Below are 56281 nucleotides of genomic sequence, written 5' to 3'. Positions count from 1 at the left end.
GGTGCCGGCCAAGATAGTCGAGGTACTCCGCTGCCAGCTCGCGGCCGCGCTCACAGTCGCTGGAATAGCTGCCAGTCGGTTCCGCGGTCCAATACCGATAGCCCCGACCGTTGCCGATCCTGGCCATGAATGAAAGAGCGTCGGCAGCGCAGACGTCAGCCACAGTGGTTTCGCTGGTTTTCATTGGATCACCCCTCCAAGCATTTCGATTTCTGCAAGCACCGCCTGGCGGTCGCCTGCGATCCGCATCTTCCATGGACGGGCGTCAACCCGCATCAGCTCGATCGTGAGTTCCTGCACCCGGTCGGCGGCGCGCTGCCGCATAGTCTTCTTGGCGTCGGCAATCCGCTGCTTTGCCCAGGCCCATGCAGTGCGAAGGCACTGCGCAAACAGCTTGCGGCGACCGGCCGCATAGGTTGGCCGGCTCAAGCGAGTCTCGCGGCGGTAAATCGCCCACGCTTCGCTCATGATGGCGGCAACATTGAACTGAGGAGCTAGGGTGTTAACTATGTCTCTCATTTTCCTACGGCCTTTTAAAGTTTTCAGGTGAACCCTTTTGGCTTATGTGTAAGATGATATAGCTCTCAACAGCTCGCACGTCAACTAATTTAGTTCACGGTCGTGCTATTTTAGATTACATGAGGATTTTGATGATACAGGCTGAGCAAATACGGGCCGCCCGGGCGCTTCTGGGCTGGTCGCAGCAGGACCTTGTTGAAAAGAGCGGGCTGTCTTTCACGACAATCAAGCGAATGGAGAGCATCGGTCCAGGACGTAGCGCTGCCGAGAATGTCGCGGCCGTTCAAAAGGCTCTCGAAAGCGCCGGTGTGACCTTTATTCCGGAGAACGGTGGCGGTGCAGGTGTCAGGATGGCAAAGCCCCGTGACACCGAATAGGCTGATAACCGACAGGCATGGGAGGCCACCACAATGGATGTAGAAGACAAGCCCGCTACTCGGAACGAGACACTCTTCTCCCTCTACAAGGAGATGCTTATTGAAACGAGTAAGCATCAGTTTGAATACGGTAAATGGCTACTGGCTTCACTGCTGGCGGTTCATGGCGGCTCACTGCTTGCAATCTCCCAAGCTGGCGAAGCAAAGCAGCGCCTGTATCAGGCTTGCGGCCCTTATCTCATTTATGGTCTGGCCTCTGCTCTTCTCTCTGGTGGGCTAGCTTGGATCAACTTCACAGCTGTTCACGCGATCTATTTCAATTTCGTTCACCAGGTTGCTGAAGGCAGGCCGGCCGAAGCAGGTAAAAAAGCGGCTTGGTTTTCGAACGTGACGTTTTGGCTCACCCCCATTGTCGTGGCCGCTTCCTTGGGGCTGTTCTTGTACGCTGCATTTAAGGCAACGAGCATCTTGTGACTCTGGCTTGCGATCTGGATTCAATCGCCATCAGCGCCAATCGGCTTTGCGGCATCTATTTCCAATCAGCCTTCAGGTCGCCGAAGAGCGCATTGATCGCTCGCCCTATATCACGATGATGGATATGGCCGTTGTACCAGTTGGCCTTGGCGAAATACCCCCTGCTTCTGATCAGTTTATCCAAGTCAGGCATGGTATAGTTTAGCTCTCGACATCTGGTCCTGATTTGATCGAGAACAGTTACGCCAGTTGGATGAAACGGCTTTGGAGCGCGATGGATACCGTGTCGCTTGGCGAGATTTGCGATTTGGTCCCACGTCCTGCCCGGCATCAGCGGCATCAGAACTTCTCGCTCCGCCGTTGGGTAAAGACGCCGGACGACGGAAAGCTCCCTAGCTGTGTACGGTGGGCGTCTTGTCACAAGCTCAAGCGTTCGCGCTCGAGTACGACAGGCGAAATAGGTACGATGGGGAAGAGAGCGCCGAATAGCTTGGTAATCTGGGAAAGTGGTCCGAACGACCTCATCTTCTTCCGCAGTCCAGACCTTATCGCCCTTCATGGTGACGCCCTCCCGTTTGATCGTCCGCCGTGCCCGCTCGGCTGATTTCGCATTCCTGGTCAAATCGGCAAGTGACATGGCAGCTCTCCTCCTACCAATCGACGCCCGCTTGCCCGAGATGACGAATCCATTTCGGCTGAATCCCCGCTATCCACCGGCCGGCTGTGGAAAGGATGTGCGTTTCCGAAAGTGATTTGCTTGTGCGGGTCGGCGCGAGTCGCCCCTCATTTTTGAATATAGCGGGCTAAATTGTGCACTCAGTACGCTAGCATCTTGCGCACTCAGGACACATTCGTTATAGGTTGCTCGCATCGGGGCAAATTCTGACCCCGCTAAAACGGAAGAAATCCAATGAAACCTGACGATTTTAAAAGATGGCGAACAGAAATGCATTTAAGCCAAGAGGCTGCTGCGGACGCCCTTGGCATTTCCCGTAGTTCAGTCACGCTCTACGAGGCTGGTCAGCGGCGCGATGATGGACGCCCAGTAGAAATCCCCACTACCATCGCCCTTGCCTGCTCTGCTCTCGAACTGAGGCTGCAGCCATTCGGTGAAACGCGCGTCGGAACGACGAAAGAATTCCGTTTCGTTGTCAGCGCGCCAAATGACTTGGATCATTTCACGGTCGATACGGTTGTGAAACATGCTGTTGATGAGCACGATGCCTTTTGTCAAATGCTCAAGCTACAGCGACACATTGGAGATGAACCGTTTGTTCGCGCGCTGCAGAATCTAAGGCTGGTTCGGGATTAATCTAAGGGCTGTCCCGCGTTAAAACCCACCTGTTTAGAGCGAGAACAGAAAGGCACTCCAGGAGGAAGGTGTGGGGAAAGTATTTCGTTTTGTTTGAATGTCGGCGATTTGCGCTGGATTCAGAACCGTTAGTGTCTCAACACGCCAGAGAATGCGAATATACAGTATGTAACTCGCGATAAAAAACACAATCCTCACGAAAACAGAGGCATAGGCGATAAACTCAGGCCAGTGCTGCTGGTCGACGCGAGGAGTGAAGTAGATTTGGCCCGCACCGAATACAAGAAGCCAAAATAGCAGAAATAAATTACCAATACGTGCTAATCTTCGTAGGATTAGCATATATTTTATTGCGAGGATGCGAACCTCTAGTGATGCCGCAAATGTTGCGACTACCGCGAATACAAGGCCAAAAATACTGAAAACAATCGCGTTGCCCGCATCCCAAAACTTGTCGACGTACAATACCGCTAATTCATGATCACCCATTATTCGTTCTCCAGCCTATAGGGCCAAAGTGCAAGAATGTGCATTGGAGTCAAGTCGGGCGTGAGAGCCTTGTAAAGTTATGGACTCGCCTGGCTGTTTCTATCGACAGTAAAAACCAACAGCGAAACAACAATCCAACCGCCGGCGAGTTGCCAACTGCTGACAGAGCTGATCGATCCGTCAGTCGGTCCATATGCCACCGTCAAGCTAACTTCCATTAGAAAGCCAATAATAGGCATAGCCAGTACACCACAAACGGCCGAAAGCGCTGAACTTTGGACAGTATCCCTGGGGCTGCTCCATACATACCCCCACAGCACGAGGCCTAGCGTCAGGGCAACTATCGCACCCGTTATATCAAACGGACCAGGCGTGACAAATATGGTCACAGAGACCGCCACAACCCCAGCCGTTAGTGCTGCGACATCTGTTTGATTGCTCAAATATCCCTCCAATACTCATGAATTCATTATTTTCAGCAAAGTTTAGGGTATAAACCAACTCGCCCTTAGCCTGGTTCAGGTTATTCAACGCAGCGTAAATGACGCTGACATCTGGCGCAGAGCGTCGAACGTATCAAGGCAAGGCACTCCAAAGTTTGCGCAGACGTTTGGGATCATAACCCGATTTTTTGCGCTCGGCTGGGCGACCGTTTCGTGCGTAACGATTGTGGCTCCCAATGTAATCGCTTTGGCGATGAGCCAAGGATCGGCTTTTGACAGGAATTTTGCGACCGCGGATGCTGTGTAACCGGCATTCGAAACGTGGTCCGCGACCTCAACGAAGTTGCTCTGGGTAGCGTCGTCGTCGACGCGAAGGAACCACGCCGCCTCGTTTCGTGCAGTTATCCAATCAGCCAGATCATCTCGACCGTCAATCAACTCGTCCCTGACTTCCACAATCGATGCAACGTCATTGGCGCAAACGTGGTCGATCCAATCCCAGAAGCCGGGGCAAATGTCGAACCCATAATACCGGTTCTTTGCTTCAATGAAGATGTTGCTGTCCAAGAGAAACTTCATCAGGCAGCTTGCCTTTTACGATGAAACTTCATGATAGCCGCCGGCTGAGTGTTCAGCAGCGCAGCCGCTTGGCGCAATAACATTCGGCCGGATGCAGCCTCGCCTACGACAGAGTTCGTGAAACGAGAACCGTTTCGGATTGGTAGGACCTTATAAAAATCTCCGCCCCCACCAGCTTCATCGTCACGTACCCAACGCTGAGCCTCCGACGCGAAGAACCGCCCATACTGATCATCGGTGCACTGGCCAAGGTCAAACGCTCGACGAGCGATTACAACGCGACTGACTTTGAAAAACCGAGAATTGCTGTCGACGTTATCGATGAAAGACCGGTCAGCATGCCATCTTTCAAGGAAACGCGCTTCGGGAACCAGGAATTCCGCTGCAATTGCGTTGCACTTTCGTTCAAGAGCGCGATGCGTGCCGTAATCAGTTTGCCCGATGTTGACGTTGGAGACGCCGCTTTGTCCCAACCAGATATGTGCCAGCTCATGAGCAAGCGTGAATATTTGCGCAGCCTTTGCGTCTCGGCCATTGATAAATACCAATGGTACCGTTCGATCGCTTATCGCGAATCCTCGGAATTGATCAACGGAAAGCGGGCGATGGGTATTGCTGCCAACAATTCCGTTTCTCATCACCCAAATACCTGCACGTTCGGCCGATTTCATGAGGGCGGAGAGGTAAGCCTCCCAAGACGCTGCCGCTGGCGGCTCGCTTTCCGGACCGAATAGGACCAATTTCATGCTCTCAGAGACCTGAATAGCGTCTGCAGATACGTCGAAGCTTCCGACGAAGGGAAGCTCCGTTCCATCAATCTCGGAAAGATAGTCTCGGTACCAGTCCCGCTTGAACAAGACATCCCTGAGAAGGTCACGGAAATTCAAGTCGAGATTTCGAGCAGGATCGCCGCCGACGGTTCGAAGGTCGGGCAGACCCATCTCTTCATCCGGGGCGCGTCGCAAGAACAGAAATCCGAAAGGAACGTGTAGTGCCGACGCGGCTTGCTGCGCCTGCCGGAATGTTGGTTTGTCTGCGCCGTCGAGCCAGCTTTGGGCGCGATCCGGCGTGACCTTGAGGCGTTCGCTAATAGCCTCAGCGTCTAGGCCCGCGCGTTCGCTGGCCCACGCGAGCATGGCTGGATTGATCTGCGCCTTCGCCATTTTTTTAAACGTTCACCCCTGTGAGCGGCATTATGCACAAACAGTATGGAGGAGAAACCTTGCGAGAGGATTTCCAACAAAGCTTTCTGTATTGCGAGACTTGATATAGGCGATCAGGGCGCTGGGTATAGGTCGATGTCACATGCTTTCATCTATTTCACGAGTGATGCAGCGCCTCCAGGCGGTCCAACTGCTCGATCGTCTTCGCCGGCTGTCACGATCCAGACTGGGCACCTACTGCGAATGTCCGCCGTTCTGCCCAGAGATTATGATTGCCGTCAATTCCTCGTCTGTCAGATCGCGCACTCGTCGAGCGATGAGCGGGTTTTCAGGATCGCCACCGATCTGCAGCGGCAGCACCTTTCCCAGAAGCGTCATGAATGGGCCGGGGTTCTCTTTCGCCTGGGTGGTTAGGTAATCGACGATATCGCCACCGCCGGCATTCTCGGCAGCCTTCAGGATGGCGTCTTTCAATACGCTGGTCATCTTGTTCGGTGTTCCTCTCTGCCGGCCACCCCGGCGCTCCCCTGGCTTCGATCCGCGCATTACTATCTCCCGACTACTTTAGCTGTCAGCACGAAGGGCGGCGGCGACAATGGCGTCTCGCTGCTCCTTCGTCCTCTGGACGGTGGTCACAATGGCAGTGACTTGCATCGGTAGCACGCGACCGAGCAGCGAGGCGAATGCCCGCGGCTCCTCCTTGGCCAGGAAGGCGCAGTAGCCCACCAGCCCGCCTTTGCCTGCCTTGTCCTCGCCGGTCATCTCGGCCGCCATGAGGATGGCTTCCTTCAAAGCGGCCGTGGTCTTGTTCAGTGCCCCCTGTGGCCGACCCATGCCGGCGCGCGTCGGCTTGTTTCCAGTATTCGTCACTATTTTAATCCGCCTCTGTGTCGCGCCGCTGGCCATTGAAGATGATGGTCGGAACAAGCCTCCCTTCCGAATCCTCTCCGACCAACGCCTGGGTGGCTTTCCCGTCGAGGCGATCGGCCAGTTCCTTGATGGCCTGCATGTCGCCCTCCTTGGCCTTGTCGATCAGCTTGCCGGCGATGACCCGGAGAGCCTGCTGATTGTCGCCAGCCTCCGCCAAGGCCATCCGGAGCGCATCCCGGAAAGGCTTCTCTTGCTTCCTGCCGCTGTTTGCGTTGCCTGCCATTTTAAAATCCATAAGTTGTTGACCGAGTTGATTGCTGGATTTGTCACGCATGGTGCCGCGGCCAGCGCCGCTCATCTACTGAACCGTGTCGCCCTCGACCCCGTACTCAGCAAGCCACTCCTCCTCAGTCATTGGCTTGCTGAGGATGACGAACTGCGTTTTGGCTTCGACATCCACCTCGATCGAGCTGAGGTCGGGCAAGGCCTTGCGGAGCAACCCGAGACCTGCAGACACCTGTGTCGCGCTCATATCTCGCTTGCCCTCAACGTGCTCAATCAACGCTCTGAGAATGTTGCTGTTTCGGATTTTACCCCGGTGCTCGTCCGACATCTCGAAACCGGGTTTTCTTCCTCTGCTCATCTTGCCCTCACTGGATTGTTGTCGGCGTCATGTCGTCGAAGAAACGGCGGTCGCCGATCGGCACCCCAGTAAAATACTCCAGGGCGTTGCCTGAGGCCGTCAGAAGGGTGACCAGATAACCCAAAAGCGTTTTTGCGGCCTCGGGATCGTCGACGGATGCGATGCCAGACTTCGCAAGCGATATGGCGAGCGCATGAAGCGTCACGACGTCTTCGACGGTAACCGCTTGCGACGGCAGTGTCTCGATTACTGCCCGCAGCACGTCGACGGACAACGCTCTTTGAGGGCCATCCCCCGTCTTGCCTTGATAGGCGATGAATTCGAGCAGACCGCTCAAGTTCTCCAGGCTCAGTTCATGCATCTTTTCACCTCGATCAAAATGCGGCATGGTGGGGCATGAGCGCTCCGATCATCAACCATGACCCAAACGAACGGCCGCGGCGAAAGCCATTCGGCTGGATATGGTGGCCGGCACTGGCAATGCTGGCCTTCCTTTGGTTCGGCCAATGGTATCTCGATGGGTTCCATTGGGGAGAGGTCGGGCTCGGCTTCATGAGCGGTGCGTTCCTTGCCCTATGGTGCGTTGACATGACCGTCTCTGCGGGGCGTCACCGTGACCTCTAGCGGCGGCCGTGGGTCTTGACCCAGGATGCGCGGGATAGCGTTGGCGTCGATCTGGCTTATCGCATTGATGAGGCTTGCTCTGGTCTCTGCCGATAGGTTTCCGGTGAGTAGCTGGTTCCGGAGGTACGCCTGCCCGCCCTCTGACATCATCATGCGTCCGACGATTTTAGGGATTGCTGCTCCGGCGACAGCGCCGCCCACCCCCATGGCCGCCCCGCCGGCTGTCGTTCCGGCAATACCGCCCAAAGCTCCGAGAAAGGTGGTTCCAAGGTTCTGAGCGTTGAGCCGGCCCGCGGTGCCGGAGTTCGGCAGGGGCTTCATGACGCCTTCGCCGGCTCGCGCCAATTCTGCGAAATCGCCTTGGCCGCGCGCATACTGCCGACGGCCCTGGCTGGCTATCGTGGCGTTTCGCAATGACGATGGAGATATGAGCCCCTGTGCGGCATTCTCACCGGCACCGGTGGCCGCCTTTTCTACAACGAGCAAATTTCGGTAGGTGTTTCGAGCGTCACGGAACACGCCCAAGTCATTGGGGTTTGTCGCCGCGATGCTACGCTCCATTCCATCGTCGAGTGCATCGCGCATGCCGTTCAATGCTTGGCCGAGCTGCGGGTCGGCTGTGCCGCGGGCCGCGCGGGCCAGGCGGGACCGAAGCGCCTGGTATGTCGCGCCGTCGAGCGTTCCGCCGTTGGTCAGGGCATTGTTGATATCGCGCATGGTGTTTGCGACGATTGGAGCACGCTGACTCGGTGGGGTGAGCTGCATATACTCCCGCCAATGATCGACGAAGTCGGTAGAAAGCTGACGGTCGGGCACAAGGGTGTTCGCCGCGGTGACCTGGTTGAATTGGTTGCTGTTCTGGGTGAAGGCGTGATCAACGACGTCGGGGGTCGCCCGATCGGCATTGACGCCAACGCGACGGAGAATGGCAGAGGTGAATTGCTCACCCTGATTGCTCATGGCGTCTTCGGCTTGCTGGCCGCCGATTTCGCTTTCTGCATATCGAAGGCCGCGATTGCCGGTCGCCTGTCCCGCGGTGACGCGAACACCCTCGTTGCCAAGCTGGTCAACGAGCGCCTGGCGCTCCGGGTTGATCGTGAAGGGGGAAACGGTCCGCCGAACGGAATTGACCACTCCTGAAAGTGCCAACGGCAGCGCCGTGCCCAGAGCCCCACCGGACTCCGCCCCGGTCATAGCACCGTGTAAGCGGTTATCGGTGCCTTCACCTTGCCCGAAGCCTTGGACGCCGCCGGCAATACCCCCGTCAATGGCAGATGCCAGCGTCGTTCTGCCTATCCCAGCTCCCGCATCTGCAGCTCGAGCTGTCAGGCTCAGTCCCGATCGGGCTAGACCGGTACCGGCACCAACGGCACCGGCCACGTTGCCAGCAATATTCGAGACAGGGTGCGCGGCCGCTACCGCCTTGTCGCTGTTTCGACCATCCGCCAGGGCTTGGTCATATGTCTTTGGATCGCGCCAGGGCAGATGACTGCCGGCGGCGTCAACCGCAGCGCCGATTTCATCACCAAAGCCGAATGTGGCCGCGTTGACAATACCGCGCCCGAAAGCGTCGATCGATCCCGCGATGCCGGGCTCCCCTGCGGCTGACGGCGGCGGGGGAGTCGACGGCTGCGACGAGAAGCCAATCTTGGCGTTGAATTGCTCTTCCGGCATGTCGGAGTAAAACTTTTTGTGTAGCGCCGACGCCAGGTCGCCGTCCGACATGTCATGGTACTGCGGATACTTCTCGCGGATGTCTGCAATGGTCGGCATTAGCGGATACCTAGTGGATCGGGAGCATCTGACGTGGCGGGGCTGGTGTTTGTCGACCCGCTCGCCTTCTGGCGGGCGCGTTGAATGCCGGTGGAGACGATGTCGCGCAGCTCCTGAAGAGCCTCACGATAGTCTGTCTCGTTTTGCGCTGTGTTCAGCCTTCCCATTGCCTTGGTGGCCTTCTCGCCCTCGACTTCGGTGATCTGACCGCCGCCGCGAAGGGTGTTGTAAGCCTGGAGGAACGACTGACCACCGATCTGGTCCATCTTGGATTTGACGCGCTCACCATCAGAGGTGAGAGTCGGCAGGCGACTGTTGACCGGGCCAAGCATGCTCGGAAGGTAAGGGTCTTTATCCAAGCTATCGATCGTCGAAAGCATTTGGTTGGCAGCAGACTCGATTTGCGGCAGGGCCGCTTTCGCCTCTGCAATGTTCTTCCCGGTTGTCTCGGCTTCGGTTTTGCCTGTGAGGTCCTTCGGGGTGTCGGTGATAGTCGCACCGGTCTTGGTGTTGATCGTCCGCGTACCGGTGCCCGTGTCGATATTGCTGACGCCGGGGGTAAGCTTGACCCCATTGGGCAACGCCACTTGCTTCAGTCCGCCGCCCTTGAGAGGCTGGAACGCCACGGTATTGCCGTCGCCGTCCTGGCCGTAAACGAGGTTTAAGCCAGCCTCCTCGCCGCCGAGGCCTGTCGGGTCCTTTGCGTAGTTGCCGACCACTGTCGCGCCGCCTTGCTTGTCGGTCCTGATCAGGTCGCCGTTCTTGGCCATCAAGAAACTGAAACCCTGCTGCTTGCCTGCCCAAACCTCCTTGCCGATCGATAGCCCCAGCTCGCGGGTGTAGGGGTTGGTAATCAGGCGACCGAGCATGTCGCCCGTGACCGGGCTTGCTTCAGCCGGGGCCGCCACAGCCGGCGAGACATTCTGCGCCATGTGCTGAGGGACTGCAGCTTGCGGCGGTGGCACCAACCGTGTGTTGGGCGTCGACGGCGTCGGTATCGCAGAGTCGCGAGCCGGTTGCCCGCGGAAAGCCGTTGTTACCTGCGGGTCTCGATACTGCTGCTGGCTCGGATCGGGATTGTTCAGCCCCAACTCAGTCAACATCGCCGTCGGCGAGGCCGTGGCTGGATTGACCGGTGCGGGAGCGGCCGGCGAACCGGCTTGGGGGCCGAGACTGGCTACCTGGGTCGGGCCGGGACCGTCACCTTGTTCCATGTCTGGCTCAGTGACCGGAGGACCGCCACGGATACCGGGAGGCGGAGGCAGAGCAGACGCTGTGACGGGAATGACAGGTGCCGCGCGGGAGACCGGTGCGAGACCGCCGTTTGGCGCAGGGCCAACCGAAGCAGGGGCTGCGGTGGCAACGCTCGGCTGCTGGTTGGCGAACTGGGTGGCATAATAGTTTTGGGTCAGCGCCTGCCGTCGGGCTGCCTCGCCGCCCTGCTGATCGTATCCGCCGAACTTCCAGGCATTCGCCATCAGGGTTGCGGCCTCTTGCGGGCTCTTAGCTGCGTTCAGCCGCTGAATGAGGCTGGGGTCTTCCTGCACGAAAAATTTGGCCTGCATTTGCGGGCTGATGTTGCTCGGGTCCTCCCCCTGCGACTGGGCGAAGTTGCGGAGATTGGCGAGGCGTTCGTTTCTCCAGGACATGATGCCACCCGCGGTTCCAGCCTGACCGGAGCGCGACGGGTCAGCCCATGCGGCATTCACCTTCGATGGGTCCCAACCGCTTTCAGCGCGACCCGTCGCGGCAACGGCTGCCAGACCATAGGGATTGGTCAACCCAGCGTCTTTCACGGTGCCGATGAAGCCGCTGTAAATATCGTTCGGCTCGGCGCTCACTGCACCTTGAGCTGGCGGGATGGCCGCGACTGTGGCTGCGGTTCCCGCCGTTGGGGCGGCACTAGCCGCAGGGCTTGTGTTCTGCCCGCCGAGCAGGCGGGACAAAAGGCTCTGTGGCTTGGGACCGCCGTAAAGTGCGCTGACGTTCTTTCTGGCTTCGACCTTGTCGATCCCATCAGAGATTTCGCCGCCGAGCTTGCTCAGCCATGAATTATCGACTGCGGGAAGTGCGGCGATCGGAACGCGGAGACTTGCGATTGCCATCAGTGCGCTCCCATCGAAATGTCGCCTGGGCGGAAAAGGCCGGAGAACTGCCGGCCGGATGCCTTCAGCTTCTCGGCGGCGGCCTGAAGAACGTATTCGTTTGCCGTCATGCCGGCGCGGTTGGCGGCATCGAACAAATTATCTCTGAACGTTTCGGTCACGTTCGCGCCACGAAGAGCGACGGGAACGCGGCGCTCTCGGGCTGGCGTTGAGGTTGCCGCTTGTGCGGTCATCGCTTTGCTCCTTATTTTGTGCCTAGTATCGCACCGGGCGTTGCATTGATCACCACTGCACGTTCGGCACTGGTTCGCATCCGTTGACAAAATCAGGGCTCAAACCCTGTGAAATCAAAGATGCGAGTCACTTGAGGACAAGCGCGGTTTCCCGCCCTCAGGAGTTCGAGCGCTTCAAAATCACCGTGGCGTATCATTACCAAGGCGGGGCCGGAAATTTCCCAGGGGGCGTTCGGAGTGGACTGGTGTCCAATTCCAAAGTCCAGGCACCAGCGCTTCACCGTTCGAGAGTCTCGTCCAGACAGCTGTTCAGCTCGTTTCATTCCAACGATATCCGTTGGCTTCATGAGGATAGGCCATGGCTTGTCGCTCATGCTGCCACCTCGCATTTCTTTTTCCTCCTAAGCCCCTCTTTGCTCGTCGAGTCGTTTCGGCTTTTGATCGATGACGGTCTAAAGGTCTCTTTTTCTGTTTTTGTTTCTGTTTGTGTCTCCATCTCGGTCTCTGTCTCAGGTCTCTGTCTCTGTCTCTGTGTATCGATACCGGTATCCTGAGCGGTTTCGATACGGGTCAGGTGGTCAGCTTCCAAAAGCTCGTCCTCCGACGCTTGAATTGCGAACGAGGGCGGTGTCGCCCAGTCTGCTGACAGTTCCGCCGGTCCTGGAGGTCCTTGCGGCTAATGCCTCCTCGAACGCCTCTTTCGATTTTGCAAAATCCTCATAGGCCGCGTTTTGGATCACCTCGCTGCTGATCAGGAGGATAAGCCGCTCGGTCCCAGCGGCGTGCTTCGGGTTGCAGATTGGGTTTTCGTTGTACCAACCGCACACGTAGACTTCGGCCGTATCCTCATCGAATAGGACCAAGCCGGTATCCGCAACCGCCTTCCTGGCAGCTTCATATTCGGAAGGGTCACATTTTAAGTCGGTTGCCGCGTAGCCGTCAGGAATACGATAGCAACCGGCAGACGTCTGGTGTTTCCCGCCCATCAAATACAAGTAGACGCATCTACTTTCCCACCCGAGAGACAGGAAGCGGGCATCGTCGAAGATTGCCGGGTTGAGCTTTGTGAAGTCACGCATCAGCCAAAAGCCCTCCGCGCCGTCCGGTATTTCTGGGCTAGGGCACAGGCGTCACACGCTTCCTTGCTCGAAAGCGAGAATCGATCGCGGATGGTAGGAACCGCCATTGCTGGCGGCTCCTCTTGATCGGCAAGCCATTGAGCGGCTTGCACAGTGCGGGGACTTGGTTCCTCGATCGTCATGCTGCGAAACTCCGCTTTTCGCTGTCGTCGACAATCTCGACCCGGGAGCGAAGAACGTATCGGGCATGCGAGCCGGCGAACGGACCTCCATGCTTTTCGTCGATCGTCTCGATCGCAAAGCCAAAGCCCCGCAGTTTAAAAACGTAATGGGACCAACGCGGGCCAGGATGATCGATCGGAGTGCAGCCGGCCGAGCCGGCGTCGATGAGATTGCGCAGCGCCCAGGCGTCCCGGCCAATGACTTTGACCGTCGCGCCGTCGGGAAGGATGCGGGCGGTGATTGTAAGTTTCTGTGTCATGCTGCGCCTCCAAGACCGGAGGCGCGGCAGATGACCTGGGCATGCCAGACCGAAACCGAGAACCGTTTCATTACGGTCCGGATAGCAAGCGTTTCCGATTGAACTTCGTTGTGATTTTCGATAGGCTTCTGAACATCAAGTCCGCCAAGACCTGTGATATTCAAAGCCCTGCCACATCCAGCTGTGGCGGGGTTTTCCATGATTGTCACCCCCCATCAAGCCGCAGTCTTGAGAACGGGGAGAGACAACACATAGTCGTCGATCGAGGCTGTAAGCAGGAGTGTTTTCCGGCCTAGCTTTCGGCCTGAAATCTTGTCTGTCTTGACGAGTTCGTAGAGCTTGGTCTTGCCAATGCCGCAGTAGGCGGTGGCTTCGTCGACAGTCATCGAGAGCTTGGTCATTGATATGTCCAAACCGGAAGACCGTCCGGCGGCGCAAACCTCAGCATGTTCGCTGTGGTTCGCTCGCCATTATTCACATAAACGGGTATCCGTCTTGGTGCGTATGTGACTGCAATGTCTGCAATATTTAGGTTTGAATCGCCCCCCCCTGTGAACCGATCTTTTGGTTCAGAGGTGATTGCGTCTGAACCTTTTAGAAACGACTTTCGGGTTCGTCGAGGTTCACTCCTGCTCTCGTCGGCTAGCTTGGTAGCGCTCGGCGGACGCATGCAACTCTTTGTCACCATAGCGTTCGTGTTGTATCAGCATTGAAAGAGCGCGCGATCGATCCTTTGTTTTAACTTCCGCGACATGCGAGGCTGCAGCGTCCGCAAAAGCTTGGTGCCGAGAGACGGTAAGATGCCCATCAGAGTCGCCTTCCGACTCTCTTAGCCGCTTCTCCCATGTCCTCAGCGTTTCGAGGCTCACTCCAAACGCTTTCGCGACCTCATTCCATGCATCACCGGCGCTCATGAGGCCAGTTTTTCGGCGGAACCTCGCAAAAGTTACAGCTCTCAACTGCTCACGCTGTTCTGTGAAGCTAACCTTTCGACCGGAACGCTTTGGTTCGAGGATCGGCATCACCTCGCCGTATTCAAGGGCGCGCAATGCATCCGCAAGTTCTTCGGCGATATCACCCGGGAATGAGCTATTCATCACACTCAGGATGTTAGCCATAGCACGCCGCTTGTCCTCGACGCTGACTGTTCTTTCGTGTCGATGGTATTCGACTGCAGCTATTTCATGCCTATGATCATCAACCTCGCGCTTTGCTTCCTGATAAGCGGGGAGACTGCGGCTTGTTGGGTTGCCACGCGGAAGAAATTGTTTGCGATGGATTGCTAGGCCAAGCTGGTGATCGATGGCCCAGCTAGCAAGTTCTTTGACTATTGCGCCCAATTTATAAAGCGCATCGAATGCAAAACTATCCTTCCCAGCGGCGTTTGCGTCTAAATCGGGGTTGGTCAGATCACGTAATTTGACAAGTTGACCGATCATCCTTTGAGCGTGCTCACTGATCTCGCCGACCTCGTGCCGGTAGTTTCGTTTCTTGGTCAAATAAGGGTCGTTAGAATTGTCGGAAGACATCGCGCACCTTTGCGAAGCACCATATGACCGCAGGGAAACCGGTGGTGCTGACCGGCTTGTCGGGTGCCCCCTATCCCTGCGGATGCATTCGACTAGGCGGCTGAGAACGCCACAACGTTGCCAGCGCGCTTCGTCGTCGAAATATATTTGTCCCAGGCGTCCATGAGCTTTCGACGCTTCGCTAATGCATCGCTGCGGCGATAAGCACGCTCCGTCTCGTCGCCGACGGCGTGCGCCAGTGCGGCCTCCGCAATCTCTCGAGGAAATGTGGTCGCGTCGCCACACCAGTCGCGAAACCCCGATCGGAAACCATGGACGGTGAACGCATCGAACTTCATCCGGCGCATCAGCATTGTCATGGCAAGATTGGAAAGCGAGCTGTCTTTCTTTTGGCCAGGAAACACATAGTCGTTGCGGCGACATTCAAGCATCAGTTTGAGTACATCTATGGCGCGAGCCGAGAGCGGAACCCGATGCTCGACGCCCATCTTCATACGCTCGGCTGGAACAGTCCAGACTTTCGCGGCCATGTCGATCTCGTCCCACTTGGCTCCTATCACTTCACCCGTTCGCGAAGCCGTCAGAATCAGGAATTCGAGGGCATGCGCTGAGCAGGCGCTCGACGCTCGGAGAGCGGCAGAAAAGGCCGGCAGTTCCTCATATCCCATTGCGGCATGATGGCCACGCTGAAGCTTTTGTCTCGGCGGCAAGATACTGCTCAGGTGCCCGCGCCAAAGCGCCGGGTTCTCTCCGAAGCGCCAGCCCTTGGCTTTGGCGAAGTCAAGAACGCGTTCCATCCGGCCCCGGACACGAGATGCGGTTTCGTTCTTGGTAGCCCAAATCGGCTGAAGAGCTTTAAGGACATCATCGACGCCGATTGTGGAAACCTTCTTGCTACTCATTGCCTTGCAATAGGTCTCAAGCGTGTTCCGCCACTGCTGCCGGTGCTTCTCGTTTTTCCAATGGCCTTCATTCGAGGCAAGAAACTGCTCAACGCATTCAGCAAACGTGGGCTCGGCCTCTTTTGCCTTCTCGGCGATGGGGTCTCTGCCTTCGGCAACGGCCTGCCGCGCGTCGGTGGCCTTGCTGCGAGCTTTGGAGAGGGAGATTTCCGGATAGGCACCCATCCCCATTTCGCGGCGCTTGGCATCCCTTGTCCACATAAAGACCCAGGATTTTGTCCCGGTCGGCCCGACGTTTAGGTAAAGCCCGCCGCCATCACTGAGTCGCCCTGGGCTAAGCTTGCCGGATTTGATTTGAGTGTCAGAAAGCTTTTGCGTTACCCGAGCCATCCGTCCCTACTTCCATCCCCACTTGAACACGCGGTTTACCGCGAGCAACTGCGAACGACTGTAGCACGCAAGGGGATCAAAAGCTATATTCTGCGGGGGATTTGCGAACGGTTGCGAACGCACCTAATAAGGTGGTATGGCGGAGAGGGTGGGATTTGAACCCACGGTGCCCTTGCAGGCACGCCGCATTTCGAGTGCGGTACATTCAACCACTCTGCCACCTCTCCGCGGAACCGGTTGACGCTGTGAAGCGCGCCGTCCTCTTACCGATAGAAAGTCCGGATGGCAAGGGTGAAAGTCGAAGCTTTTCACCCTTTTGCCTTGACACAATTTGACCCCTCGCGTATGTGCCCGATCCAATAGGTGCGGAGAAGTCCGCTCCCTTTGCGCTTCCGCGTTCCGCGCAAGCATCACCGGCAGGCCGGTTCGGGCACAAGGCCCGCCTCGCCTGCTCAATGTCGACTGATAAAAAGACGGCCCCCAAAGCGGGAGAGCCGGAACGAACATGAAAGGATAACCAATGTTCGCAGTCATCAAGACCGGCGGTAAGCAGTACCGTGTGGCAGCAAACGACGTGCTGACCATCGAGAAGCTCGACGTCATCGCCGGCGATATCGTAGAATTTAACGAAGTCCTGATGATCGGCGTCGGCGCCGACGCTTCCATCGGCGCGCCCTTCGTTGTCGGCGCAACCGTCAAGGCTGAGGTTGTCGAACACAACCGCGCCCGCAAGGTCATCGCCTTCAAGAAGCGTCGTCGTCAGAATTCCAAGCGTTCGCGCGGTCATCGTCAGCATCACACGGTTGTCCGCATCACCGACATCGTCGCTGCCGTTTAAGATCACGGACAGGTTTAAAGGAGAAATCCCATGGCACATAAAAAAGCAGGCGGTTCGTCGCGCAACGGTCGTGATTCCGAATCCAAGCGTCTCGGCGTGAAGAAGTTCGGCGGCGAAGCTGTGATTGCAGGTAATATCATTCTGCGCCAGCGTGGCACGCAGTGGCATCCGGGCGCCAATGTCGGCCTCGGCAAGGACCACACGATCTTCGCGCTCACTCCCGGTAACGTCGCCTATCGCACCAAGGCCAATGGCCGCGTGTACGTATCCGTGATGCCGAAAGCCGAAGCAGCAGAATAAAGCCGGAAGCGTTTAAGCAGCCGGCGTCTCATCGACCCGGCTGACCGCATCAGGTTCAGTCTTTGAAAACGGGGAGATGGGGCGCCATCTCCCTTTTTTCTTTTCCCACAAGGAGGACTGAACGATGCAAAGCGAACTGTTAAGGGAGGACCAATCGCGGTCGCCCGAAGACCGGTTGAGGCCGGAGAGGTTAAGACCCGATTGCCCCGTCTTGTTATCGGAGCGGCTCGTTCTGCGCGCGCCCCACAAAGACGACATCGAAGCCCTTGCCCATCTCGCCAATAACGCCAATGTCGCCACCATGGTCTCGCGCATGCAGCACCCGTATACGACCCGGGACGCCGCCGATTTTGTGCGCCGCACGACGTCTGGCGAGATTGGCAAGTGCCTCTATGCGATCACCAAAATGGAAAACGGCGCCTTTCTCGGCTGTTGCGGCATAGAACCGGGCCAGGATCCGACGACTGTCGAAATCGGCTACTGGCTGGGCGAGCCCTACTGGAACCAGGGCTTCATGACGGAAGCGGCTCACGCGCTGATAGACATGGTGTTCCGCACGCGGCCTGAGGTCGACCAGATCGATGCCCGCTGCCGGGTCACCAACGTCGCCTCTCGTCGGGTGATCCACAAGTGCGGGTTCCAGTTCCAGGGCGCCGGGCTGGCAGCGTCCCTGGCGCTTGGCAGCACGGTCTCCGTCGAATGGTTCCGGCTGGATCGCCGCACCTGGATGTCGTTGCGCAGCTGGGGGGCACTGAGATGAACGCCGCTGTCCTCTCGCGCCGGTCGCAGCAGATCGCGGCACCCGGCCCGGAACCGGTTATCCGCACCGCCCGGCTGACACTGCGGCCGCATCGCCTTGGCGACGCTGACGCGATTACGGGATCTCTGTCGGATTTCGCGGTCACCCGCATGCTGGCGCGTGTGCCGGTCCCTTACCACCGGCAGGACGCGCTCGACTGGCTGGTGCCGCGAGCCTCCGGTCTGCTCGCGGACTGGGCGCTGGCGATTACCGAGGGCGATGACGATGTCCACATCGGCACGGTCGGCATCGAACTGCGCCACGATCGCTGGCACGTCGGCTACTGGCTGAACCGCTACTACTGGCGGCGCGGGTTCATGGGCGAGGCTGTGGCAGCCGCGCTGGAACGCTTCAGCCGGCGGATGCCAGGCGAAGACATCCATTCCGGTGTTTTCGTCGACAATCCGGCGTCGCTGAAGCTGCAGGAGAAACTCGGCTTCCGCATCACCGGTTGCGCGGAAGTCTTCAGCTTTGCCCGCAGCACCATGGTTCCGCACGTCGAAACCCTGCTGTTGCCGGGCGATCTGCGCACCAGCGCTAGTGCCAGTGCCTGACGCAGACAGAGCCTGACATAGACAAAACCGTCGCCGGTTCGCCGGCGGCGGCTTCTTATAGACCAGACAGCAAGACCCCCGCAGGCGGCTATGCTATAGCTGCTGCAGATGACGATAATCTTTGACCTCCGGCAGAACCGCCTATATCGAAGGCGGCATGACGGGCGCAAACTGACCGAATAGCGAAGAATACGATGAAATTTCTTGACGAAGCAAAAGTCTACATCCGCTCCGGCGACGGCGGTGGCGGCAGCGTCTCATTCCGCCGGGAAAAATTCATCGAGTTCGGCGGCCCCGACGGCGGCGACGGCGGACGCGGTGGCGACGTCTGGGTCGAGGCGGTCAACGGCTTGAATACGCTGATCGATTTTCGTTTCCAGCAGCATTTCAAGGCGCAGATCGGTACCCATGGCATGGGCCGCAACCGCACCGGTGCAAACGGCGAGCACGTCACGCTGAAGGTGCCGGTGGGCACGCAGGTCTTCGAGGAAGACGCCGAGACGATGATCTGCGACCTGACCTTCGAAGGCCAGCGCTTCCGCATCGCCGCCGGCGGTAATGGCGGCTTCGGCAATGCCCATTTCAAATCCTCTACCAACCAGTCGCCGGATTGGGCCAATCCTGGTCTCGAGGGCGAGGAAAAGACCATCTGGCTGCGGCTGAAGCTGATCGCCGATGCAGGCCTCGTCGGCATGCCGAATGCCGGCAAGTCGACCTTCCTCGGCGCAGTTACGCGTGCCCGCCCGAAGATTGCCAATTACCCCTTCACCACGCTGCATCCCAACCTCGGTGTCGCAACCGTCGACGGCACGGAATTCATTCTAGCCGACATTCCGGGCCTGATCGAAGGCGCCCATGAGGGCGTCGGCATCGGCGACCGTTTCCTCGGCCATGTCGAGCGCACCCGCGTGCTGCTGCACCTGGTCTCCGCCCAGGAAGAAAAGGTCGGCAAGGCCTACAAGACAGTCCGCCACGAGCTCGAGGCCTATGATGAGGAGCTGGGCGAAAAGCTGGAAATCGTCGCCCTGTCGCAGGTCGACATTCTCGACGATGCGGAACTGAAGAAGAAAACGAAGGAGCTTGCCCGCGCCTGCGGTCACACGCCGTACCAGATTTCGGCGATCACCGGCAAAGGCATGACGGACCTTTTGCGCGCGCTGCGCGACATCATCGCTATCGGCGAAACCGAAGACAAGCCGATGAAGGCGCTGAAAAACCGCCACCGGGATACGGTCGACCTGGTCGCGGATGAAGCCAACGAAAGCGGGGACGAGGAGCGCGAGGGATGACAGCCCGACAACCGCTCGACCGCTACCGGCGAATCGTCATCAAGATCGGCTCGGCGCTGCTGGTCGACCGCGGCACCGGGTTGAAGAAGGCCTGGCTCGATGCGATCTGCGCCGACATCGCCGCGCTGAAGGCAAAGGGCGTCGATGTCCTTGTCGTCTCCTCGGGAGCCATCGCGCTCGGCCGCTCCGTGCTCGATCTTGCCAGCGGCGCGCTGAAGCTCGAGGAGAGCCAGGCGGCTGCGGCGGTCGGGCAGATTGCGCTCGCCCGCGCCTGGTCGGGAAGCCTTTCCCGTGACGACATCGTTGCCGGCCAGATCCTGCTGACGCTTGGCGACACCGAGGAGCGACGCCGCTATCTCAATGCCCGCGCCACCATCAGCCAGCTCCTGAAACTCGGTGCGGTACCGATCATCAATGAGAACGACACGGTCGCCACCAGCGAAATCCGCTATGGCGACAACGACCGGCTGGCCGCGCGCGTCGCCACCATGACCGGCGCAGACCTGCTGATCCTGTTGTCCGATATCGACGGCCTCTACACCGCCCCGCCTCACCTCGACCCAAATGCCCGGTTCCTCCACACGATTGCTGAAATCACGCCCGAAATCGAGGCGATGGCCGGCGGCGCTGCCTCGGAACTATCACGCGGCGGCATGCGCACCAAGATCGATGCCGGCAAGATCGCCACCGGTGCCGGCTGCGCCATGATCATTGCATCTGGCAAGACTGACCGGCCTCTTTCCGCCATCGACCAAGGTGCCCGCTCCTCCTGGTTTGCGCCCTCTGGCACACCGGTCACAGCGCGCAAGACCTGGATTGCCGGGCAGCTGCAGCCGGCAGGCGAACTGCATGTCGATGCCGGCGCCGTCACCGCGCTCGGTGCAGGCAAGAGCTTGCTGCCTGCTGGCGTGCGCTCCGTGATCGGTCACTTCGGACGCGGCGATACCGTCGCCGTCATCGGTCCCGCCGGCCGCGAGATCGGCCGTGGCCTTGCCGGCTACGATGCCGAAGAGGCACGGCAGATTACCGGCCGCAAGTCGGCGGAGATCGAGGCCATTCTCGGCTATGCCGGCCGCGCCGCCATGGTTCACCGCGACGATCTGGTAATGACGGCGTCGGGAACGCAAGGCACAGCAAGCCGAAAGGACGAGGCGCATGCTTGATCACGTAGCAGCCAGCCCTGATATCGACCGGCTGATGGATGAAATCGGTCGCCGGGCCCGCGCTGCGGCGCGTCCGCTGTCGTTTGCCTCTGCTCAATCGAAAACCCGCGCCCTCAATGCCATGGCGGATGCCATTCTTTCAAAGCGGGACCACATATTGGCTGAGAATGCCAGGGATCTTGGCGACGTGGAAGGCACCGGCATGCTCGCATCGTCGATCGACAGGTTGACGCTGACCGAGGCACGCATCGACGCCATGGCCGACGGCATCCGCACGATTGCCGCACTGGCCGATCCGGTCGGCGAAGTCATTGCCGCCTGGGAACGCCCGAACGGGCTGCAGATCGAGCGCGTCCGCACGCCGCTCGGCGTCATCGGCGTCATCTTCGAAAGCCGCCCCAACGTTACCGCCGATGCTGGTGCACTCTGCCTGAAAGCCGGCAATGTCGCCATTCTGCGCTGCGGCAGCGATTCGCGCCGTTCCTCGCAGGCAATCCATGCCTGCCTCGTCGAGGGATTGAAGGCGGCAGGCTTGCCGGAATACGCGATCCAACTTGTCCCGGTTACCGATCGGGCAGCCGTCGGCGCAATGCTGTCCGGGCTCGATGGAAATATCGACGTCATCGTCCCGCGCGGCGGCAAAAGCCTCGTGGCGCGGGTGCAAAGCGAGGCCCGCGTTCCGGTCTTTGCCCACCTCGAGGGTATCTGCCACATCTACATCGATGCGTCTGCGAAACTGGAAATGGCAAAGCAGATTGTCGTCAACGCCAAGATGCGCCGTACTGGCGTGTGTGGCGCGGCCGAGACGCTGCTTGTCGACCGGGCGGCAGCGGCAACCCACCTCAAGCCGCTCGTCGACGCTCTTGCGGCGGCCGGCTGCGAAGTTCGCGGATCGGCCGACGTGCTTCATGCTATCCCCGCATTGAAGGCTGCCACCGAGGAGGATTGGTCGACGGAGTATCTCGATGCCATTATATCGATTGCTATGGTTGATGGCATCTCGGGCGCTATCGAACATATAGCCCGCTATTCATCCAATCACACCGAGGCTGTCATTGCTGAAGACCCCGAAGTGGTGGGGCGCTTCTTCACGGAGGTGGATTCAGCAATCCTGCTGCACAACGCGTCGACGCAATTTGCCGATGGCGGTGAGTTCGGCATGGGCGCGGAAATCGGCATTGCCACCGGAAAGATGCATGCGCGCGGACCTGTCGGCGTCGAACAACTGACGTCGTTCAAATACCGGGTACGCGGCAGCGGACAGATACGGCCCTGATGTGACAGCAGACAGGATCGACGCCCACTATCTTCGTATGCCCCATGCCGAGCGCGGAATGGTCGTCGGCCTGTTCGGCGGCTCCTTCAATCCGCCGCACCCCGGCCATGTGCTGGTTGCAGAAATTGCCATCCGCCGGCTGGGCCTCGACCAGCTCTGGTGGATGGTGACGCCCGGCAACCCTTTGAAGAATACCAATCAGCTCGCCCCGATGGCAGAGCGCATCGCACTCAGCGAAAAGATTGCGATCGATCCCCGCATCAAGGTGACCGGCTTCGAGCAGGCGCTCAACATGCGCTATACGGCCGATACGCTGGCCCGCGTCAAGGCGCTGAACAGCCACGTGCATTTCATCTGGATCATGGGCGCCGATAGCCTGAACACGTTCCACAAATGGCAGAAGTGGCAGACCATCGCCAATACTTTCCCGATCGCCGTGATCGATCGGCCGGGTTCGACGCTCTCGCACCTGTCGGCAAAGATGGCGAAGACCTTTCACTACGCCCGTGTCGACGAAGACGACGCAAGGGTGCTGTGGAAGAAGCGTGCACCGGCCTGGACATTCATCCACGGTCCGCGCTCGACGCTGAGCTCGACCGCTCTCCGCGAAGAGCAGCAGAAAACCTGAATTTCCGAAATTTGAAATCCTCAAAAATGAAAAGCCCGACGGGGGAGGAGATCCGTCGGGCCTATCAAAACTGATCGACAACCGGGAGGAGGAGTGTCATCGATCCAAAATCGAATGGCGCTGGGAGGAGGAGTGCGCCGTTCGATGAGTTAAATCTAGCACAGCTGTCGAGAAGTAAAATCGTTGATATCGCAACGCAGCCATGCATTTTACAAATGACAGAAAAGTGCAAATGCACAAAATTAAATCTTTCGTAAGCTTTCGCGCGAGATCACACCGACCACCTACGCTGTTGACGACGCCCTGCCCCCAAAAGACGCTGGGGCGCCATGTTGCAGCCCGATGGATGTCACAGGGGCCTACAGAGCCATGCGAAATCGACCAAGTCAGTAGGGAATAGCAATCGGCGAAATCTCTGAAATCATTGTCGATTAATCGTGTTGACGAAACCGACGCTGGTCAAATCGCGCGAAGCGATATATTCCTGAAAATACTTCGCCAATTTGGAGATTACCATGCCGACCCGCCGTTCCTGGATGAAACTTGCCGCTGTAGCCATTGTCGCCGGCTGGCTCGGATTGACCACCGGCGTCTCTCCCTCGGCAGCGGCGGAAAAAATAACCGTGTTCGCTGCCGCCAGCATGAAGAACGCCCTCGACAGCGCAAACGCCGCTTACACCGCCCAGAGCGGCAAGCAGATCACCGTGTCCTATGCCGCGAGTTCGGCGCTGGCAAAGCAGATCGAGAGCGGCGCACCTGCAGATATCTTCATTTCGGCCGACACCGACTGGATGGCATACCTCGGCAACAAGAACCTGCTGAAGCCGGATACGCAGGTAAACCTATTGGGCAACCAGATCGTGCTCGTTGCCCCCCGCGACAAAGCGAAGCCGGTTGATATCAAGGCCGGCATGGATTTCTCCGCCCTCCTCGGCGACGGTCGCCTGGCGATGGGCCAGGTCGATTCCGTGCCAGCCGGTAAATACGGCAAGGCAGCCCTCGAAAAACTGGGGATCTGGCCGTCGGTCGAAAGCAAGGTTGCCGGTGCCGAAAGCGTGCGCGCTGCGCTGGCGCTGGTATCGCGCGGCGAAGCCCCCTACGGAATTGTCTATCAGACGGATGCCGCCTCCGACCCGGGCGTCGCCATCGTCGGCACTTTTCCAGCAGACAGCCACCCGCCCATCATCTATCCGCTCGCCATCACTGCCAGCAGCAGGAACAAGGATGTCGATGCCTATTACGACTTCCTCAAGTCGTCCAAGGCGGAGCCTTTCTTCGAGCACGAAGGTTTCACCATCCTGAACTGAACATCGCCTGCCTGCTGCATGACCGGCGGACCAACAGGGAAAGAGAGCGGTTTTGGAGGGATGGCATTTAAGCAGTGACGAGTGGACGGCGATTCTGCTTAGCCTGCGCGTCGCTAGCGTGGCCATGCTGGTGAGCCTGCCATTCGGGGTCGCCGCAGCGCTGCTTCTCGCTCGCGGCCGGTTCTTTGGAAAATCGCTGCTGAACGGCATCATCCATATGCCGCTGATCCTGCCGCCGGTCGTCACCGGTTTTCTGCTGCTGATCCTGTTCGGTCGCCGCGGCGTCATCGGCGCCTTCCTCGACAACCATTTCGGCATCGTCTTTTCTTTTAGATGGACCGGTGCCGCGCTCGCCTGCGGAATCATGGGGTTCCCCCTGATGGTACGCAGCATCCGGCTGTCGCTGGAAGCCGTCGACCGCAAGCTGGAGGAGGCTGCAGGAACGCTGGGTGCCAGTCCTGTGTGGATATTCCTCACCGTCACCTTGCCGCTCACGCTCCCCGGTATCATTGCCGGCATGATCCTCTCATTTGCCAAGGCGATGGGGGAATTCGGCGCCACCATCACCTTCGTCTCCAACATTCCTGGCGAAACCCAGACGCTTTCGTCGGCAATCTATACCTTCACTCAGCTCCCCGGCGGCGATGCGGGCGCGCTGAGGCTCACCGTCGTCGCGGTGCTGATTTCCATGACCGCACTGCTGGCGTCCGAGTTTCTTGCCCGTTGGGTCGGCCGCAGGGTGGACGTCTGATGACGCTGACGGTGAACATCCGCCACAGGCTCGGCGCTTTTGCGCTGGACGCTGCCTTTACCGCAGAGGGCGGGGTTACGGCCCTGTTCGGCCGCTCCGGCTCTGGGAAGACCTCGCTCATCCGCAGCATTGCCGGGCTGATCCACCCCGACCACGGCCACGTTGCGCTCGATGGCAGGGTGCTGACGGACACGGACCAAAATATCTTCGTGCCCCGCCATCGCCGCCGTTTCGGCTACGTCTTTCAGGAGGCACGGCTGTTTCCGCATCTGTCGGTTCGCCACAACCTCGGCTATGGCCGCTGGTTCGCGCCGAAAACGACCGACCGCGACGATTTCGACAGCGTCGTCGATCTACTCGGGCTCGGCCCGCTTCTGGAGCGCCGACCCGGCAAGCTGTCGGGCGGCGAAAAGCAGCGGGTGGCAATCGGCCGTGCCCTGCTCTCCAACCCGCGCCTGTTGCTGATGGACGAGCCGCTGGCGGCACTCGACGAGGAGCGCAAGGCAGAGATCCTGCCCTATCTTGAACGGCTGCGCGACGAGACGAAAATCCCGATCGTCTATGTCAGCCACGCGATTGCAGAGGTCGCGAGGCTCGCAAGCCGCGTCGTCCTTTTGCGCGACGGCCATGTGGAAGCGGTCGGCAGCGCCGTCGAGGTTTTGAGCCTGCCATCGACGGCGGAGGGCGCCGAGCGCCGCGAGGCCGGCGTGCTGCTGGAAGGCCGCATCGACAGCATCTCGCAGACCCATCTCCTATCGACCGTCGCCCTGAAGACCGCGAAACTGCAGGTGCCGGGGACAGGATTTCCGGTCGGCAGGATGGTGCGGATCCACGTCCCCGCCCGCGATGTGATGCTGGCGACCGTGCGCCCGGAAGGCCTCAGCGCGCTCAATATTCTCGAAGGAACGATCACCTGGATCGGCGTGGTCGCCAACGGTGCGCTGGAAGTCCGCCTCAACTGTGGCGGCGACCCGATCCTGTCGCGGATTACCCAGCTGTCAGGCGAAAGACTGCGCTTGGCAGTGGGCATGACCGTTTTTGCAGTCATCAAGACAGTCGCCCTGCAAAACGGATGACCGGTGTTATCACGCTTCCGGCAACCCCTGCGGACGGTAGTGCTCCTGCAGCCACAGCAGATCGTCGGCGAGAACGAGGGCGACCGCCCGCTCCATCGCCCGGAACCGCTCGAGCAGCGCCTCGCCGAAGGGTGTCAGCACCGCACCGCCACCCTTCTGGCCGCCCCGCTGCGATTCGACCGAGGGCACGTCGAACATGCGGTTGAGGTCGCTGACCAGAAGCCATGCGCGGCGGTAGGACATATCCATGGCTCGCCCCGCCGCCGAAATCGAGCCCGTCCTGCGGATGTGCTCAAGCAGCTCCATCTTGCCCCGGCCAAGCCGATCCTGTCCCGTGAAACGGATGCGCAGGATGGCGTCTATCGTGTCGTTGGAATGTCTGGTCATGGCCCGCAGCTTTTGAGCGTTGTTTCCCTATACGCGCAGCACTCTTGGCTGTATACGGCCGTACCCGAGGCATCGATATGGGCCAATGGGAAGGCCGACGGGCAAAAATTCGCAGATCGGTGCCGAAAACGCATCGCTGGCCGAGAAACTGAGCCCCGACCGCCGATGCCGAGCTGCACGCGTCTTGAAACCTTAGTGCTTTGATGCCTATCTTGAGAACTGATTTGAACGACAGTTCGAATCAATCGCGTGCATGTTCTGTTACTCCTGAAAGGAAAAGCACTGACAACAGTACACGCCAAGGGACGAACGCTAGCCGTTGCCCCGAAGAGCCCGGAACGTGGCGTTGATGCCGCCGCCCGCGCCCTGCAAGCCGTCCTCAACAGCCTTGAGGACTCCAAAGCTGAAGACATCGTCACCATCAACATTGCGGGCAAATCCGCGCTGGGCGACTACATGGTTGTGGTCTCCGGGCGCTCAAACCGCCATGTCCTGGCGATCTCCGATCACCTCACGTCCGATATCAAGGGCGAAGGTCTCGGCAACCCGCGCGTCGAAGGTCTCGACGCAGGCGACTGGGTTCTGATCGACACTGGTGACATCATCGTCCACGTCTTCCGTCCGGAAATCCGCGAGTTCTACAACATCGAAAAGATGTGGGCCGCGCCGGATCTCGACGAGGGCACGATACACTAGCAGATCCGGTTTCCCCGGCTGCTGCGCAGGTTTGACTGGCCGCAACGGCATCTGTCGCGCGGCTAAGAAATATGTGCGGCCGTGCTGGCCATCGTCTCTGGAGTGAACATGCGGATTGGATTGTTTGCCGTTGGCCGGCTGAAGACCGGCCCGGAGAAGGATCTCGCGGCCCGCTATTTCGACCGGTTCGCCAAGACGGGCCCAGCCATCGGGCTGGATTTCTCGCGCGTCACCGAAGTCGCGGAAAGTCGTGCCTCGAACGGCGAAACGCGCAAGCGCGAGGAGGCGGCCATGCTGCTGAAATCGCTGCCGGACGCCAGTATCCTCATGCTGCTCGACGAGCGCGGCAAAGCGATGGACAGCGAGGCATTTGCTGCGCTCCTTGGCCAGTACCGGGACCAGGGCAAGCGCGACCTGACGATCGCCATCGGCGGCGCGGATGGCCTCGATCCTTCGCTCTACGACAGGGCAGACAGCACGATCTGTCTCGGCAAGATGACCTGGCCACACCAGCTTGTGCGGATTCTTATTGCCGAACAGCTCTACAGGGCGGTCACCATTCTCTCCGGCCACCCCTACCATCGCGTCTGAAAGTGGCGGATCGCTCACACAGCCGTGTTTTGATTTCGTCACCGAACTGGCGATATGTCTTGGCCATCGGCGGCAAATCAGCTTACGCCTTGCGCGATAGAGAAATCCTAAGCCATCCGCGATGAAACGATCCGCCGCCCCTCTGCCGCGTCTGCTCCCGCCGCCTCTCGCGGCAGCTACCCGTGCGGCCTTTTTGTGTGCAGCCGTAATGCTCGCGGCAGCTCCGGTGATCCAGGGATATCAGGCGCGCGCCGAGGATGGCGCTGCCGATCCGACGTCGTCGCGGTTGCCACCGGACCAGCAAACCGCCCCCGATACAGCCACCGCAAACCCGCCGGCGCCCGATCCGGCAGCCGACCTTGCCGAAAAACGCGACCAGACACGAGCCGAACTCGATAGCCTGTCGAAGACGATCACCCTCTCTGCCGAAAAGCAGAAGCAGCTTCAGGAAAGTGTAGCGGCGCTCGACAAGAGCAATGCCAGCCTGCGCCAGGCGCTGATCGATTCGGCATCGCGCCGCAAGACGATGGATCGCAAGATCGAAGACAGCGAAAGGGCGCTGACCGATCTGAAGGTCAAGGAGGGCGGCGTCCGTCGCTCGCTTCACGAACGGCGCGGTCTCCTGGCCGAGGTTTTGGCAGCGCTGGAGCGCATGGGCCGCGACCCGCCTCCGGCCCTGCTCGTCAGCCCCGACGACGCCCTCAATTCGGTGCGAAGCGCCATCCTGCTCGGCGCCGTGGTGCCCGGCATGCGCAAAGCGACTGAAAAGCTGCTTGCAGACCTCGGCGAACTGTCGACGCTGGAAGCCTCCACGGCCAAGGAAAAGGCAAACCTTTCCGCAACGCTCACGTCCAGTCTGGAGGAAGAGCGGCGTATGGATCTGCTGATCGCCGAGAACGACCGGCAGAGCAGGGAAAGCGCCGCTCAGATAGAGGACGAGCGCAAGCGTGCCGAGCAACTGGCAGGTAAGGCAACCAGCCTGGAAGGCCTTGTAGCCTCTCTCGAAAGCCAGATCGGCTCGGTGCGCAGCGCGGCAACGGCTGCCCGCGAGGAAGAACAACGCCGGCAAATGATGACCGACGAGCAGCGTGCCGAAGCCAAGGCCCTGGCCGAAAGCGGGGTGCCCGATAAAAACCGCATTGCCCCCGCATATCGATTTTCAGACCTAAAGCAGAAGCTCGAGCTGCCTGTGGCCGGTGATATTCTTCGGCACTTTGGAGACGACGACGGAACGGGACACACGGCCGCTGGCATGACGCTCGCAACCGGCCCCGGCGCGCTCGTCACGGCGCCCGCCGATGGCCTGGTGGTGTATGCCGGCGCTTTCCGCAGCTACGGCCAGATGATCATCCTCGATACCGGCGACGGCTTCCACATGGTTCTGTCCGGAATGGACGCCATCAAGACGCGCCAGGGAAAATTTGTTTTCGCCGGAGAACCGGTTGCGGTGATGGGCGAGAAAAGAGTGGCAAGTGCGACAGCATTGGCGCTGGAAACAAACAAGCCAACGCTTTACATTGAATTGAGAAAAGACGGAAAACCGGTTGATTCCCAACCCTGGTGGACCGCAAAGGATACTGGAAAGGCACGCAATGATTCGTAGGGCTTCTCTTGTCGTCATCGGCGCATTGATGGGTGCGACCGCCATGGGCGTCATTTACTCAGCGGGAGTCCCGGCGGAAGCTGCGAGCGGTTCCACGTATAAGGAATTGTCGGTATTCGGCGATGTCTTCGAGAGGGTTCGGGCGCAATACGTTACGCCTCCCCAGGAAGACAAGCTCATCGAGGCGGCCATCAATGGCATGCTTGCCTCGCTCGATCCGCATTCGAGCTACATGAATGCCAAGGATGCCCAGGACATGCGCACCCAGACCAAGGGTGAGTTTGGCGGTCTCGGCATCGAGGTAATGATGGAGAAGGACCAGATCAAGGTCGGCTCCACGATCGAGAATACCCCCGCCGACAAGGCCGGCGTCAAGGCTGGCGACTTCATCACCGCAATCGACGGATCGCCTGTAAAGGGCCTGAAACTCGAAGATGCCGTGCTGAAGATGCGCGGCGAGGTCAAGACGCCGATCAAGCTGACACTGCAGCGCGTCGGTGTCGATAAGCCGATCGAACTGACGATTGTCCGCGACATCATCCCGGTCGCCGCCGTCCGCTCGCATGTCGAAAACGATGTCGGCTACATCCGGATCCTGCAGTTTACCGAGAAGACCACACCGGATCTCGAAGCTGCCATCCAGAAGATCAAGCAGACCGTGCCAGCCGACAAGCTCAAGGGCTATGTCCTCGACCTGCGCCTCAACCCGGGCGGCTTGCTCGACCAGGCGATCAACGTCTGCGACGACGTCCTGGAGCGTGGCGAAGTGGTCTCGACCCGCGGCCGTAACCCGGACGAAACCCGCCGCTACAACGCCGGTCCGGGCGATCTGACAGACGGCAAGCCGATCATCGTGCTGATCAATGGCGGCTCCGCCTCCGCATCGGAAATCGTTGCAGGCGCCCTGCAAGACCTGCGCCGTGCCACGATCCTCGGCACGCGCTCCTTCGGCAAGGGGTCGGTCCAGACGATCATCCCGCTCGGTGAGAACGGTGCCTTGCGCCTGACCACGGCGCTCTATTACACGCCATCGGGCCGCTCGATCCAGGGCACCGGCATCACGCCTGACATCAAGGTCGACGAGCCGCTGCCGGACGATCTCAAGGGCAAGATGGTCTCCGAAGGCGAATCCACCCTGCGCGGTCACATCAAGGGCCAGTCTGAAACCGACGAAGGATCGGGCTCGGAAGCCTATGTGCCACCGGAGGTCAAGGACGACGTTCAGCTGAACTACGCGCTCGACCTGCTACGTGGCGTCAAGAAAGACCCCGCCTTCCCGCCAAATCCGGACAAGGCTGTAGTCGCCAAGTAAGACGTCGTATAGTAGGACGTCGCCAAGACAGAAAATGGCGCCGGGCTGGAAACAGACCCGGCGCCTTCACGACGCGGAACGACGATTTCCGATGTGGGGCGGACAAGGAAATTGGGAACGGACCTACACGCACCGCTGGGACAGAACCGCCCGCCTCGCCGCAATAGGCGCCTGCCGCCGGTGGGCCGTATGCTGGCAGCCCTCTGCCTGATCGCAATCGCCGGCTTCTCCCTCTACACCGCGCTGATCCGCGATCCCTTCCAAAAATCTCCCCCCGTCGAAACCGCCGCCAAGGCACCGCCACCGGCTGAAACCGGGGATACGCCGTCGGAGGATGCGGCAGCCGTGTCGACGGGCATGCCGCAGGCAGACCCGCAATCCGGCGCCAACGTCGAGCGCAACCTCACCGGCGACGGTTCTGTTGTGACAACCTACACGCCAAAGCCGCGGGACGGCTCAGGGCCGGTCCTCGTCAGGGCCAACCAGATCGGCCAGGATCCCCGCATGGCGGCAACGCCCAATGATGCGTTGCTGGAAAACTCACCGTTCGGCCGGCTCCCCATCACCTCTCCCGCCGGCCTGCGGCCGATGGATCAATATGCGCGGCCCTGGTCCGGCGCCCACGGCACGCGCATCGCCATCGTCGTTGGCGGCCTCGGCCTCAGCCAGACCGGTACGCAGCGGGCCATAAAGCAGCTGCCGGAGGAAGTAACCCTTGCCTTTGCGGCCAGCGGCAACAGCCTGCAGCGCTGGATGCAGGACGCCCGTCGCAGCGGCCACGAAATCCTGCTGCAGGTACCGCTGGAGCCCTTCGATTATCCGGCCAACAACCCCGGTGCCGATACGTTGTTGACATCGCAGCCAGCGGCGAAAAACGTCGAAAACCTGCACAAGGCGATGGCTGAAATCACCAATTACACCGGCATCATGAATTATCTCGGCGGCCGCTTTCTGTCGAACCCGACCGCTTTTGAACCGGTTCTGCGCGATGTCGGCAAACGCGGCCTGCTATTCCTTGACGATGGCTCATCTGCGCAATCGAAATCCGGCACGATCGCCAAGGCGCTCGCCGTGCCGCATGCTTTTGCCGACATCCAGCTGGACAGCGAACTGAATGGCGACGCGATCACCCGGAAACTGGACGAGCTTGAGCGTATCGCCCGCCGCAACGGCTCGGCAATCGGCGTCGCATCCGCATTCGACGAAAGTGTCGACGCAATTTCCGCCTGGAGCGAGAATGCCGCAACGCGCGGCATCGAGATCGTTTCCGTCTCGGCGCTCGCCAACGATCCGAAACATCCCTGACCGGAGGATATGATGAGCAAGAATCCTAATCCCGTAAAAGCCGAGGACCTGCCTTATCGCCCCTGCGTCGGGGTGATGATCCTCAACGCCGAGGGCCTCGTCTGGGCCGGCCGGCGCATTCCCATCGGCAATTCCGAATATGATGGCTCGGAAAATCTCTGGCAGATGCCGCAAGGCGGCATCGACGAGGGCGAAGATCCGCTGGAAGCGGCCTATCGCGAACTCTACGAGGAGACGGGGATGAAAACCGTCACCCTGCTTGCCGAAGCCAGCGACTGGATCAACTACGATCTGCCACCCGAACTGATCGGCATCGGCCTGAGGGGGAGGTTTCGCGGCCAGACACAGCGCTGGTTCGCCTTCCGCTTCGATGGCGACGAAAGCGAGATCGCCATCAACCCGCCACCCGGCGGCCACGAGCCGGAATTCGACCAGTGGGAATGGAAGCCTATGGAGGAATTGCCGGAACTGATCGTCACCTTCAAGCGTGGCGTCTACGAGCGCGTCGTTGCCGAATTCCGCCATCTGGCCACACTTGGCAAGAGCAGCGACTGATCGACGTTGCCTGAAGCACAATCGGTATAGCTCTACCCTATAACGCCAGACCCCGGCAAAAGCCGGGGTCTGATACATGCAAACATCGATAAGACCTCAGTACTGGTCTTCGTCCTCGTCCTTCGGGGCGCGAAGGGACTTGAGCTTGGCGAAGACGGCATCGGCGTCGATCGCCTTTTCCTTTTCTTCGCGCTCGTAGGAGAATGGCAGCTTTTCGGTTTCCTGCGACGGCTGCAGGGTTGCGCCGAGTTCGGCAGCTGTCGGCAGCGGACGGCCCTTGGCAGCCTTCTCGACTTCCATGTCGAGGTCGATCTGGCTGCATAGACCGAGCGTCACCGGATCCATTGGCGCAAGGTTGGTCGAATTCCAGTGGGTGCGGTCACGGATCTGCTCGATCGTCGACTTGGTGGTGCCGACCAGGCGCGAGATCTGCGCGTCCTTCAGTTCCGGGTGATTGCGCACCAGCCAGAGGATCGCATTGGGGCGGTCCTGGCGCTTCGACACCGGCGTATAACGCGGGCCGCGACGCTTGGATTCCGGAACGCGCACTTTCGGTTCGGAAAGCTTCAGCTTGTAATCCGGCTTGCCTTCGGCGCGGGCGATTTCCTCGCGCGACAGCTGGCCGGTGGAAATCGGGTCGAGGCCCTTGATGCCCTGCGAGGCTTCGCCATCGGCAATGGCTTTGACTTCCAGCGGGTGAAGCTTGCAAAACTGCGCGATCTGTTCGAACGACAAGGCGGTGTTGTCGACAAGCCAGATGGCCGTAGCTTTCGGCATAAGCAGTTGTTGAGCCATGGGTATAGTCCTTCTGTCCGTCCGCGCCGGGGTCGCGGTCCGTGGGTGTTTTCACCACTGATGTCCGGGAAATGACGCCCTGTATATCCTCAGTGCCGCATAATTGCAATTCTTTGCGGATGAAATGCTCTTTGTCCAATGGACGCCGTATCTTAAGGTGCTATCTGTGGGGACAAAGACCGCAGTTTTTGTGAAAAAACGCGGGCCTAGCCGGACATTTCGAGGAGGAATCATGTCTGAAAAAATTTATCCGGTCACAAAGCCGGCCAGGCAGAATGCGCTGATCACCAAGGAAAAATACGAGACCTGGTACGCAGACAGCATCGCCGATCCCGACGCCTTCTGGGGCGAGCACGGCAAGCGCATCGATTGGTTCAAGCCCTACACCAAGGTCAAGAACACATCGTTCACCGGCAAGGTGTCGATCAAGTGGTTCGAGGACGGGCTGACCAACGTTGCCTATAACTGCATCGATCGCCATCTCGAAAAGCGCGGCAACCAAGTTGCCTTCATCTGGGAGGGCGACAATCCTTACATCGACAAGAAGATCACCTATAACGAACTCTACGATCAGGTTTGCCGGCTTGCCAACGTGCTGAAGAAGCACGGCGTCAAGAAGGGCGACCGCGTCACCATCTACATGCCGATGATCCCGGAAACCGCCTATGCGATGCTCGCCTGCGCCCGCATAGGCGCCGTGCACTCCGTCGTCTTCGGCGGCTTTTCGCCGGACGCGCTGGCAGGCAGAATCGTCGATTGCCAATCGACGTTCATCATCACTTCCGACGAGGGCGTACGCGCCGGCAAGCCAGTGCCGCTGAAGGACAACACCGATACGGCAATCCACATCGCCGCCCGCCAGCAGGTCATGGTCGACAAGGTGCTGGTCGTGCGCCGCACCGGCGGTAAGACCGGCTGGGCGCCCGGCCGCGACCTCTGGTACCACCAGGAAATGGCCGCCGTGACGGCGGATTGCCCGCCTGCGAAGATGAAGGCCGAGGACCCGTTGTTCATCCTCTACACCTCGGGCTCGACCGGCAAGCCGAAGGGCGTACTGCACACGACGGGCGGCTACCTCGTCTATGCGGCCATGACGCACGAATACACCTTCGATTACCATGACGGCGATATTTACTGGTGCACCGCCGATGTTGGCTGGGTCACAGGCCATTCCTATATCGTCTACGGTCCACTCGCCAACGGCGCGACATCTGTCATGTTCGAGGGCGTGCCCAATTTCCCCGACCAGGGCCGTTTCTGGGAGATCGTCGACAAGCACAAGGTCAACATTTTCTACACTGCGCCAACCGCAATCCGCTCGCTGATGGGGGCAGGCGACGAGTTCGTTACTCGCGCCTCACGCGCCAGCCTGAGGCTGCTCGGCACAGTCGGCGAACCCATCAACCCGGAAGCCTGGAACTGGTATTACAATGTCGTCGGCGATGGCAGATGTCCGGTGGTCGACACCTGGTGGCAGACCGAGACCGGCGGACACATGATCACGCCGCTGCCCGGCGCTACGGATCTGAAACCGGGCTCGGCCACCAAGCCGTTCTTCGGAGTCATTCCCGAGCTGGTCGATGCCGAGGGCAGGGTGCTCGAGGGTGCCGCAGACGGTAATCTCTGCATCGCCGACAGCTGGCCCGGCCAGATGCGCACGCTCTATGGTGACCACAAGCGTTTCATCGAGGCCTATTTCTCTACCTACAAGGGCAAATACTTCACCGGCGACGGCTGCCGGCGCGACGCCGATGGCTATTATTGGATAACCGGCCGTGTGGACGACGTACTCAACGTCTCCGGCCACCGGCTTGGAACGGCGGAGGTCGAATCGGCGCTGGTGTCGCACAACCTTATCTCGGAAGCCGCTGTCGTCGGTTACCCTCATGCAATCAAGGGGCAGGGGATCTACTGCTACGTGACGCTGATGTCCGGCCACGAAGGCACCGATGCGCTGAGGGCCGAGCTCATCAAGCATGTGCGGACCGAGATCGGCCCAATCGCCACGCCAGACAAGATCCAGTTCTCGCCGGGCCTTCCGAAAACGCGCTCGGGAAAGATCATGCGCCGTATCCTGCGCAAGATCGCCGAGGACGATTTCGCGGCGCTGGGAGATACCTCCACCCTTGCCGATCCCGCCGTCGTCGACGACCTCATCGCCAACCGCCAGAACAAGGCAGAGGCAGCCTGACGACAGTGGTCTTACCTCTTGCGCTTCCGGACGCTGGCGGAACCAATCCTGTACCAGTTCGTTAGCTGATTAGAAGTTCAAAGGAGAAGTCACATGGGTAGCACATCAGACAAGGCCTCGGGTCTCGCCAATGAAGCCGTCGGCAACGTCAAGCAGGGCGTTGGCAAGCTTGTCGGCAACGAAAAGCTGCAGGCTGAGGGCAAGCTGCAGGAAATAAAGGGCGAAGGCCAGCAGGCACTTGGCGACGCCAAGGACACCGTCAAGGACGGCGCCGCAGCAGCTTCGGACTACGCCAACAAGAAGCTCTGAGCTTTCTAGAGACACAGAATTTTAAAAGGACGGGGATCGCATCTCCGTCCTTTTTGCATTCGGAGCGGAAGTGTCGTGACTGCCTGAGCATGGTCGAAGCAGGCCCCTTCTATAAACCGGCAGATATGTCAACCTCGCCATGCAACCTTTTCTGCACTGGCGCATTGTATAGGCAGGAAAACAAGGAAGATCACAATGACCGATTATGATGTAAACCAGCTCAAGTCCTCTTGCTTCACAGCCATCGTATTCATGAGCGTTGCTGCTGTTGCTCTCGGCCTGATGTTCCACCTCGTCAACGCCTGATTACGGAAGTCGCTATACTCGGCGACTGACAACGTTTACTTCGCCACCAATACTGGCGATTAGCATTCCATAGGTCGCCGCGGCTCATCTCTGAGATTTGACGATGGAAATGCAAGAAGAAAAACCATTACATTATTTATGCGACCCGCCGCGCTAACGAGCGTGCAACTATTGCAGTACGATGCAGGAAATCCGTTGCGTCAGCATCTTATGCAGCTTGGTGGGCATTGACCTCTTTCACGGCTGGACTCTTGACTCTTTCGCAAAACATTTTATTACCTGCGACGGAATAGGAAGACGGTCCATGGTTCGTTTCGAACAGATCCGCGACTGCGACCGCCTGGCAGCCCCTGCCGGGTCGCATAGCCGTTTTCCGATATCTTCCAACACCAAGGCCAAAACCACGACGAAAACCGTCTGACGTTTCCTGGCCTGCCGCTCTCTCCCCGGCTCGGCTGGGGACAGGGAACCGCTGATCGCGGCTCCCCCTCACCGGATAGCGGAGAGATGAGAAAGAGAGCATAAAATGGGTTTCAAAGTCGCAATCGCAGGCGCTACCGGCAATGTCGGTCGTGAAATGCTCAACATCCTCTCCGAACGCGGCTTTCCCGCCGACGAAGTCGTGGCGCTGGCCTCGGCCCGCAGCCAGGGAACGGAAGTGTCGTTCGGCGACCGGACGCTGAAGGTCCAGAACCTCGAAAACTACAATTTTGCCGATACCGACATCTGCCTGATGTCGGCCGGCGGCGAAATCTCTAAGAAGTGGTCGCCGAAGATCGGTGCGCAGGGCTGCGTCGTCATCGATAATTCGTCGGCCTGGCGCTACGATCAGGACGTGCCGCTGATCGTGCCGGAAGTGAATGCCGACGCTATCGACATGTTCACCCGCCGCAACATCATTGCCAATCCCAATTGCTCGACTGCACAGCTTGTCGTCGCCCTGAAGCCGCTGCATGATTTTGCCAAGATCAAGCGCATCGTCGTATCGACCTACCAGTCGGTGTCGGGCGCCGGCAAGGATGGCATGGACGAACTGTTCAACCAGACACGCGCTGTCTTCGTTGCCGATCCGATGGCCAACAAGAAGTTTCCAAAGCGCATCGCCTTCAACGTAATCCCGCACATCGATGTGTTCATGGAAGACGGCTACACGAAGGAAGAGTGGAAGGTGCTGGCCGAAACCAAGAAGATCCTCGATCCGAAGATCAGGGTGACCTGCACGGCCGTGCGCGTTCCGGTCTTCATCGGCCACTCGGAATCAGTCAATATCGAGTTCGAGAACGAAATTAGCGCCGATCAGGCGCGCGACATCCTGCGCGAAGCGCCCGGCTGCATCGTCATCGACAAGCACGAGGACGGCGGCTACATGACGCCATACGAATCGGCCGGCGAGGACGCGACCTATATCTCGCGCATCCGTGAGGACGCGACCGTCGAGAATGGCCTCAACATCTGGGTCGTCTCCGACAACCTTCGCAAGGGTGCCGCCCTGAACGCCATCCAGATCGCCGAGCTGTTGATCAATCGCGGGCTCATCAAGCCCCGCAAGCAGGCCGCCTGAGAGGACTACTTTTTATAAAGGTCTAGCCTATATAACCCTGCGGTTCGCTTGCGAACGGCGGGGTTTTTCACGGATACCGGAGGTCGGGCGGCAGCGTCCACGCCCGAGGGATGGTTTTGGACGGATCAAAAGGACATCGGACGTTGGCGGGGCCGGCGCGGATGTCGAAACACAGGGACGAGGAATGCGCATGAAGAAGTCTGGTTGGGCGGCGCTCGCAGCCGTGCTCATGATAACGGCGCCGGTGGCAGCCGAGGCTGCGCAGTGCGGCAACACGGCAGCCGGATTTCCGGCCTGGGTCGGTGAGTTCAAGCAGGAAGCGGCAGCCAAGGGCATCAGCCCCCAGGTTCTCGACCGCGCCTTTGCCGATGTCCACTACAACCAGCCGACGATCCGTGCCGACCGTGGCCAGAAGAGCTTCAAGCTGTCGTTCGAAGAGTTCATGAAGAAGCGCGGCGGCCAGACGGTCATCAATCGTGGCCGCGGCATGAAGCAGGCGAACGCCGCATTGTTTGCCAACATCGAGCGCAAATACGGCGTGCCGGCCGGTCCCCTGATCGCAATCTGGGGCATGGAAACAGGCTTTGGCAGCTATATGGGCAATGAGCACACGATGTCCGCCGTCTCGACGCTGTCCTACGATTGCCGCCGCAGCGACTATTTCACCGATCAGCTTTATGCAGCGCTGAAACTGGTTGGCGAAGGCTATCTCAGCCCGTCGGCACGTGGCGCAGCCCATGGCGAAATCGGCCAGACGCAGTTTCTGCCACGCAATGTCGTCAATTTCGGCGTTGACGGCGACGGCAATGGCCGGATCGACATGGTCGGCTCGAAGGCCGATGCGCTCGCCTCGACTGCCAACTTCCTGCGCGGCCACGGCTGGCGTCCAGGCGAGGGCTACCAGCCCGGCGAACCGAATTTCAATGCCATTGCCGGCTGGAATGCTGCCGTCGTCTATCAGCAGTCGATCGCCTATATCGGTAAGCAGATCGACGGAAAGTAAGCTTCATACTTCGTGTGAATGGTGGGCTCCGGGAAACCGGGGCCTTTTTTATTTTCGCGTTTCACAGAAACGCAGGATGTCCTGCAGCTTTTATGTAAGCCGCATATGCGCGCGACGGCGTTAGGCCGGGCTGCTACGGCGTCTCTCGACGATGCCTGAGGTGGCGACGTAGTTCCGGCCGCTGGCCTTAGCTGCGTAGAGCGCCATGTCGGCTTTCTTGATCAGGTCCTCGAAATGATCGCCGTGCGCCGAATAGGTCCGGGCAGCGCAGCCAAAGCTGGCGGTGACATCGACGACGCCGCCGTCGGGCAGCGGAATGCGGGCGTCCTGCACCGCGCGCCGCATCCGCTCGGCAACCGATGCAGCTTCATCCTTGCTGGTGTCGGGCAGCAGGGCTGGAAACTCTTCGCCGCCGTGGCGCACCAGCAGGTCGACGCCGCGAAAATTGCGCTTGGCAATGGCGGCCACCTGCCGCAGCACATCGTCTCCCACATCGTGGCCATGCTGGTCGTTGATCTTCTTGAAATGATCGAGATCGAAAAGCACGACAGCAACCGGACGGGCGCGATCCTTGCCAAGCAGCGCCTCTGCAGCAGCCTCGAAGCCACGGCGATTGTAGAGGCCTGTCAGCAGGTCCGTCTGCGAGGCGCTGCGCAGTTCGGTCACCAGTTCCTCACGCTCGCGGGTCAGCCGGTCGAGCAGACGCATCCCCTTGACCGCGAGACCGCCGACGATGGCCGCCAACAGCGACAGGATGAGTGCCAGACCTACCACTGCCAGCAAATGATAGTGGGCACGCCGCGATAGTTCGTCGCCGGTATCCTGGAGATTTTGCGTCACGGAGAGGATGTTCTGCCGCAGGAACGCCAGCCGTCCCTCCTCAGCCACCGTCCAGAGGTTGCGCAGCTCCGGCGTCGGTCGCAGGACGCCGGAGAGGATCGCCTGCGAATAAACATCGGCGCGCTTTTCGCCCGGCTGGTTGAGGAAGTCGATGATGCCGCGTATGACCGGCGAAGAGGTGTGAAAGCGCAACCGGTCCGTACCCAGGCGCCGTGTCACGTCGCCTTGCAGCAGCTGCTCGCGCGACATGGCGGAAAAACCGATCTGTTCGAGGTAATGGCTGCCGATATTGTTGACCACGAGCTCGCCGTGATAGGTCAGAAGGATGCTCATCAGCTCATTCGACTTGCGCAGCAGCAATGGATCGTGGATCAGGGCTGAGAGGCTGTCGCCAAGGCCCAGCTGGCGAAGTGCTGCCTGCCGGTACATATAGCCGACATTGGCATGGCGGCCGTAGCGCCCGTCGTCGATGGCCGACCTGAGGCCGACGATCCGGCTGTAACCGAAGCGCAGCCGTGACAGCTGGCCATTGATGCCACCGGAAAATTTGTCCGCTGAGGGCAGTCGCGCAAAGAAGTGCCTGCGGGCGCTGTCGACGGCATCCCTTGTGCTGCGCATTGCTGCTGCGGTGTCGGGATTTCTATCGAGCAGGAAGGCCTGCGTTGCCACCATTTCGGCCGGAATTTCCGTCGAGGCAATGGCGCCGCCGTGCGCCAGCATTTCGGCTACCAGCCGGTCTGCCTCCAGCGTCCGGTACTGCTCGAAGGACGACGCGATCAGCAGAAGTCCGGCCGCCATCATGAAAGCAAACGGCAGGAGGATCGCAGCAAGGACTGTTTTCTTGATGGTCTGGAATTGCATGGATGCGCCTTTACGGGTCCATCCATTTCCTGCCAGCGGATGCACTCATAGCGATATTAACAGATATCGCTTGAAAAGTGACCACGTAAATAGGGGGGGTATCAAGCGCCGGGACGGATGAAGTCGCCGGTTTCGCCGTCCATGACCCACAATTCGCCCGTCGAGATGTCGAACCATGCGCCGTGAAGCTGCAACTGGCCCTCTTTTTCGAGTTCGCGGATATCCGGGAAGCTGCGCAGATTGGCGATCGAATTGCGAATGGAAACGCGCTCGAGTGCCGTCTGACGCTCGCCCTGGGTCATCATGTCGTTGTTCTGGATCTGCTCGGCCGCAGTGGAAACCAGCGACATCCAGCGACCGATGAAATCACCGGGAGAAAGCGGCTCGGAGCTCGGGTCGAGGGCAGCACGGATACCGCCGCAGCGACCGTGGCCCATGACGACGATGTTCTTGATCTTCAGCGCCTGCACGGCAAACTCGAGTGCTGCCGATGTCGCATGGAAATTGCCATCCGGCTCATAGGGCGGCACGATGTTTGCGACGTTGCGGATGACGAACATCTCGCCGGGACCGGCATCGAAAATTGTTTCCGGGGCTGCCCGCGAATCGGAACAGGCAATCACCATTGTCGAGGGGCTTTGGCCCTGCTCCGCAAGGCTGCGATAGCGCTCGCGCTCGTCAACGTAGCGCCCGCCCATGAAGCTGTTGTAGCCGTCGATCAGGAAAGAAGGAAAAGTGTGCATGCATCCCGATTAGCGCGGCGAGACGCCGAGATCAACAGTCGAGATGTTAAAAATTTGTGTCACCGCCGCTAGCGCTTGCGACGGTGGGCCGGATGCATGAGGTGGCGCATCTGCACCATGGCCATCGGTGTCGACAGGCTGGCCGCGTCGGCCGCCAGCGTCAGTTCGTCACTGCCGCGCTTCACGGCACGGGCGAGCACCTCGTAGACGCTGGCTGTTGCCAGCTGCAGCGCCCGCTCCTCTTCCATGCCGGACATCAGCCGCGACAGGAACAGTGCCGCCAGCAGGTCGCCGAGACCGTTCGGGGCGTTGTCGATTGCCCGGTGTTCGGCCAGCAGCGCGTTGCGACCGCTGAGATAGAGATTGCCGGTGCCGCCGGCCATCATCGGCACCGCCGAAGTCACGAGCATGCGCGACGGACCGAGCGCCAGGGCTGCTTCCATCACGGCATTGTTGTCGTCGAGCGGCGCACCGGAAAGCCAGGCAAGCTCGTAGCGGTTCGGCGTTGCCAGCGAGGCGAGGGGCAAGAGATGGTCGCGGATGGCTTCCGCCGTCGGCTGCGGCACGTAGAGCCCGCCGAGATCGCCGATGACGGGATCGCAGGCATAGAACAGGTCCGGCGTCTTTTCGCGCATCGCCGTGATCAGCCGGGCGACCGAATGTGCCTGGGCGGCATTGGCGAAGTAGCCGGACAGCACGGCCTTGACCTCCGGAAGCCAGGGTGCCGCCAGCAGGTCATCGATGGCAAGGTCGAAATCGGCTTCAGGAAATGTCAGCCGTGTCGATCTTCCATGGCCGGGGTGCCATGGCAAAACAATGGTTGGCAGCGCCCAGACGGGATGCCCCAGCGTCTCCAGCGCAAAGACGGCAGCGCGGTTACCCACCGAGCCCCGCACCACGTGGCTGGAAATGACAAGGACCGCGCCCTCTGCTGTGTCCGACATGGTGATGACTTTCGGTGATGGCTGGCCGTGTTTACGGAATGTTTGATGAGGCGTTCGCGGTTGCCTGTCAACGAAGATTGACGTTGCCTGGCAGACCGCGCCAAAATCACGGTCGCGTCGGCCACTCGGGAGGTCCGGGCCTGCGCCGCCTGGAACGTTACAAGTAGCGCTGCACCCTGGCCTGCAAAAGTGCGATGAGCCTTTGGTCCATGAAGGTGTAGTCGTCCGGAATGTCGAGGCAGATGATCCGCTTGCCCTTCAGCACGGATCGGTATCGGCGCTGTATCTTGGATCGATGGATTTTCTCCATCGCGAAGATGATGTCTGCCCATTCGACCAACTCCGTCGACAGAGGATTTTCGGCATCGTTGTTTGTGCCAGCCGACATAACCTCGATGTCACGCCTGCCGGCAAATACCTGCTCGGCCGTCGGACTGCGAAGCTTGTTTTGACTGCAGACGAAGAGGATGTTTTGCATGTCGAGATCTCTGTGTAATTAAATCGAACGCGGTGACCGTAGCGCCGGTGAAGCCAAAACGCGGTTCGATCTTACCAACCCGTCATAATCTTTTGCGGTTGCATCTCTATCGCTTCTGAAGTCTGCTTGGGAGCAGGATGCGTCGGGAGAGTGCAATCATGGCCAGAATGAACCCCAAGCGGGAAAAGCTGATCGAGGCGGCGGTCAAGGCGGCCGAAGCGTCGGGCAAGACCTACCTCGATCCGAAAATCCTGTTCGGGCAGGCCAGCAACGACGACATGGCCCGCTACAGCGCCGAAATGCTGGCACTGACCGCCATTCACACCGCAGACGAACTCGGCCGCTGGTCCGGCGAGGCCCGTATCACCGTTGCGCCGATAGAGGGAGTCGCACCCGGCGGCGTTGCTGTCTCGGTGCTGTCGATCACCGACCGCAACATGCCGTTTCTCTACGAATCGGTGATGGGCGAAGTCACCAGCACCTACCGCGACGTGGCGATGGCCGTGCACCCGATCCTGTCGCTGCAGCCGGACGGCACGCCGGCCCTGAAGGCGGCGCAGGCCGGCGATCCCGGCCAGCGCGTCAGCCATATCCAGCTGCACTTGGCGCCGTTGACGGCGGAGCAGGCAGATGCCCTCATCGTCCGCGTCAGGACGGTACTGGAGCAGACACATCTCTCGGTGGGCGACTGGCAGCCGATGCTGGCGCGGCTCGACACTGTCATCGACGAACTCAGCGCACATGCCGCTGGGCGCCGTGCGGCAGAGCGCGACGAGGCACTGGCCTTCCTGTCCTGGCTTCGGGACGACAATTTCACCTTCCTCGGCATGCGTGACTACGTCTATTCCGGCAAGGGCAAGCAAGCGACCGTCGAGCGGGACCGTGGCACGGGCCTTGGCATTCTCGCCAATCCGGACGTCCGCGTGCTGCGCCAGGGGAGCGATGCCGTGACCACGACGCCAGAAATCCTGGCGTTCCTCGATGGCCCGGATTTCCTCATCGTCACCAAGGCCAACGTCAAGTCGCTGGTACATCGCCGCGCCTACATGGATTATGTCGGCGTCAAACGTTTCGACGAGAAGGGCAATGTCGTCGGCGAACTGCGCATCGTCGGGTTGTTCACCTCGATTGCCTACACCGCCGAACTGTCGGACATTCCGCTGCTGCGGGCCAAGGCCCAGAAGGTCACGGACCATTTCGGCTTCGATCCGACCAGCCATTCCGGCCGCATGCTGCAGAACACGCTGGAATCCTATCCCCGCGACGATCTCTTCCAGATCGACACGAGCCTGCTCGCCACCTTCTGCGAGCAGATCAACGACCTCGCCGACCGGCCTCGAGTGAGGGTCCTGCCGCGCATCGACCATTTCGACCGCTTCGTGTCCGTCATCGTCTATGTGCCGCGCGAAGAGTACGATTCGGTCGTCCGCGAAAAGATCGGCGCCTATCTGCGGACCGTCTATGACGGCCGCGTTTCGGCCTATTATCCGGCCTTTCCGGAAGGCGGCGTGGCGCGCGTGCATTTCATCATCGGCCGCACCATCGGTCGCACGCCGCATATCGCGCAAGCCGTGCTGGAAGATGCCGTCCGGGCAATCGCTGCCCGCTGGATCGACCGGCTGGAGGCGCTGGCCGGCCCGGCAGCGCCCGGCCTCACCGTCAGCCAGGCGTTCCAGGAGGCCTTTTCCCCGGAAGAGACCGCGGCCGACCTGCCGGCCATCATGGCCTGCGCCGGCGATGCGCCGATCCGCATCGGCTTCTACAGGCGCTCCTTCGGCGACACCGACGTGCTGTCGCTAAAAATCTTCCACGGCGAGGGCAACCTTGCCCTGTCGCGTCGCGTACCGCTGCTTGAAAACCTGGGCTTCAATGTGCTCAGCGAACGCACCTTCGACATCCACGTCGAGGGGTCCGGGATCAGCGGCGATGTGGTGTTGCACGACATGGAGCTGGAGGCGCGCGACGGCGTCGCCTTCGATCTCAAGCGCCACGGCGCAGCCCTCGAGGAAGCCTTTCTCGCGGCTTTCGAAGGCAGCATCGACAATGATGTTTTCAACCGGCTTATCGTCTCGGCCGACCTCACCGCGCGAACCGCCAATATCCTGCGCGCCTACGCTCGCTATCTGCGCCAGGCCGGCATCGCCTATTCGCAGGACTATATCGCCACGACACTCGACAAATATCCTGCCATTGCGGCCAGCATCGTCCGGCTGTTTCACGATTCGCTCGACCCGACGCTGGAGGAAAAGCCGCGCCTGAAACGCTTGGCGACCCTGCATGCAGCGATCGAAACCGACCTCGCCTCCGTGCCGAGCCTCGATGACGACCGCATTTTGCGGCGCTATGTCAACGCCGTCGACGCGACGCTGCGCACCAACTATTTCCAGCGCAGTGCCGACGGTTCTCCAAAGGCGATGTTCGCGATCAAGCTTGACCCGAAGCAGCTTGACGGATTGCCGGAACCCCGGCCCTTCCGCGAGATCTTCGTCTACGGCGTCGAGGTGGAGGGCGTGCATCTGCGCTTCGGCAAGGTGGCCCGCGGCGGCCTGCGCTGGTCCGACCGGGCGGAAGACTACCGCACCGAGGTGCTCGGGCTCGTCAAGGCGCAGCAGGTGAAGAACGCCGTTATCGTGCCTGTCGGTGCCAAGGGCGGCTTCTATCCGAAACAATTGCCGGCCGGCGGCAGCCGCGATGCCATCTTCAATGTCGGCCGGGAGGCCTACAAGACGTACATCCGCACGCTGCTTTCGATCACCGACAATATCTCCGGCGCCGATATCATTCCGCCTCCGGATACATTGCGGCTGGACGGCGACGATCCCTATTTCGTCGTTGCAGCCGACAAGGGAACCGCGACATTCTCCGATACCGCCAACGGTCTGGCGCAGGAGGCCGGCTTCTGGCTCGACGACGCCTTTGCCTCGGGCGGATCGGCCGGCTACGACCACAAGAAGATGGGGATCACCGCGCGCGGCGCCTGGGAGACCGTCAAGCGACATTTCCGCGAACTCGATATCGACATCCAGACGACGCCGTTCAGCGTTGTCGGCGTCGGCGACATGTCGGGCGACGTGTTCGGCAACGGCATGCTGCTGTCGCCGAAAATCCGGCTGATCGCCGCCTTCGACCACCGCGATATCGTCATCGACCCCGATCCCGACATGGCCGCGACGCTCGCCGAGCGCCAGCGCCTGTTCGACCTGCCGCGCTCCAGCTGGCAGGATTTCGACAAGAGCCTGCTGTCTGCGGGCGGCATGATCATTCCGCGTTCGGCGAAGTCTGTGACGCTCACCAGGGAAGCCGCGGCTGCCATCGGGCTCGACAGGACGGTTGCCACGCCGTTCGAAATCATTACCGCCATCCTCAAATGCCAGGCCGACCTGCTATGGTTCGGCGGTATCGGCACCTATGTGAAATCGCCGACCGAAACCGACGCCGATGTCGGCGACCGTGCCAACGATCCGATCCGCATCAATGCCGACGAGGTCCGCGCGCGGGTGATCGGCGAGGGCGCCAATCTCGGCGTCACGCAAAAGGGCCGCATTGCCTATTGCCTGAAGGGCGGCCGATGCAATTCCGACGCCATCGACAATTCTGCGGGCGTCAACACGTCCGACGTAGAGGTCAACATCAAAATCGCCCTTGCCTCCGCCATGCAGGACGGTCGCCTGACACGCGCCAGGCGTGACCAACTCCTCGCATCGATGACCTCAGAGGTCGCAGCCCTAGTGTTGCGTAACAACTATCTGCAATCGCTGGCTATTTCGCTGACGGAGCGTAAGGGAACCGGCAACGGCCTGGAGCTCGGCCGCTTCATCAGCGTGCTTGAATCCGCCCGCAAGCTCAGCCGCAAGGTCGAGACGCTGCCGGATGAGGCGACCTTCGCCGAGCGCTACGCCAACGACCGGCCTCTCACCCGACCGGAAATCGGCGTGCTGCTCTCTTACGCCAAGATCGTGCTGTTCGATGCACTGCTCGAGAGCGCCCTGCCGGACGATCCCTATTTTGCCGCAACGCTGACCGGCTATTTCCCGCAGAAAATGCATCGCGGCCATGCAGCCGATATCGCCGGACACCGGCTTCGGCGCGAGATTGTCGCTACCAGTCTTGCCAACGAGGCGATCAATCGCGGCGGTCCGGCTTTTGTCGTGTCGATGATGGATGCAACGGCGGCCGCCGCTTCCGAGGTCGTCAAGGCAGCCGTGCTCGCCCGCGACGGGTTCGATCTCGACCGGCTGTGGGATAGCGTCGACGGGCTCGACGGCAAGATCGGCGGCGAAGTGCAGAACCGGCTCTACGGCGACATCGGGCAGATCTACACCGTGCTGACCCGGCTGCTGTTGAAGACAAGCATGGTCAAGTCAGAGATCGGCGAGACCGTTGGCCGGCTGCAGGCGGCAGCGAAAAAGCTGCGGCCCTTACTGTCGAGCCGGATCCCGGCCGAATTTGCCGCCGAGATCGATGCCCGGCGCAACGATTACGCAGCGGCCGGCGTGCCCGAAGGCCTTGCCGGCGAGATTGCCGCACTCGGTACGTTCCTGCTGGTACCCGATGTCATGCAAATTGCCGAACAGACGGGCGAGGCGCTAGCGCGCGCCGCAGAAACCTACTTCGAGGTGTCGCAGACCTTCCGGGTCAGCCGCCTGCTGGTTTCCGGCAGCCGCATTGTCACCGGCGATCACTACGAAAACCTGGCGCTCGCCCGCAGCCTCGACCGCATCGCCACGGCGCGTCGCGACATCGTCATCTCGGCGCTCAATGCCCACCCCCAGGACCGCCAGCCGCTTGCCGCCTGGCACGCCAGCGACCGCATCCGCATCAACCGCATCGCCGAGGAACTGGCGGGCCTTAGCGAAGGCGGCGAGGCAAATCTCGCCCGCATCACCGTCGCCGCCGGCCTGCTCGGCGACCTCGCCCACGATTTGCCGAGGTGATTGCCACGACTTCCCTCATCTCTGTGCTCGTCACAGAGATCCAGTCACGGCGCGGCTGCGCCGTGCGATGACCTTGGCGGCAAGGGAAGTTTGCCCAATGCGCCCATGAATTCGGAGGCGTCGGATTACTCAAACGAGCACGTTTGCGAGCGCCTAAACCGGCCTCAGGTTGCTTGCGCGGGGCCTTTCGGGATGACAAGGTCCGGCGGGAGGCTGGCGGAATAGCAGGGATATAGCTGTGGCGATTGCAGAGCGTGACGATGCCCAGGCGGCGAGAGTTCCGGCGCGCGGTATCTGGGGGTGGATGCTGTTCGACTGGGCGGCGCAGCCTTTTTTCACGGTGGTCATCACCTTCATCTTCGGCCCCTATTTCGTCGCCCGGCTAACGGCCGATCCGGTCGGCGCCCAGGCGATGTGGAGCAACATGGCGACGATCAGCTCGATCGTTATCGCCGTACTATCGCCCATTCTCGGATCGATTGCCGACCAGTCCGGCGCCCGCAAACCATGGATCGCCTTTTTTGCGGTCATCCAGATTATCAGCATGTTCTGCCTGTGGTGGGCAGCACCTGGCTCGCCGATCATCTATCCGTTCATCTTCATCATCCTCGCCTCCATTGCAGCCGAGTTCTCCATCGTCTTCAACGATTCGATGATGCCGCGACTTGTCAGCAAGGACGATGTCGGAAAACTGTCGAACACCGCCTGGGGCCTCGGCTATCTCGGCGGCATGATCGTACTGATCACAGTTGTCGCACTACTCGCGGGTAATCCGGAGACAGGGCGCACCATCCTCGGACTGAAGCCGCTGTTCGGCCTCGACGCCGTTCTCGGCCAGGATGCGCGCATCACCGGCCCGATTGCGGCCGTGTGGTACCTGATCTTCATCCTGCCGATGTTCCTGTTCACGCCCGATGCGCCGCGCGGGCTTCCGATGCGCTCCGCCGTCGGACTGGGGATAGGCGAACTGGCAAGGACGCTGAAGTCGCTACGCCATCGGCCGGGCATCAGCCGCTTCCTGATCGCGCGCATGATATACCAGGACGGCGTCAACGGCGTCGTTATCCTCGGCGGGACCTTTGCCGCCGGAATGTTCGGTTGGCCGACCATCGAAATCGGCATTTTCGGCATCATCCTCAACGTCGTCGCCATCTTCGGATGTCTTGTGGCCGGCCGGCTCGATGCGCGGCTGGGGTCGAAGACCATGGTCGTCATCGGGCTGGTCATGCTGCTGATCGCCACCATCGGCTTCATCTCCACGGGTCCCGGCTTTACGCTGTTCGGCCTGATCAAGCTGTCGACAGTCGATTCAGGCGGACTATTCGGCACGACGGCGGAAAAAGCCTATGTGATGTACGGGCTACTGATCGGCCTCGCCTTCGGCCCGGTGCAGGCCTCGTCGCGCTCCTACCTGGCGCGCAGCGTCAGCCTCGAGGAATCCGGCCGCTATTTCGGCATCTACGCGCTGTCAGGTCGCGCCACCAGCTTCATGGCAACCCTGATGTTTTCCATCGTCACCAGCTTTTCCGGCTCGGCCCGGCTCGGCATGGCGACGCTGATCCTTTTTCTGGCCGGCGGTCTGCTATTGCTACTACCCACCCCATACCCAGCCGACGCACGGGAATAAGAAATCCCGGCGCAGCGAAAGCTGGCCGGGATATACAAATTTACAGATCGGATATCCGCTACGTGCGGATATCGTTCAGTGGCGGAAGTGGCGGACGCCGGTGAACACCATCGCGACATTGTGGGCGTCGGCAGCGGCGATGACCTCGGCGTCCCGCATAGAGCCGCCCGGCTGGATGACGGCGGTGGCGCCAGCGGAGATTGCCGACAGCAGGCCGTCTGCGAACGGCAGAAACGCTTCGGAGGCGACGGCTGAGCCACGGGTCATCGGCTCCGCGAGACCCAGTGCCCTTGCCGCGTCCTCGGCCTTGATGCCGGCGATGCGGGCCGAATCGACGCGGCTCATCTGGCCGGCACCGATGCCGGCAGTCTGGCCGTTCTTGGCATAGACGACGGCATTCGACTTGACGTGCTTGGCGACCCGAAAGGCAAAGCGCATGTCTTCGAGTTCCTGCGCCGTCGGCGCCCGCTTGGTCACCACCTTCAGTTCGAGATCGTCGACCATGACGTTGTCGCGGCTCTGCACCAGCAGCCCGCCCGAGACGGTCTTGGCGGTGATGCCACGGGCGCGGGGATCGGGCAGGGCGCCGACCGACAGCAGACGCAGGTTCGGCTTGGCGGCGATGATTGCCCTCGCCTCGTCGCTGACTGCGGGGGCGATGATCACTTCGGTAAACAGTTTGACAATCTCATGCGCCGTCTCGGCATCGAGCAGGCCGTTGAGCGCGATGATGCCGCCGAACGCCGATGTGCTGTCGCAGGCGAGCGCCCGGCGATAGGCTTCGGCCAGCGTCGGCCCGGTGGCTACGCCGCAAGGATTGGCATGCTTGATGATGGCGCAGGCAGGTCCTTGTTCCGGCGGGAATTCCGCCACAAGCTCGTAGGCGGCATCGGTATCGTTGATATTGTTGTAGGAGAGTTGCTTGCCCTGCAACAGCGTCGCGGTCGCAACACCGGGGCGATTGTCGCCGGTGACGTAGAAGCCGGCCGTCTGGTGGGGGTTCTCGCCGTAGCGCATTTCCTCGCGCAGCACGCCGCCGATCGTCCGGTGGTGCGGCGTGGTGATGTCGAGGGCGTCAGCGAACCAGTTGGCAATCATCGTGTCGTAGGCAGCGGTGCGGGCGTAGGCCTTGGCGGCCATCTGCTGGCGGAAGGCATAATGGGTATGCCCGGCGTCGGTGGCAAGCTGTTCGAGCAATGCCGGATAGTCGGCCGGGTCGGTGACGATGGTGACATAGGCGTGGTTCTTGGCCGATGCGCGGATCATGGCTGGGCCGCCGATATCGATGTTCTCCACGGTCGTCGGATAATCGCCGCCGGCAGCGCGGACCTCCTCGAATGGATAGAGGTTGACGATCACGAGGTCGATCGCCTCGATGCCGTGCTCCTTCATCGCCGCCTGGTGCTCGGCATCATCGCGGATGGCCAGCAGCCCGCCATGCACGCGTGGATGCAGCGTCTTGACACGGCCATCCATGATTTCCGGGAACTCGGTGATTTCGGAGACGTCGATGACGGCAATCCCAGCATTGGCGATCGCCTTGTGAGTGCCGCCTGTCGACAGCAGGCGGACGCCCTTGTCGTGCAGCGCCTGGGCCAGCTCGACGATGCCCGCCTTGTCGGAGACCGACAGCAGTGCGGTCTTGACCTTCACCTTGTCGGGAGCTGGAATTTTCTTGGAAACAACGGCCATGACGTTCTCCGGTTCTGTCTTCGCAACGCGTCCGGCTGGGACGCTCGGGATGATGGCGTCGCGTTAGCACAGGCGGCCGGACGATTAAACCGTCGCCGTCTCAGCGGCGGGATAAAAACCAGCGGATCTCGGTTTTTTCCGCGAGCGAAAACGCGATCTCAAGCAGTTCCGAGGCGCGTACGCCGGAGGAATCGGCGAAAAAGACGTCCTCTCCGATCAGCACTTCGTTGCCGGGCGAGGAGAATGTCCAGCTTTCGCCGTCCGGTGCCGTCAGGGTCACCTGATCCGGCTGCGTCTGGCCGATGGTGATCGACGGGTGGATATGGAAGCGGGCCGAAGCGTGGTGCTCGGCGCCAGCTTTCTTCCTGGATGCCTTTTTCGTGTCCGGCGCAAAGAAACGATCGTGCCCGGTGATGATGGTGCCGGCATGGTTCAGCGCCACTTCACGCTCGTGCATCAGCCCGAATGCAGCAAGATAGCCGTCATGGGCCGCCTTGACGCTATCGCGGCCATCGCCGGTGTCGAGGCGCTCGACCGAGACTTCGCTGACGCCGCCGGTCATGACGGGGCCGAGCACCTTCGAGCGGGAAAACGTCAGCGACGATGTGTCGTCCAGCGTCACGGTCGAATGCGCTGCAGTCGCGCGCGCCATCTGGACATATCGGGACCCGGCAAATTTCGGCGAGCCTGCATTGATGATGATCCGGTGCCGCCCCGACGACATCTCGAACGACAGGCAGCCGGCATGGGCAGTCCGCGACAGGTCGACCGAGAGAGGGCCGCCGGTATCCATGATGACCAGCGTCTGGCCGGCGGACAGCCGCTGGTAATGGGCGTGAGGAAGCGCCTTGAACGTCTGGCCCGAAGTCTCGTCGTAGCGCAGCACCGACATCAGCTCGTTGGCAAAGGTCGAGGTGGCGCCGTTGAACAGGGCGAGATCGCCGTCCTGGTGGCGGAAGAAGCGCAGCGCCGGATACATGCGGTCGATGCCGGCGATCAGCCGTGCGGGGGCATCATGGCCGAGATTGATGTAGGTCTGGCGCAGCGGCAGGAGGTCCAGCAGCAGTTCCAGCGCCGCGCGCGGATTGCGCGAGATGTGGGAGCCGTCGGCGAGGATCTGTCGCTCGATCTCCCGGTCCAGCGCCTGGCCGGCCCGCTTGATGGTCGCAGTCCGTGCCGGCATCGCCACGGACGACATGGCAAGCGCAATGCGGACGCGGAAGCGCACCTCGCCATCGGCCGCAGTCGCTGCCACATGGCGGAGATAGCGGACGTGGTGGGTGAGCGAACGCATGAACCTGCGGTAGAAGCTGCTGTCGGTGCCCTGTAGCACCACCGGAGAGTGGGACAGCCAGGCAATCAGCCGCTGGGCGGCGATATCCGGATCCCAGGCAAGACCGTCGGTCTTGCGGCCGTGAAGGCCTATCCACTCGTTGACCATTGCGCGGGCCAGCGTGCTGCCCTGGCCGCTCTTGTCGGCGCGCATATGGCGCAGCCAGCTGAAACAGTGCAGCCGGGCGGCAAAGGTTTCGGACGGCAATTCCTGCGAGAACGGCGAGCGACCGTTGGTTTCCAGCACGCGTCCGGCCAGCGGAATCCGGCCGTCGATCATTTCTTCCGCCACAAAGGCATCGATGCTGCGCAAATCGGTCGGCGCGACGATCAGCCGTTCCGGCACACGCACGGTGTGCCGGGTGAGGCGCAGGCGTGTCAACGCTGCGCGACGCGATATTCGCCGCCATGCCTCCCGCGCGTACAAATTCACAAAGCGCCCGCCAAAACCTCTAAATTATAGATAACGATTGTCCGTCTCCAGCGTTAAGAGAGCGTTAGCAGACGCCCTTGCTATCCGGGTAATGATCCAGATTGACGCAGATAGGGCGCAAAACCCGCATGGCCATTAGCCGCGGCGGCGAAGAACGCTGGCGAAAAATCCATCCAGTCCCGGCAGAAAGCCTTCGGGCAGGGCCAGCATAGCCGGTGTCGTGCGGAAATCGCCGTCAGGTGAAATGGCTGTCTCAAGACCGGGCCAATCCTCAGGGCGGATGGCGATGCGCTCGACATCCGGGCTGTCGGCGAGAATGCGGGCGATAATGTCCTCGCCTTCGGACGGATCGAGCGAGCAGTTGGAAAACACCACCGTGCCACCGGGTTTCACCAGGGTCAGCGCATGGCGCAGCAGGCGCTCCTGAAGCGCTGCCAGTTTGGCGATATCGTCCCGGCCCTTGGTCCACAGCACGTCCGGATGACGGCGCGTCGTGCCGGTCGAGGAACACGGCGCGTCGAGAAGTGCCGCATCGAAAAGATCGTCGGGCGCAAATTTCGCCATGTCGGCGACCAGCGTTTCCGCTTCGAGGCCGAGGCGGGCAAGGTTTGCCGACAGGCGCCGCAGCCGGCTCTCCGACTGGTCGAGCGCCGTGACCTTGCCGCCAGCCATGACCAGCTGCGCCGTCTTGCCACCCGGTGCGGCGCAGAGATCGACGACGCGCTTGCCGGCAAGCGAGCCGAACAGCTTTGCCGGAATGCTCGCTGCCGCGTCCTGAACCCACCATTCGCCATCGGCAAAGCCTTCAAGACCCGGAATAGTCCCGTCGAAAGCGGCGAGCCGGACGCTGCCGGTCGGAAGAACCATGCCGTTCAGCCGCTCGGCCCATCCCTCCGGGTCGGATTTGACCGTCAGGTCGATCGCAGCCGGCTGCAACTGCGTGTCCGAAATCGCCAGCGCCTCAGCGCGGCCGTAGGCCTGCTCCAGCCGCGACAGAAACCAGGCGGGCATGGCCGGTATCGATGCCGTGCGGGCGAGAATATCGTCTTTCTCGCGCCCCATGCGCCTGAGCACGGCATTGACCAGCTTGGCAAAGCGGCGATTGCGCGGGTCCTGGTTCGCCTGCTCGACCGCGAGGTCGACGGCGGAATGATCGGGAATATCGAGATAGAGCATCTGCGCGGCAGCGACGACCAGCACGTGATGCAGGGCGCGGGCCCCCTCCGGCAGCGGCGTGTCGATCAGCGACGCGATGGCGGCCTCGATGCGCGGCAGGTGGCGAAGAGCGGAGTTCAGGATGGCGCGCACCAGGGCACGGTCGTTATCCTCAAGCACGCGATAGGCCGGATTACCGTGGTCGCCATCGAGCATGCCGTCGAGCGGCGTCTTGCGATCGACGACGGCAGCGAGAATCTTCGAGGCTGCAGCCCGTGCTGCAAGACCCGGTTTCACCGGACCGCTATCGGCAGGCCGGCGAGTACGACGTTCGCCTTCATTGGTGTTGGCTTGCGGGCGGGCGGGCCGGCGGCCAGCGGATTTACTGTCGTCTGACGTCAAGACCAGGGTCCTTTGGGTGGTTGTGGACCACCGCGACTGGACCCCGTATCCGGCACCGAGCGCGATTTGCGCACCGCATTAGCAGGCCGGACCGGCTGCGTCGAGCCGTGCCCATGCAGTGGATTGCCATTGGAGGGCATATCCATAGACATCGCCTGCAGCGCGGCAATGCGGCTTTCGGTGTTCGGATGGGTGGAAAACAGATTGTCCATCGGCCGCCCGGAGAGCGGGTTGATGATGAACATATGTGCCGTTGCCGGGTGACGCTCGGCATCCTCGTTGGGAACATGGGCCGCAGCGCCGGCGATCTTGCCAAGCGCCGAGGCAAGCCACAGGGGATTGCCGCAGATCTCCGCGCCGCGCCGGTCTGCGGCATATTCGCGCGTCCGGCTGATTGCCATTTGCACCAGCATGGCCGCCAGCGGCGCGACGATCATGGCGACAAGGGCACCGATCCCACCGAGCGGGCTGTTGCTGTCGCGCCGGCCGCCGAAAAAGAAAGCGAAATTGCCGAGCATCGAGATGGCGCCGGCGAGCGTCGCTGTTATCGTCATGGTCAGCGTATCGCGGTTCTGGACGTGCGCCAGTTCATGCGCCATGACGCCGGCCACTTCTTGCGGCGTGAGCGCGTTCAGCAGGCCGGTAGAGGCGGCGACGGCGGCATTCTCGGGATTGCGGCCGGTGGCGAAGGCATTCGGCTGCGGGCTGTCGTAGAGATAGACGCGCGGCATGGGCAGGCCGGCATTGGCGGCGAGATCGCGGATCATGCCGAAAAACTCCGGCGCGCTGCGCTCGTCGACAGCCTGGGCATTATAGGTCGACAGCACCATGTTGCCTGAATTCCAGTAGGAAAAGAAATTCATGCCGGCCGCAACGACGAAGGCGACCATCATGCCCGACCGACCGCCGATCAGAAAGCCGACGCCCATGAACAGCGCCGTCATGAAGGCCAGAAGCATCGCCGTTCGCATCATGTTCATCGTCGTCTCCGCCAATTGACCCGCGTCGCGCTTTTCATTCCGGCAGCGACGCCCTATAATCTGGCTATGCGCCCGCCCAATTCAATATTTGCTGGAGAGCCTCATGCAGGCAGCCGATAACGACAACAGCGAAACCGTCGAGACTTCCGACGAAGGCGCTACACCGCGCAAGCCGCTCTCTCCGGCAGCCAAGCGCGCCCTCGCCGAAGCAGAAGAACGTCGACGGCTGCAAGCGCAGACCGAACTTCCGCCCGAAATCGGCGGTCGCGGCGGCGCCGAGCCCTCCCGGTTCGGCGATTGGGAGATCAATGGCCGGGCCATCGACTTCTAGTCGGTAAATATTCCTATTGACTTCCCGATGATTCAGGAAATAATTCCTCAATCATGGCTCGATCCTATTTGACTCTGTTGGTCTGTCTCATCCTCTCGCTGCCCTCTGGCGCGACGGCCAACACGGTGCATGAGACAATTGCCGGTCCCGTCACCGCCGAGATCCTCCAGGTCATCGATGGCGACACCATTCTGGTGGATGCATCGCCCTGGCCGCAGCAGACGATCGAGGTCTATGTCAGGCTGCGCGGCATCGATGCGCCGGAACTGCATTCGACATGCGCTTCGGTGCGCGAGGAGGCTGAGCAGGCGCAGGCAGCGCTGGAGGAAATATTGCCGGCCACAGGCGAGATCCAACTGATGCGAATTTCCGGCGACAAGTATTTCGGCCGCATCCTCGCCGACGTCACCACCGCCAACGGGCGCAACCCGGCCGACACACTTCTCTCATCCGGCCACGCCATCCCCTACCACGGCGGCCACAAACCCACCGAGCGATGCCAGCAGTAGAACCCCAATCCCACCCTCAAGGCAGCCGCCAAAAACTCTAGGCTGCAAAGTCTTCCAGTCCAGCCACGTCTGATGGCAGTTTTAGAGGACAGGTTTCCTGTTTCCTCTGACAACACACGAATGAGGGAGGTCGGCATGCACGCTGAGCAAGGTATTGAAAACTCAAATCTATCGAGGTGTCCAACTCTGTGAAGAAGGATCAATTGCGGCCACGTCTTTTTAAGATCCAATCTCGCCTGAGGTGCCCACCACACCCTCATTCCTGTGCCCGTCACAGGAATGAGGGAGTCGGGGTGGCTCTTTCCGGTTTTATGATCTTTCTGACCTCACACGCACACACACTCTCTCTATCTCTCGCACTCTCTCCTCTCGCTTTACTCCATCGCCCTGCTCGCAGCACCTCATGGGGATAAACCGTTGGGATTTCCGTTTGGAAACAA

Annotated in this window: 58 protein-coding genes, 1 tRNA gene and 1 pseudogene (1 of these 60 cut by a window edge); 28 read left to right on the top strand and 32 right to left on the bottom strand. The window is 60.6% G+C overall.

The window, feature by feature from the left end; all coding sequences use genetic code 11:
• Positions 1–184: the start of a hypothetical protein gene (locus EQW76_RS11535; protein WP_142824547.1), read on the bottom strand. Its footprint begins 200 nt before the window's first position; the window shows 184 of its 384 coding nt (coding positions 1–184); its start codon is at positions 182–184; its stop codon lies off the left edge, out of view.
• Positions 181–519, bottom strand: coding sequence for a hypothetical protein (locus tag EQW76_RS11530; RefSeq protein WP_142824546.1), 339 nt, complete (start codon positions 517–519; stop codon positions 181–183). The genes EQW76_RS11535 and EQW76_RS11530 overlap by 4 nt, the downstream gene beginning before the upstream one ends.
• A gap of 131 nt (positions 520–650) precedes the next feature.
• On the opposite strand from EQW76_RS11530, the gene EQW76_RS11525 reads away from it, so the two are divergent.
• Positions 651–896, top strand: a complete 246-nt coding sequence (locus tag EQW76_RS11525) for a helix-turn-helix transcriptional regulator (protein WP_142824545.1) — start codon at positions 651–653, stop codon at positions 894–896.
• Positions 897–929: 33 nt separating this feature from the next.
• Entirely contained in the window at positions 930–1370 is a 441-nt protein-coding gene (locus tag EQW76_RS11520; protein ID WP_142824544.1) for a hypothetical protein, read from the top strand.
• Positions 1371–1425: 55 nt separating this feature from the next.
• On the opposite strand, the gene EQW76_RS11515 is transcribed toward EQW76_RS11520, so the two are convergent.
• Positions 1426–2007: a hypothetical protein gene (locus EQW76_RS11515; RefSeq protein ID WP_142824543.1), complete on the bottom strand. Its 582-nt coding sequence runs from the start codon at positions 2005–2007 to the stop codon at positions 1426–1428.
• A 273-nt stretch (positions 2008–2280) separates the two neighbouring features.
• On the opposite strand from EQW76_RS11515, the gene EQW76_RS11510 reads away from it, so the two are divergent.
• Positions 2281–2682 carry a helix-turn-helix transcriptional regulator gene (locus tag EQW76_RS11510; RefSeq protein ID WP_142824542.1) on the top strand — a complete coding sequence of 134 codons (402 nt, stop codon included), beginning with the start codon at positions 2281–2283 and terminating at the stop codon, positions 2680–2682.
• A gap of 33 nt (positions 2683–2715) precedes the next feature.
• Here the strand turns inward: EQW76_RS11510 and EQW76_RS11505 are convergent, their stop codons facing one another.
• The 19 genes from EQW76_RS11505 to EQW76_RS11410 form a co-directional block, all read right to left on the bottom strand.
• Positions 2716–3171: a hypothetical protein gene (locus EQW76_RS11505; RefSeq protein WP_142824541.1), complete on the bottom strand. Its 456-nt coding sequence runs from the start codon at positions 3169–3171 to the stop codon at positions 2716–2718.
• A 77-nt stretch (positions 3172–3248) separates the two neighbouring features.
• Positions 3249–3614 (bottom strand): hypothetical protein, encoded by a 366-nt coding sequence (locus tag EQW76_RS11500; RefSeq protein ID WP_142824540.1) that lies wholly within the window; start codon positions 3612–3614, stop codon positions 3249–3251.
• An 84-nt stretch (positions 3615–3698) separates the two neighbouring features.
• Positions 3699–4193: a DUF4411 family protein gene (locus tag EQW76_RS11495; RefSeq protein WP_142824539.1), complete on the bottom strand. Its 495-nt coding sequence runs from the start codon at positions 4191–4193 to the stop codon at positions 3699–3701.
• Positions 4193–5356 (bottom strand): ImmA/IrrE family metallo-endopeptidase, encoded by a 1164-nt coding sequence (locus EQW76_RS11490; protein ID WP_142824538.1) that lies wholly within the window; start codon positions 5354–5356, stop codon positions 4193–4195. Before EQW76_RS11490 ends, EQW76_RS11495 begins: the two co-directional genes overlap by 1 nt.
• A gap of 234 nt (positions 5357–5590) precedes the next feature.
• Entirely contained in the window at positions 5591–5902 is a 312-nt protein-coding gene (locus EQW76_RS11485) for a hypothetical protein (RefSeq protein WP_202617164.1), read from the bottom strand.
• Between the two features lie 18 nt (positions 5903–5920).
• A complete protein-coding gene (locus tag EQW76_RS29350; protein WP_202617163.1) occupies positions 5921–6226 on the bottom strand; it encodes a hypothetical protein in 306 nt (101 codons plus the stop codon).
• A gap of 4 nt (positions 6227–6230) precedes the next feature.
• Positions 6231–6509: a hypothetical protein gene (locus tag EQW76_RS11475; protein WP_142824537.1), complete on the bottom strand. Its 279-nt coding sequence runs from the start codon at positions 6507–6509 to the stop codon at positions 6231–6233.
• A gap of 75 nt (positions 6510–6584) precedes the next feature.
• Positions 6585–6758 (bottom strand): hypothetical protein, encoded by a 174-nt coding sequence (locus EQW76_RS29030; protein ID WP_153816511.1) that lies wholly within the window; start codon positions 6756–6758, stop codon positions 6585–6587.
• A 118-nt stretch (positions 6759–6876) separates the two neighbouring features.
• Positions 6877–7230 carry a hypothetical protein gene (locus tag EQW76_RS11470; protein ID WP_142824536.1) on the bottom strand — a complete coding sequence of 118 codons (354 nt, stop codon included), beginning with the start codon at positions 7228–7230 and terminating at the stop codon, positions 6877–6879.
• A 212-nt stretch (positions 7231–7442) separates the two neighbouring features.
• Positions 7443–9266 (bottom strand): hypothetical protein, encoded by a 1824-nt coding sequence (locus EQW76_RS11465; protein WP_142824535.1) that lies wholly within the window; start codon positions 9264–9266, stop codon positions 7443–7445.
• On the bottom strand, positions 9266–11371 hold the full coding sequence (locus EQW76_RS11460; protein ID WP_142824534.1) for a phage tail tip lysozyme: 2106 nt from the start codon (positions 11369–11371) through the stop codon (positions 9266–9268). Before EQW76_RS11460 ends, EQW76_RS11465 begins: the two co-directional genes overlap by 1 nt.
• Positions 11371–11604 (bottom strand): hypothetical protein, encoded by a 234-nt coding sequence (locus EQW76_RS11455; protein ID WP_142824533.1) that lies wholly within the window; start codon positions 11602–11604, stop codon positions 11371–11373. The genes EQW76_RS11460 and EQW76_RS11455 overlap by 1 nt, the downstream gene beginning before the upstream one ends.
• Positions 11605–12182: 578 nt before the next feature.
• Positions 12183–12683 (bottom strand): hypothetical protein, encoded by a 501-nt coding sequence (locus tag EQW76_RS11445; protein ID WP_142824531.1) that lies wholly within the window; start codon positions 12681–12683, stop codon positions 12183–12185.
• Between the two features lie 178 nt (positions 12684–12861).
• Complete coding sequence (locus EQW76_RS11435; protein ID WP_142824529.1) at positions 12862–13164, bottom strand: hypothetical protein; 303 nt, start codon at positions 13162–13164, stop codon at positions 12862–12864.
• Entirely contained in the window at positions 13161–13364 is a 204-nt protein-coding gene (locus EQW76_RS11430; RefSeq protein ID WP_142824528.1) for a hypothetical protein, read from the bottom strand. Before EQW76_RS11430 ends, EQW76_RS11435 begins: the two co-directional genes overlap by 4 nt.
• A 15-nt stretch (positions 13365–13379) precedes the next feature.
• On the bottom strand, positions 13380–13565 hold the full coding sequence (locus EQW76_RS11425) for a helix-turn-helix domain-containing protein (RefSeq protein ID WP_142824527.1): 186 nt from the start codon (positions 13563–13565) through the stop codon (positions 13380–13382).
• 222 nt (positions 13566–13787) lie between these two features.
• A complete protein-coding gene (locus tag EQW76_RS11420) occupies positions 13788–14663 on the bottom strand; it encodes a hypothetical protein (RefSeq protein ID WP_142824526.1) in 876 nt (291 codons plus the stop codon).
• Positions 14664–14785: 122 nt separating this feature from the next.
• A complete protein-coding gene (locus EQW76_RS11415) occupies positions 14786–15985 on the bottom strand; it encodes a site-specific integrase (RefSeq protein ID WP_142824525.1) in 1200 nt (399 codons plus the stop codon).
• A gap of 137 nt (positions 15986–16122) precedes the next feature.
• Positions 16123–16212: transfer RNA gene (locus EQW76_RS11410), tRNA-Ser, on the bottom strand.
• 293 nt (positions 16213–16505) lie between these two features.
• On the opposite strand from EQW76_RS11410, the gene rplU reads away from it, so the two are divergent.
• The 11 genes from rplU (at position 16506) to modC (ending at position 25966) form a co-directional block, all read left to right on the top strand.
• Positions 16506–16823, top strand: coding sequence for a 50S ribosomal protein L21 (gene rplU / locus EQW76_RS11405; RefSeq protein WP_111222079.1), 318 nt, complete (start codon positions 16506–16508; stop codon positions 16821–16823).
• A 30-nt stretch (positions 16824–16853) separates the two neighbouring features.
• Positions 16854–17123: a 50S ribosomal protein L27 gene (gene rpmA, locus EQW76_RS11400; protein ID WP_142824524.1), complete on the top strand. Its 270-nt coding sequence runs from the start codon at positions 16854–16856 to the stop codon at positions 17121–17123.
• Positions 17124–17247: 124 nt separating this feature from the next.
• Entirely contained in the window at positions 17248–17883 is a 636-nt protein-coding gene (locus EQW76_RS11395; RefSeq protein WP_142824523.1) for a GNAT family protein, read from the top strand.
• A complete protein-coding gene (locus EQW76_RS11390; RefSeq protein ID WP_142824522.1) occupies positions 17880–18476 on the top strand; it encodes a GNAT family N-acetyltransferase in 597 nt (198 codons plus the stop codon). The genes EQW76_RS11395 and EQW76_RS11390 overlap by 4 nt, the downstream gene beginning before the upstream one ends.
• Before the next feature lie 194 nt (positions 18477–18670).
• The gene (gene obgE, locus EQW76_RS11385) at positions 18671–19765 is read left to right on the top strand and encodes a GTPase ObgE (RefSeq protein ID WP_142824521.1); all 1095 of its coding nucleotides are present in this window, start codon (positions 18671–18673) and stop codon (positions 19763–19765) included.
• Complete coding sequence (gene proB / locus EQW76_RS11380) at positions 19762–20928, top strand: glutamate 5-kinase (protein ID WP_142824520.1); 1167 nt, start codon at positions 19762–19764, stop codon at positions 20926–20928. The genes obgE and proB overlap by 4 nt, the downstream gene beginning before the upstream one ends.
• Positions 20921–22204: a glutamate-5-semialdehyde dehydrogenase gene (locus EQW76_RS11375; protein WP_142824519.1), complete on the top strand. Its 1284-nt coding sequence runs from the start codon at positions 20921–20923 to the stop codon at positions 22202–22204. The genes proB and EQW76_RS11375 overlap by 8 nt, the downstream gene beginning before the upstream one ends.
• 37 nt (positions 22205–22241) lie before the next feature.
• Entirely contained in the window at positions 22242–22832 is a 591-nt protein-coding gene (locus tag EQW76_RS11370) for a nicotinate-nucleotide adenylyltransferase (protein ID WP_142824846.1), read from the top strand.
• Positions 22833–23347: 515 nt separating this feature from the next.
• Positions 23348–24139 carry a molybdate ABC transporter substrate-binding protein gene (gene modA, locus EQW76_RS11365; protein WP_142824518.1) on the top strand — a complete coding sequence of 264 codons (792 nt, stop codon included), beginning with the start codon at positions 23348–23350 and terminating at the stop codon, positions 24137–24139.
• A 52-nt stretch (positions 24140–24191) separates the two neighbouring features.
• Positions 24192–24890 carry a molybdate ABC transporter permease subunit gene (gene modB / locus EQW76_RS11360; protein ID WP_142824517.1) on the top strand — a complete coding sequence of 233 codons (699 nt, stop codon included), beginning with the start codon at positions 24192–24194 and terminating at the stop codon, positions 24888–24890.
• Entirely contained in the window at positions 24890–25966 is a 1077-nt protein-coding gene (gene modC / locus EQW76_RS11355; RefSeq protein WP_142824516.1) for a molybdenum ABC transporter ATP-binding protein, read from the top strand. The genes modB and modC overlap by 1 nt, the downstream gene beginning before the upstream one ends.
• Before the next feature lie 9 nt (positions 25967–25975).
• Here the strand turns inward: modC and EQW76_RS11350 are convergent, their stop codons facing one another.
• Positions 25976–26353, bottom strand: coding sequence for a winged helix-turn-helix domain-containing protein (locus tag EQW76_RS11350; RefSeq protein ID WP_142824515.1), 378 nt, complete (start codon positions 26351–26353; stop codon positions 25976–25978).
• Between the two features lie 253 nt (positions 26354–26606).
• On the opposite strand from EQW76_RS11350, the pseudogene rsfS reads away from it, so the two are divergent.
• From rsfS to EQW76_RS11320, 6 genes and pseudogenes are all read left to right on the top strand, one after another.
• A pseudogene (gene rsfS, locus EQW76_RS11345) lies at positions 26607–27049 on the top strand (ribosome silencing factor).
• A gap of 108 nt (positions 27050–27157) precedes the next feature.
• Positions 27158–27640: a 23S rRNA (pseudouridine(1915)-N(3))-methyltransferase RlmH gene (gene rlmH / locus EQW76_RS11340; RefSeq protein ID WP_142824514.1), complete on the top strand. Its 483-nt coding sequence runs from the start codon at positions 27158–27160 to the stop codon at positions 27638–27640.
• A gap of 208 nt (positions 27641–27848) precedes the next feature.
• The gene (locus EQW76_RS11335; RefSeq protein WP_142824513.1) at positions 27849–29243 is read left to right on the top strand and encodes a murein hydrolase activator EnvC; all 1395 of its coding nucleotides are present in this window, start codon (positions 27849–27851) and stop codon (positions 29241–29243) included.
• Entirely contained in the window at positions 29233–30555 is a 1323-nt protein-coding gene (locus EQW76_RS11330; RefSeq protein WP_142824512.1) for a S41 family peptidase, read from the top strand. The genes EQW76_RS11335 and EQW76_RS11330 overlap by 11 nt, the downstream gene beginning before the upstream one ends.
• A 111-nt stretch (positions 30556–30666) precedes the next feature.
• Positions 30667–31860, top strand: a complete 1194-nt coding sequence (locus EQW76_RS11325) for a divergent polysaccharide deacetylase family protein (protein WP_142824511.1) — start codon at positions 30667–30669, stop codon at positions 31858–31860.
• 12 nt (positions 31861–31872) lie between these two features.
• Positions 31873–32415: an RNA pyrophosphohydrolase gene (locus EQW76_RS11320; RefSeq protein WP_142824510.1), complete on the top strand. Its 543-nt coding sequence runs from the start codon at positions 31873–31875 to the stop codon at positions 32413–32415.
• A 96-nt stretch (positions 32416–32511) separates the two neighbouring features.
• Here EQW76_RS11320 and EQW76_RS11315 read toward each other — a convergent pair whose 3' ends face one another.
• On the bottom strand, positions 32512–33210 hold the full coding sequence (locus EQW76_RS11315) for a DUF1013 domain-containing protein (protein ID WP_111222093.1): 699 nt from the start codon (positions 33208–33210) through the stop codon (positions 32512–32514).
• Positions 33211–33442: 232 nt separating this feature from the next.
• Here EQW76_RS11315 and acs point away from each other — a divergent pair, with 232 nt between their 5' ends.
• The 4 genes from acs (at position 33443) to EQW76_RS11295 (ending at position 38580) form a co-directional block, all read left to right on the top strand.
• Positions 33443–35401 carry an acetate--CoA ligase gene (gene acs, locus EQW76_RS11310; RefSeq protein WP_142824509.1) on the top strand — a complete coding sequence of 653 codons (1959 nt, stop codon included), beginning with the start codon at positions 33443–33445 and terminating at the stop codon, positions 35399–35401.
• A 93-nt stretch (positions 35402–35494) separates the two neighbouring features.
• Positions 35495–35710: a CsbD family protein gene (locus EQW76_RS11305; protein ID WP_142824508.1), complete on the top strand. Its 216-nt coding sequence runs from the start codon at positions 35495–35497 to the stop codon at positions 35708–35710.
• A gap of 832 nt (positions 35711–36542) precedes the next feature.
• Complete coding sequence (locus EQW76_RS11300; RefSeq protein WP_111222096.1) at positions 36543–37577, top strand: aspartate-semialdehyde dehydrogenase; 1035 nt, start codon at positions 36543–36545, stop codon at positions 37575–37577.
• 184 nt (positions 37578–37761) lie between these two features.
• Positions 37762–38580, top strand: coding sequence for a lytic transglycosylase domain-containing protein (locus EQW76_RS11295; RefSeq protein ID WP_142824507.1), 819 nt, complete (start codon positions 37762–37764; stop codon positions 38578–38580).
• Between the two features lie 120 nt (positions 38581–38700).
• Here EQW76_RS11295 and EQW76_RS11290 read toward each other — a convergent pair whose 3' ends face one another.
• From EQW76_RS11290 to EQW76_RS11275, 4 genes are all read right to left on the bottom strand, one after another.
• Positions 38701–40281 carry a GGDEF domain-containing protein gene (locus EQW76_RS11290; protein ID WP_142824506.1) on the bottom strand — a complete coding sequence of 527 codons (1581 nt, stop codon included), beginning with the start codon at positions 40279–40281 and terminating at the stop codon, positions 38701–38703.
• 101 nt (positions 40282–40382) lie between these two features.
• Positions 40383–41024 carry a carbonic anhydrase gene (locus tag EQW76_RS11285; RefSeq protein WP_142824505.1) on the bottom strand — a complete coding sequence of 214 codons (642 nt, stop codon included), beginning with the start codon at positions 41022–41024 and terminating at the stop codon, positions 40383–40385.
• Between the two features lie 68 nt (positions 41025–41092).
• Positions 41093–41968: a pyridoxal kinase PdxY gene (pdxY, locus tag EQW76_RS11280; protein WP_142824504.1), complete on the bottom strand. Its 876-nt coding sequence runs from the start codon at positions 41966–41968 to the stop codon at positions 41093–41095.
• Positions 41969–42125: 157 nt separating this feature from the next.
• Positions 42126–42446: a low molecular weight protein tyrosine phosphatase family protein gene (locus EQW76_RS11275; RefSeq protein ID WP_142824503.1), complete on the bottom strand. Its 321-nt coding sequence runs from the start codon at positions 42444–42446 to the stop codon at positions 42126–42128.
• Positions 42447–42601: 155 nt separating this feature from the next.
• Between EQW76_RS11275 and EQW76_RS11270 the strand changes: the two genes are divergently transcribed.
• Positions 42602–47380 carry an NAD-glutamate dehydrogenase gene (locus tag EQW76_RS11270; RefSeq protein WP_142824845.1) on the top strand — a complete coding sequence of 1593 codons (4779 nt, stop codon included), beginning with the start codon at positions 42602–42604 and terminating at the stop codon, positions 47378–47380.
• A 238-nt stretch (positions 47381–47618) separates the two neighbouring features.
• The gene (locus tag EQW76_RS11265; protein ID WP_224127847.1) at positions 47619–49007 is read left to right on the top strand and encodes an MFS transporter; all 1389 of its coding nucleotides are present in this window, start codon (positions 47619–47621) and stop codon (positions 49005–49007) included.
• Positions 49008–49082: 75 nt separating this feature from the next.
• On the opposite strand, the gene purH is transcribed toward EQW76_RS11265, so the two are convergent.
• The 4 genes from purH to htpX form a co-directional block, all read right to left on the bottom strand.
• On the bottom strand, positions 49083–50699 hold the full coding sequence (purH, locus tag EQW76_RS11260; protein WP_142824502.1) for a bifunctional phosphoribosylaminoimidazolecarboxamide formyltransferase/IMP cyclohydrolase: 1617 nt from the start codon (positions 50697–50699) through the stop codon (positions 49083–49085).
• Positions 50700–50799: 100 nt separating this feature from the next.
• Positions 50800–52458 carry a heparinase II/III family protein gene (locus EQW76_RS11255; protein WP_162854753.1) on the bottom strand — a complete coding sequence of 553 codons (1659 nt, stop codon included), beginning with the start codon at positions 52456–52458 and terminating at the stop codon, positions 50800–50802.
• 141 nt (positions 52459–52599) lie between these two features.
• Positions 52600–53916 carry an RsmB/NOP family class I SAM-dependent RNA methyltransferase gene (locus EQW76_RS11250; protein WP_244615206.1) on the bottom strand — a complete coding sequence of 439 codons (1317 nt, stop codon included), beginning with the start codon at positions 53914–53916 and terminating at the stop codon, positions 52600–52602.
• A 101-nt stretch (positions 53917–54017) separates the two neighbouring features.
• Positions 54018–55001, bottom strand: coding sequence for a zinc metalloprotease HtpX (gene htpX / locus EQW76_RS11245; RefSeq protein ID WP_142824500.1), 984 nt, complete (start codon positions 54999–55001; stop codon positions 54018–54020).
• 103 nt (positions 55002–55104) lie between these two features.
• Between htpX and EQW76_RS11240 the strand changes: the two genes are divergently transcribed.
• Together EQW76_RS11240 and EQW76_RS11235 are read left to right on the top strand one after the other, a co-directional pair.
• Entirely contained in the window at positions 55105–55332 is a 228-nt protein-coding gene (locus tag EQW76_RS11240) for a DUF1674 domain-containing protein (protein ID WP_142824499.1), read from the top strand.
• Positions 55333–55385: 53 nt separating this feature from the next.
• Positions 55386–55841: a thermonuclease family protein gene (locus EQW76_RS11235; protein ID WP_142824498.1), complete on the top strand. Its 456-nt coding sequence runs from the start codon at positions 55386–55388 to the stop codon at positions 55839–55841.
• Positions 55842–56281 lie beyond the last annotated feature (440 nt).

Source organism: Rhizobium sp. rho-13.1, from assembly GCF_007000305.1.
Lineage (GTDB): Bacteria > Pseudomonadota > Alphaproteobacteria > Rhizobiales > Rhizobiaceae > Rhizobium > Rhizobium rhododendri.
This window is presented reverse-complemented; position numbering and strand designations above follow the sequence as displayed.

Coding starts and splice junctions, on each gene's coding strand:
- EQW76_RS11530 (WP_142824546.1), bottom strand. CDS start 519: ATGAGAGACATAGTTAACACCCTAGCTCCTCAGTTCAATGTTGCCGCC.
- EQW76_RS11525 (WP_142824545.1), top strand. CDS start 651: ATGATACAGGCTGAGCAAATACGGGCCGCCCGGGCGCTTCTGGGCTGG.
- EQW76_RS11520 (WP_142824544.1), top strand. CDS start 930: ATGGATGTAGAAGACAAGCCCGCTACTCGGAACGAGACACTCTTCTCC.
- EQW76_RS11515 (WP_142824543.1), bottom strand. CDS start 2,007: ATGTCACTTGCCGATTTGACCAGGAATGCGAAATCAGCCGAGCGGGCA.
- EQW76_RS11510 (WP_142824542.1), top strand. CDS start 2,281: ATGAAACCTGACGATTTTAAAAGATGGCGAACAGAAATGCATTTAAGC.
- EQW76_RS11505 (WP_142824541.1), bottom strand. CDS start 3,171: ATGGGTGATCATGAATTAGCGGTATTGTACGTCGACAAGTTTTGGGAT.
- EQW76_RS11495 (WP_142824539.1), bottom strand. CDS start 4,193: ATGAAGTTTCTCTTGGACAGCAACATCTTCATTGAAGCAAAGAACCGG.
- EQW76_RS11490 (WP_142824538.1), bottom strand. CDS start 5,356: ATGGCGAAGGCGCAGATCAATCCAGCCATGCTCGCGTGGGCCAGCGAA.
- EQW76_RS11485 (WP_202617164.1), bottom strand. CDS start 5,902: ATGCGCGGATCGAAGCCAGGGGAGCGCCGGGGTGGCCGGCAGAGAGGA.
- EQW76_RS11475 (WP_142824537.1), bottom strand. CDS start 6,509: ATGGCAGGCAACGCAAACAGCGGCAGGAAGCAAGAGAAGCCTTTCCGG.
- EQW76_RS29030 (WP_153816511.1), bottom strand. CDS start 6,758: ATGAGCGCGACACAGGTGTCTGCAGGTCTCGGGTTGCTCCGCAAGGCC.
- EQW76_RS11470 (WP_142824536.1), bottom strand. CDS start 7,230: ATGCATGAACTGAGCCTGGAGAACTTGAGCGGTCTGCTCGAATTCATC.
- EQW76_RS11465 (WP_142824535.1), bottom strand. CDS start 9,266: ATGCCGACCATTGCAGACATCCGCGAGAAGTATCCGCAGTACCATGAC.
- EQW76_RS11460 (WP_142824534.1), bottom strand. CDS start 11,371: ATGGCAATCGCAAGTCTCCGCGTTCCGATCGCCGCACTTCCCGCAGTC.
- EQW76_RS11455 (WP_142824533.1), bottom strand. CDS start 11,604: ATGACCGCACAAGCGGCAACCTCAACGCCAGCCCGAGAGCGCCGCGTT.
- EQW76_RS11445 (WP_142824531.1), bottom strand. CDS start 12,683: ATGCGTGACTTCACAAAGCTCAACCCGGCAATCTTCGACGATGCCCGC.
- EQW76_RS11435 (WP_142824529.1), bottom strand. CDS start 13,164: ATGACACAGAAACTTACAATCACCGCCCGCATCCTTCCCGACGGCGCG.
- EQW76_RS11430 (WP_142824528.1), bottom strand. CDS start 13,364: ATGGAAAACCCCGCCACAGCTGGATGTGGCAGGGCTTTGAATATCACA.
- EQW76_RS11425 (WP_142824527.1), bottom strand. CDS start 13,565: ATGACCAAGCTCTCGATGACTGTCGACGAAGCCACCGCCTACTGCGGC.
- EQW76_RS11415 (WP_142824525.1), bottom strand. CDS start 15,985: ATGGCTCGGGTAACGCAAAAGCTTTCTGACACTCAAATCAAATCCGGC.
- rplU (WP_111222079.1), top strand. CDS start 16,506: ATGTTCGCAGTCATCAAGACCGGCGGTAAGCAGTACCGTGTGGCAGCA.
- rpmA (WP_142824524.1), top strand. CDS start 16,854: ATGGCACATAAAAAAGCAGGCGGTTCGTCGCGCAACGGTCGTGATTCC.
- EQW76_RS11395 (WP_142824523.1), top strand. CDS start 17,248: ATGCAAAGCGAACTGTTAAGGGAGGACCAATCGCGGTCGCCCGAAGAC.
- EQW76_RS11390 (WP_142824522.1), top strand. CDS start 17,880: ATGAACGCCGCTGTCCTCTCGCGCCGGTCGCAGCAGATCGCGGCACCC.
- obgE (WP_142824521.1), top strand. CDS start 18,671: ATGAAATTTCTTGACGAAGCAAAAGTCTACATCCGCTCCGGCGACGGC.
- proB (WP_142824520.1), top strand. CDS start 19,762: ATGACAGCCCGACAACCGCTCGACCGCTACCGGCGAATCGTCATCAAG.
- EQW76_RS11375 (WP_142824519.1), top strand. CDS start 20,921: ATGCTTGATCACGTAGCAGCCAGCCCTGATATCGACCGGCTGATGGAT.
- EQW76_RS11370 (WP_142824846.1), top strand. CDS start 22,242: ATGCCCCATGCCGAGCGCGGAATGGTCGTCGGCCTGTTCGGCGGCTCC.
- modA (WP_142824518.1), top strand. CDS start 23,348: ATGCCGACCCGCCGTTCCTGGATGAAACTTGCCGCTGTAGCCATTGTC.
- modC (WP_142824516.1), top strand. CDS start 24,890: ATGACGCTGACGGTGAACATCCGCCACAGGCTCGGCGCTTTTGCGCTG.
- EQW76_RS11350 (WP_142824515.1), bottom strand. CDS start 26,353: ATGACCAGACATTCCAACGACACGATAGACGCCATCCTGCGCATCCGT.
- rlmH (WP_142824514.1), top strand. CDS start 27,158: ATGCGGATTGGATTGTTTGCCGTTGGCCGGCTGAAGACCGGCCCGGAG.
- EQW76_RS11335 (WP_142824513.1), top strand. CDS start 27,849: ATGCTCGCGGCAGCTCCGGTGATCCAGGGATATCAGGCGCGCGCCGAG.
- EQW76_RS11330 (WP_142824512.1), top strand. CDS start 29,233: ATGATTCGTAGGGCTTCTCTTGTCGTCATCGGCGCATTGATGGGTGCG.
- EQW76_RS11320 (WP_142824510.1), top strand. CDS start 31,873: ATGAGCAAGAATCCTAATCCCGTAAAAGCCGAGGACCTGCCTTATCGC.
- EQW76_RS11315 (WP_111222093.1), bottom strand. CDS start 33,210: ATGGCTCAACAACTGCTTATGCCGAAAGCTACGGCCATCTGGCTTGTC.
- acs (WP_142824509.1), top strand. CDS start 33,443: ATGTCTGAAAAAATTTATCCGGTCACAAAGCCGGCCAGGCAGAATGCG.
- EQW76_RS11305 (WP_142824508.1), top strand. CDS start 35,495: ATGGGTAGCACATCAGACAAGGCCTCGGGTCTCGCCAATGAAGCCGTC.
- EQW76_RS11300 (WP_111222096.1), top strand. CDS start 36,543: ATGGGTTTCAAAGTCGCAATCGCAGGCGCTACCGGCAATGTCGGTCGT.
- EQW76_RS11295 (WP_142824507.1), top strand. CDS start 37,762: ATGCGCATGAAGAAGTCTGGTTGGGCGGCGCTCGCAGCCGTGCTCATG.
- EQW76_RS11290 (WP_142824506.1), bottom strand. CDS start 40,281: ATGCAATTCCAGACCATCAAGAAAACAGTCCTTGCTGCGATCCTCCTG.
- EQW76_RS11285 (WP_142824505.1), bottom strand. CDS start 41,024: ATGCACACTTTTCCTTCTTTCCTGATCGACGGCTACAACAGCTTCATG.
- pdxY (WP_142824504.1), bottom strand. CDS start 41,968: ATGTCGGACACAGCAGAGGGCGCGGTCCTTGTCATTTCCAGCCACGTG.
- EQW76_RS11275 (WP_142824503.1), bottom strand. CDS start 42,446: ATGCAAAACATCCTCTTCGTCTGCAGTCAAAACAAGCTTCGCAGTCCG.
- purH (WP_142824502.1), bottom strand. CDS start 50,699: ATGGCCGTTGTTTCCAAGAAAATTCCAGCTCCCGACAAGGTGAAGGTC.
- htpX (WP_142824500.1), bottom strand. CDS start 55,001: ATGAACATGATGCGAACGGCGATGCTTCTGGCCTTCATGACGGCGCTG.
- EQW76_RS11240 (WP_142824499.1), top strand. CDS start 55,105: ATGCAGGCAGCCGATAACGACAACAGCGAAACCGTCGAGACTTCCGAC.
- EQW76_RS11235 (WP_142824498.1), top strand. CDS start 55,386: ATGGCTCGATCCTATTTGACTCTGTTGGTCTGTCTCATCCTCTCGCTG.